43 protein-coding genes and 4 pseudogenes (1 of these 47 running past the window's edge) are annotated in these 57,671 nt (G+C 39.4%); 12 read left to right on the top strand and 35 right to left on the bottom strand.

Features of this window, described 5'->3' with window-relative positions; translation table 11 throughout:
• The 13 genes from EWZ81_RS05355 to EWZ81_RS05295 all read right to left on the bottom strand — a co-directional run.
• Positions 1–9, bottom strand: the 5' portion of a protein-coding gene (locus tag EWZ81_RS05355; protein ID WP_165549275.1) for a hypothetical protein. The gene continues 465 nt to the left of window position 1, outside the view; the window shows 9 of its 474 coding nt (coding positions 1–9); the start codon lies at positions 7–9; the stop codon falls past the left edge of the window.
• Positions 9–2,492 (bottom strand): DNA topoisomerase (ATP-hydrolyzing) subunit A, encoded by a 2,484-nt coding sequence (gene gyrA, locus EWZ81_RS05350; RefSeq protein ID WP_165549274.1) that lies wholly within the window; start codon positions 2,490–2,492, stop codon positions 9–11. Before gyrA ends, EWZ81_RS05355 begins: the two co-directional genes overlap by 1 nt.
• A gap of 15 nt (positions 2,493–2,507) precedes the next feature.
• Entirely contained in the window at positions 2,508–2,894 is a 387-nt protein-coding gene (locus tag EWZ81_RS05345; RefSeq protein ID WP_165549273.1) for a diacylglycerol kinase, read from the bottom strand.
• Positions 2,887–3,915: a hypothetical protein gene (locus EWZ81_RS05340; protein ID WP_165549272.1), complete on the bottom strand. Its 1,029-nt coding sequence runs from the start codon at positions 3,913–3,915 to the stop codon at positions 2,887–2,889. The genes EWZ81_RS05345 and EWZ81_RS05340 overlap by 8 nt, the downstream gene beginning before the upstream one ends.
• A gap of 331 nt (positions 3,916–4,246) precedes the next feature.
• Entirely contained in the window at positions 4,247–4,747 is a 501-nt protein-coding gene (locus tag EWZ81_RS05335) for an acetone carboxylase subunit gamma (protein WP_001876581.1), read from the bottom strand.
• 16 nt (positions 4,748–4,763) lie between these two features.
• A complete protein-coding gene (locus tag EWZ81_RS05330) occupies positions 4,764–7,061 on the bottom strand; it encodes a hydantoinase B/oxoprolinase family protein (protein WP_165549271.1) in 2,298 nt (765 codons plus the stop codon).
• A gap of 11 nt (positions 7,062–7,072) precedes the next feature.
• Positions 7,073–9,214 (bottom strand): hydantoinase/oxoprolinase family protein, encoded by a 2,142-nt coding sequence (locus tag EWZ81_RS05325; protein ID WP_165549270.1) that lies wholly within the window; start codon positions 9,212–9,214, stop codon positions 7,073–7,075.
• A 246-nt stretch (positions 9,215–9,460) separates the two neighbouring features.
• Positions 9,461–10,471: a lipid A deacylase LpxR family protein gene (locus EWZ81_RS05320; protein ID WP_097548451.1), complete on the bottom strand. Its 1,011-nt coding sequence runs from the start codon at positions 10,469–10,471 to the stop codon at positions 9,461–9,463.
• 126 nt (positions 10,472–10,597) lie between these two features.
• Entirely contained in the window at positions 10,598–11,962 is a 1,365-nt protein-coding gene (locus tag EWZ81_RS05315; RefSeq protein ID WP_165549269.1) for a TIGR00366 family protein, read from the bottom strand.
• Positions 11,963–11,980: 18 nt separating this feature from the next.
• The gene (locus tag EWZ81_RS05310; protein ID WP_079343675.1) at positions 11,981–12,604 is read right to left on the bottom strand and encodes a 3-oxoacid CoA-transferase subunit B; all 624 of its coding nucleotides are present in this window, start codon (positions 12,602–12,604) and stop codon (positions 11,981–11,983) included.
• The gene (locus tag EWZ81_RS05305) at positions 12,601–13,299 is read right to left on the bottom strand and encodes a CoA transferase subunit A (protein ID WP_001045158.1); all 699 of its coding nucleotides are present in this window, start codon (positions 13,297–13,299) and stop codon (positions 12,601–12,603) included. The genes EWZ81_RS05310 and EWZ81_RS05305 overlap by 4 nt, the downstream gene beginning before the upstream one ends.
• A 10-nt stretch (positions 13,300–13,309) precedes the next feature.
• A complete protein-coding gene (locus EWZ81_RS05300; protein ID WP_165549268.1) occupies positions 13,310–14,485 on the bottom strand; it encodes an acetyl-CoA C-acetyltransferase in 1,176 nt (391 codons plus the stop codon).
• A gap of 280 nt (positions 14,486–14,765) precedes the next feature.
• A complete protein-coding gene (locus EWZ81_RS05295) occupies positions 14,766–15,578 on the bottom strand; it encodes a 3'-5' exonuclease (RefSeq protein ID WP_165549267.1) in 813 nt (270 codons plus the stop codon).
• A 137-nt stretch (positions 15,579–15,715) separates the two neighbouring features.
• Between EWZ81_RS05295 and feoB the strand changes: the two genes are divergently transcribed.
• Together feoB and EWZ81_RS05285 are read left to right on the top strand one after the other, a co-directional pair.
• Entirely contained in the window at positions 15,716–17,644 is a 1,929-nt protein-coding gene (feoB, locus tag EWZ81_RS05290) for a ferrous iron transport protein B (RefSeq protein ID WP_165549266.1), read from the top strand.
• 311 nt (positions 17,645–17,955) lie between these two features.
• Entirely contained in the window at positions 17,956–20,259 is a 2,304-nt protein-coding gene (locus tag EWZ81_RS05285) for a TonB-dependent receptor family protein (protein WP_165549265.1), read from the top strand.
• A 38-nt stretch (positions 20,260–20,297) separates the two neighbouring features.
• Here EWZ81_RS05285 and fliP read toward each other — a convergent pair whose 3' ends face one another.
• Positions 20,298–21,044, bottom strand: coding sequence for a flagellar type III secretion system pore protein FliP (gene fliP, locus EWZ81_RS05280; RefSeq protein WP_120844340.1), 747 nt, complete (start codon positions 21,042–21,044; stop codon positions 20,298–20,300).
• A gap of 35 nt (positions 21,045–21,079) precedes the next feature.
• A pseudogene (locus tag EWZ81_RS08680) lies at positions 21,080–21,169 on the bottom strand (flagellar biosynthesis protein flip); the annotation flags it as partial.
• Here EWZ81_RS08680 and glmU point away from each other — a divergent pair.
• From glmU to EWZ81_RS05245, 7 genes are all read left to right on the top strand, one after another.
• Complete coding sequence (gene glmU, locus EWZ81_RS05275; protein ID WP_165549264.1) at positions 21,126–22,427, top strand: bifunctional UDP-N-acetylglucosamine diphosphorylase/glucosamine-1-phosphate N-acetyltransferase GlmU; 1,302 nt, start codon at positions 21,126–21,128, stop codon at positions 22,425–22,427. The pseudogene EWZ81_RS08680 and the gene glmU overlap by 44 nt on opposite strands.
• 285 nt (positions 22,428–22,712) lie before the next feature.
• The gene (locus EWZ81_RS05270; RefSeq protein ID WP_205250240.1) at positions 22,713–23,033 is read left to right on the top strand and encodes a pantothenate kinase; all 321 of its coding nucleotides are present in this window, start codon (positions 22,713–22,715) and stop codon (positions 23,031–23,033) included.
• Positions 23,034–23,067: 34 nt separating this feature from the next.
• Entirely contained in the window at positions 23,068–23,574 is a 507-nt protein-coding gene (locus tag EWZ81_RS05265; protein WP_165549262.1) for a hypothetical protein, read from the top strand.
• Between the two features lie 160 nt (positions 23,575–23,734).
• Positions 23,735–26,101: a ribonucleoside-diphosphate reductase subunit alpha gene (locus tag EWZ81_RS05260; protein WP_165549261.1), complete on the top strand. Its 2,367-nt coding sequence runs from the start codon at positions 23,735–23,737 to the stop codon at positions 26,099–26,101.
• 61 nt (positions 26,102–26,162) lie between these two features.
• Positions 26,163–27,110 (top strand): Gfo/Idh/MocA family protein, encoded by a 948-nt coding sequence (locus tag EWZ81_RS05255; protein WP_165549260.1) that lies wholly within the window; start codon positions 26,163–26,165, stop codon positions 27,108–27,110.
• Positions 27,111–27,223: 113 nt separating this feature from the next.
• A complete protein-coding gene (locus EWZ81_RS05250) occupies positions 27,224–27,991 on the top strand; it encodes a sulfite exporter TauE/SafE family protein (RefSeq protein ID WP_165549259.1) in 768 nt (255 codons plus the stop codon).
• A gap of 3 nt (positions 27,992–27,994) precedes the next feature.
• The gene (locus tag EWZ81_RS05245; protein ID WP_100982098.1) at positions 27,995–28,501 is read left to right on the top strand and encodes a methylated-DNA--[protein]-cysteine S-methyltransferase; all 507 of its coding nucleotides are present in this window, start codon (positions 27,995–27,997) and stop codon (positions 28,499–28,501) included.
• A 62-nt stretch (positions 28,502–28,563) separates the two neighbouring features.
• Here the strand turns inward: EWZ81_RS05245 and xerH are convergent, their stop codons facing one another.
• The 20 genes and pseudogenes from xerH to mqnE all read right to left on the bottom strand — a co-directional run bounded on the left by xerH (position 28,564) and on the right by mqnE (position 55,621).
• Entirely contained in the window at positions 28,564–29,634 is a 1,071-nt protein-coding gene (gene xerH / locus EWZ81_RS05240) for a tyrosine recombinase XerH (RefSeq protein ID WP_165549258.1), read from the bottom strand.
• Positions 29,635–29,648: 14 nt separating this feature from the next.
• Positions 29,649–30,926: a hypothetical protein gene (locus tag EWZ81_RS05235; RefSeq protein WP_165549257.1), complete on the bottom strand. Its 1,278-nt coding sequence runs from the start codon at positions 30,924–30,926 to the stop codon at positions 29,649–29,651.
• Positions 30,927–31,122: 196 nt separating this feature from the next.
• On the bottom strand, positions 31,123–31,365 hold the full coding sequence (locus EWZ81_RS05230) for a hypothetical protein (protein ID WP_165549256.1): 243 nt from the start codon (positions 31,363–31,365) through the stop codon (positions 31,123–31,125).
• Positions 31,365–32,516, bottom strand: coding sequence for a hypothetical protein (locus tag EWZ81_RS05225; RefSeq protein ID WP_165549255.1), 1,152 nt, complete (start codon positions 32,514–32,516; stop codon positions 31,365–31,367). Before EWZ81_RS05225 ends, EWZ81_RS05230 begins: the two co-directional genes overlap by 1 nt.
• Positions 32,517–32,681: 165 nt before the next feature.
• Complete coding sequence (locus tag EWZ81_RS05220) at positions 32,682–33,854, bottom strand: pyridoxal phosphate-dependent aminotransferase (RefSeq protein ID WP_165549254.1); 1,173 nt, start codon at positions 33,852–33,854, stop codon at positions 32,682–32,684.
• A gap of 158 nt (positions 33,855–34,012) precedes the next feature.
• Positions 34,013–34,825: an outer membrane protein gene (locus tag EWZ81_RS05215; protein ID WP_000715024.1), complete on the bottom strand. Its 813-nt coding sequence runs from the start codon at positions 34,823–34,825 to the stop codon at positions 34,013–34,015.
• A gap of 244 nt (positions 34,826–35,069) precedes the next feature.
• Positions 35,070–39,918, bottom strand: a pseudogene (locus tag EWZ81_RS05210) (type ISP restriction/modification enzyme).
• A 264-nt stretch (positions 39,919–40,182) separates the two neighbouring features.
• The gene (locus EWZ81_RS05205; protein ID WP_165549253.1) at positions 40,183–41,484 is read right to left on the bottom strand and encodes a (Fe-S)-binding protein; all 1,302 of its coding nucleotides are present in this window, start codon (positions 41,482–41,484) and stop codon (positions 40,183–40,185) included.
• Positions 41,481–42,854, bottom strand: a complete 1,374-nt coding sequence (gene hemN / locus EWZ81_RS05200) for an oxygen-independent coproporphyrinogen III oxidase (RefSeq protein ID WP_165549252.1) — start codon at positions 42,852–42,854, stop codon at positions 41,481–41,483. The genes EWZ81_RS05205 and hemN overlap by 4 nt, the downstream gene beginning before the upstream one ends.
• Positions 42,854–43,369, bottom strand: a complete 516-nt coding sequence (locus EWZ81_RS05195; protein ID WP_165549251.1) for a DUF2603 domain-containing protein — start codon at positions 43,367–43,369, stop codon at positions 42,854–42,856. Before EWZ81_RS05195 ends, hemN begins: the two co-directional genes overlap by 1 nt.
• A 37-nt stretch (positions 43,370–43,406) precedes the next feature.
• The gene (gene aroC, locus EWZ81_RS05190; RefSeq protein WP_165549250.1) at positions 43,407–44,504 is read right to left on the bottom strand and encodes a chorismate synthase; all 1,098 of its coding nucleotides are present in this window, start codon (positions 44,502–44,504) and stop codon (positions 43,407–43,409) included.
• Positions 44,501–45,220 carry a ribonuclease III gene (rnc, locus tag EWZ81_RS05185; RefSeq protein WP_000792233.1) on the bottom strand — a complete coding sequence of 240 codons (720 nt, stop codon included), beginning with the start codon at positions 45,218–45,220 and terminating at the stop codon, positions 44,501–44,503. Before rnc ends, aroC begins: the two co-directional genes overlap by 4 nt.
• Positions 45,195–45,663: pseudogene (rnhA, locus tag EWZ81_RS05180) on the bottom strand (ribonuclease HI). The gene rnc and the pseudogene rnhA overlap by 26 nt, the downstream one beginning before the upstream one ends.
• Position 45,664: 1 nt before the next feature.
• Positions 45,665–46,672, bottom strand: coding sequence for a hypothetical protein (locus EWZ81_RS05175; protein WP_165549248.1), 1,008 nt, complete (start codon positions 46,670–46,672; stop codon positions 45,665–45,667).
• A 10-nt stretch (positions 46,673–46,682) separates the two neighbouring features.
• A complete protein-coding gene (locus tag EWZ81_RS05170) occupies positions 46,683–47,945 on the bottom strand; it encodes a SurA N-terminal domain-containing protein (RefSeq protein WP_165549247.1) in 1,263 nt (420 codons plus the stop codon).
• Positions 47,945–49,369, bottom strand: a complete 1,425-nt coding sequence (gene gatB, locus EWZ81_RS05165) for an Asp-tRNA(Asn)/Glu-tRNA(Gln) amidotransferase subunit GatB (protein WP_165549246.1) — start codon at positions 49,367–49,369, stop codon at positions 47,945–47,947. Before gatB ends, EWZ81_RS05170 begins: the two co-directional genes overlap by 1 nt.
• Complete coding sequence (locus tag EWZ81_RS05160) at positions 49,369–50,667, bottom strand: M16 family metallopeptidase (RefSeq protein ID WP_165549245.1); 1,299 nt, start codon at positions 50,665–50,667, stop codon at positions 49,369–49,371. The genes gatB and EWZ81_RS05160 overlap by 1 nt, the downstream gene beginning before the upstream one ends.
• Before the next feature lie 5 nt (positions 50,668–50,672).
• A complete protein-coding gene (locus EWZ81_RS05155; protein ID WP_165549244.1) occupies positions 50,673–51,734 on the bottom strand; it encodes a dehypoxanthine futalosine cyclase in 1,062 nt (353 codons plus the stop codon).
• Between the two features lies 1 nt (position 51,735).
• Positions 51,736–54,501: an outer membrane protein assembly factor BamA gene (gene bamA, locus EWZ81_RS05150; RefSeq protein ID WP_165549243.1), complete on the bottom strand. Its 2,766-nt coding sequence runs from the start codon at positions 54,499–54,501 to the stop codon at positions 51,736–51,738.
• Between the two features lie 37 nt (positions 54,502–54,538).
• A complete protein-coding gene (gene mqnE / locus EWZ81_RS05145; RefSeq protein WP_165549242.1) occupies positions 54,539–55,621 on the bottom strand; it encodes an aminofutalosine synthase MqnE in 1,083 nt (360 codons plus the stop codon).
• A 295-nt stretch (positions 55,622–55,916) separates the two neighbouring features.
• Here mqnE and EWZ81_RS05140 point away from each other — a divergent pair, with 295 nt between their 5' ends.
• From EWZ81_RS05140 to EWZ81_RS05130, 3 genes and pseudogenes are all read left to right on the top strand, one after another.
• The gene (locus tag EWZ81_RS05140) at positions 55,917–56,420 is read left to right on the top strand and encodes a ferritin (RefSeq protein ID WP_165549241.1); all 504 of its coding nucleotides are present in this window, start codon (positions 55,917–55,919) and stop codon (positions 56,418–56,420) included.
• A 14-nt stretch (positions 56,421–56,434) separates the two neighbouring features.
• The gene (serB, locus tag EWZ81_RS05135) at positions 56,435–57,058 is read left to right on the top strand and encodes a phosphoserine phosphatase SerB (RefSeq protein WP_165549240.1); all 624 of its coding nucleotides are present in this window, start codon (positions 56,435–56,437) and stop codon (positions 57,056–57,058) included.
• Positions 57,059–57,095: 37 nt separating this feature from the next.
• A pseudogene (locus EWZ81_RS05130) lies at positions 57,096–57,671 on the top strand (glycosyltransferase family 10 domain-containing protein); the annotation flags it as partial.

Raw genomic sequence — 57,671 nt, 5'->3', positions numbered from 1 at the left:
GAAACGCATCACTCAAACAAATTTTGTGCCGAAGAGGTTTCTAAATTTTCTGGCTCTTCTTCTTTAGGGCAAGAATTGACATACATGACTTTATCGGCGGTGTTTATGAGCTTTACCCCACTAGCGTTTCTTCCGGTTTCTCTAATATCTTTAATAGAAACTCTGATCATTTTTGCGCTTGCAGTAAGGATCATCAAATCCAAGTTTTCATCATCTACGCTGATAACGCCCACTAGATTGCCGGTTTTTTGAGTGAGCTTCATGCCAATGACCCCCTTACCTCCACGAGATTGCTCTCTATACGCTTCGGCTAAAGTTTGCTTGCCAAGCCCGTTTTCACTCACGCTCAAAAGCTTGTTGCCATCACCGCTAATAACGACCGCACCGACAACAAAATCGTTTTCATTCAGCTTGATGCCTATAACCCCACGAGTAGTTCTTCCGATCTCGCGCACATCTTCTAAAGGGAATTTAATGAAAATGCCCAAATGTGATGCGATGAGCAAATGCTTAGCGTTTTTATCCACAACTTTTGCACCCACTAATTCATCGCCTTCATCTAAAACAATCGCTCTGATACCACAACTCCTGTTGCTTTCAAATTCGCTCAAATTGGTGCGCTTCACCACGCCATTTTTCGTGAAGAAAGCTAAAGAGCGTTCATCGCTAAAGTCTTTGGTGCTTAGAGTCGCCATGATTTTTTCATCCGGAGCGAGTGAGATTAAATTCACAATCGCTTTACCCATAGCGATCCGGCTCGCTTCTGGGATTTTATAGACTTTCAAATGATACAATTGCCCCTTATTGGTGATAAAGAGCAAAATATCATGCGTGTTAGCCACAAAAAAGTTTTCAATGAAATCGTCTTCATAAGTGCTGCCTGAAAGCTTGCCCTTACCGCCACGATTTTGCTTTTCATAAGCTTTTAAATCCACTCTTTTCACATAGCCTTTATAGCTCATGCTCACCACCATAGGCTCATTAGCGATCAAATCTTCTGTGTCAATATTTTCATACGATTCTTGAATTTCAGTGCGCCTTGGAGAAGAAAATTGCTCTTTGACTTCTAAAAGCTCAGTTTTGACGACTTCATTCAAGCGATCTTCGCTCTTTAAAATGCCATTGAGATCAGCAATAAGCTCCAGCAAGTTTTGGTATTCTTCTTTGATTTTATCTCTTTCAAGGCCTGTTAAGCGTTGCAAACGCATTTCTAAAATGGCTTTGCTTTGGATTTCGCTCAAAGTAAAACGCTCCATTAAGGCGTTTTTAGCCGCTTCTGGGCTTGGGCTTGTTTTAATGAGCTGTACGATTCCATCAATATTGTCCAAGGCGATCAAATAGCCTTCTAAAATATGCGCTCTAGCCTTAGCTTTCTCCAATTCAAAAATCGTGCGTCTTATAATAATGGTTTTTCTGTGGTTTAAGAAAAGGCGCAACAACTCTAAAAGCGTGAAAATCTTAGGCTCTTTATTGTAAATAGCCAGTAGAATGATGCTAAAAGTGGTTTCCATGGTGGTGAGTTTGTAGAGGTGGTTTAAGACAATTTCACTCATCGCGTCTCTTTTTAATTCAATCACCACTCTAATGCCCTCTCTATCGCTCTCATCACGAACTTCGCTAATGCCTTCAATTTGCTTTTCTCGCACTAAATCGCTGATTTGTTCCACTAATTTGGCTTTATTGGTTTGGAAAGGCATTTCATCTAAAACGATGATTTCTTTATTTTTTGTTTTTTCCACATGCACTTTGGCCCGCACTTTCACGCGCCCTCGCCCCGTTTTATAGGCTTCAATAATACCCGCCTTGCCATAAATGATCCCACCAGTGGGAAAGTCAGGCCCTTTGACAAATTCCAAAATTTCATCTAATTCAGCGTTAGGGTTTTCTAAGACATGCGCTAAAGCGTCTATGATTTCATCAATTCTGTGAGGGGGGATAGAAGTCGCCATGCCTACAGCGATCCCATTAGCCCCATTGACTAAAAGGTTAGGCAGACGGCTTGGTAAAATATCTGGCTCTTTTAAGGTGTCATCGTAATTAGGCACAAAATCAATGGTGTCTTTATCAATATCCCTTAAAATTTCTTCACTCGCCTTAGTCATTCTGGCTTCAGTGTAACGCATCGCCGCAGCGTTATCGCCATCAATAGAGCCAAAGTTACCCTGCCCATCCACTAATTCCAAACGCATGGAAAAATCTTGTGCCATTCTCACTAACGCATCATAAACCGCGTTATCGCCATGGGGGTGGTATTTACCAATCACATCACCCACGATCCTAGCGCTTTTTTTATAAGCGACTTTGGAAGTAAGGCCTAATTCATGCATCGCATACAAAATACGCCTATGCACTGGCTTTAAGCCATCTCTAGCGTCCGGTAAAGCGCGCCCTATGATCACGCTCATGGAATAGGCTAAATAGCTCTCTTCAATAGAAGAATCAATCCCCACTTCTACAATATTTTTTGTTTCATTGACTAAATGATCTTGCATGTGTCTCCCTAAAATTTAATTAAAATAAAGCGTTAAAAGGTAACGCCCCCAAATCAAAGCCCAAAAAATAAGCCCTATCAGTTGGGCCGAACTGGCCATGTCTTTAGCTTTTTTAGCTAAAGGGTGGAACTCGGTGCCAGTAAAATCCACAGCCTTTTCAATGGAGCTATTGATGAGTTCAATCACCACCGATAAAAAGCAAGGCAAGATCAATAGCCCCCATTCTAAAAAATCTTTAGTTAGATAGCTCGCTAGAGCGATACAAAAAAGAGCCAAGATAATAATTTGCCTGAACGCGCTCTCTTCAGCCCACGCGCATTTAAGCCCGTCTTTAGAATAAAAAAGGGCTTTAAAAAGGCGTTTAAACCCTTTAGCTTTGGGGGGGACTTTGAAATCACTCATGGCTTATTTTGTAAGATTGAAAGAAATTCACGCTAAGGCTATCTAACAAGGCGTTAAAAGTCAGCTTGGCGTTGTCTTTAGCTTGGGCGTTAAGAACGATTTGGGATCGTTTGTCTTTAGCCATAGAAACAAAGGCTTGCAACAATCCTTTAAAATTTTGTTGGAGCGCGGTATCGTCTTTAAAATGGGATTGGAACAAAGCCATAAAATAGTTTTCTAAAGAAGCTAACGCGCTTTCATAAGAGACGCTAGGAATTTGAGATCGCAAACTAAAATAAGGGGAAAAAAAGCCCAAACTCTCTTTATTTTGTTGATAAAAGGACTCTAAAACATTTTTAAAATGGCGCGCTTGGATAGAAACGCTCAACTTTGGCACTAAAAAACGCAGTTTGTCTTGCAACTCTTCTATGGCTTTAGCGTCTTTAGAACTCAAGGTTTTAAAAATATTTTTAAGGGATAGATTTTCTTGAGTTTCCATTAAACCCTCTTGAAAAAAAGTGTAAGCAAGGATATTCTCTGCATTAGTCAAATCGCATTTTAAGTTGTCGTTTAAGGTTTTTTCATCTAAAGCGTTGAATTTTAAAGAGCAATTCAAGCGCGTGGGTTTGAATTTTTCCAATAAGGCATTCAAGTTTTTTAAGGGGATTTGATGGATTTTTTGCTGAATATCTTGTTCTAAAATAGGGGATTGGATTTGAGAATGGACAGAAAGGGTAAGAGAGCTTTTATCTAAAGAATTGAGCTTGATATTTAAATCTTTAAAATCCATAATAGGGGAGTTTTGAGGATCTAAAAAACGAAGTTCTTTAGAAACGCATGCGATTTTAAAAAACCCTTCGCATTTAAAAGGAACTCCTACAATCCCCATGCCCTTGATATTTGGGCGTTGCTCTAAATAAGCGTTAAGATAAGCGGTTAAAGATTTTTTAACCGACATGCTAGTGAAGAAGATAAACACCCCTAAAAGCACGCAAATTAAAGCCCCGATAACCACCATCCAAGACATGAATTTTTTAGTCAAAAAAAACCCTTTATTTTATTGAAAGTATAGTGATAGAACTCATAAAATACATTTTCTTATTTTTAGGATAGAAAATATCGTGTTTGTTAGGGCAAAAAAGTCGTTAGTGATGCCTTGTGTTACTTTCATAGCTTTTCCTTGTTAGGTGGAATTAAAATTATACCTAGTATTAAATCAAAAAAAAAGAAAAAGAGCTTAAAATTTTGAAAAAGTCCTAATTTGTGGCTGAATTTGTTGGGATTGAAGAAAATTTGCTTGAGTTAAATTAACCCAAGCTTTTTAAGTGTGTCAAAGAGGCATAAAGCCTCTTCATAAAAAGGATTGAGCGATTTTAATGTCTTTCTGGGGGCTGTATGCCTAGCCAATCTTTATAGAATGTCTCTATATCAGGCTCAAAATCATGGATCACAGGATACCAAGGAGTTGGGGCTTCAACATCTAAAAGGATGCCGCAATCCGGGCAAATATATTCCCGATACACTTGCCAGTTAGTATCACTGGCTAAGAGTTTAGGATACACCTCTTCCATTTTTTCTGCTGTATCGCGCACATAGATGTTTGCATGCAATTTCCAATTCTCCTCTGGAGCACAAAACGCATGGCCGCATGAACACTTAATAACCCACTTCTTTTGAGGATCTTGCACCACAAACAAATGCGGCCCCAAGGGTAAGACGATTTTGTCATCAAAATCTACCTTATCTTGCAACACCTTCAAATACATTTGGAACCTTTCATGATCTTTAGGCATGCTAAGCATTTTTAAGACAGTGTTCCAATCCAAGTTCCCCTCTACCAAATTTTTAATTTGTTCTTGTGTGTATTTTGACATGACCATTCTCCTTTCTTTATTTCTCTTCAACCAACACAACCGTGCGCACATCAGGCAATTTGCTCAAATCCATCCTGTATTTAGACCCATAGGTGAATACGCCAAGCTCATCTTCTTTCACGCTCCAGCTCTTTGGCAAGTTCCAGAATGTTTTAAAATCGTTTAAAAACTTAGGCGAAAGATCAAAGCTAGTCGCATACATGTGCTTAACCTGTTTGGAAGCCTCTTTTTCAAGAATAGCGTTTCTTTCTTGCTCCATCCATTGTTTTACCGGTATGGATCTAGCCTTTCTGTTTTCAAGAATTTCTTTTCTTCTGGCTTTCGTTTTGGCTTCATCGCCGACCCACACGCCGTCTTTATTTTGACTCACCACCGCGCCATAAACCTTGTAAGCGTATTCTGGCAATAGCTGTTTGCTGTTGAGATCTTCTAAAATCGCATTCAAATCCCTTTCAATCGGATCGCCAAATCCAGGACCGCCTTTGATGTAATTCAAATACAAGTCATAATTATCAAAGCAGTTCTCAGTGGTGATGCATTGCTTATCCCTTTTAACTTGAGACGCATGAGAAATGTGCTTTTCATAATCTCTATCAGTTGGGTTAAAATCGCCCCCCAAAGGCAAGCTGGCGTTATTTTTAATCCTGTTTTTTAAATCAGTGTTGTGCGCTTCAAACCTATAGCCACTAGCCGCTGGATAGCCCCCCATCATACCCCAATCGCTATTCATATAGCCATTACCCATAAAGAACATGGTCCAATCATGCGCACCCCACACCATTCTTAAGGTTTCAAACCCGTTACCGCCTCGATATTTTCCATACCCACCGGTATTGGCTTTGACATTCCTGCCTAGATAAAGAAGAGGCTCTGCCATTTCCCAAATTTCAACATCGCCCATATCGCCTTCTGGATTCCAAATAGCTGCTGCGTGATTCAAGCCGTCTTTTATCGCACAAGCTCCAGTCCCACAAGAACTCGTCTCAAAACTATTCACCGCATGGATTTCTCCATCTTGGTTGATACCGCCGCCTTGCAACCAGTTAGAAGTGTTAGCGTTTCCAGAATTGACTTCTTCTAAATACCCTCGGCTGTAATACGCTTGAGACAAGCCTCTCCACAAAGCACTCCAGCCTGATACCAAGAAATGCCACGCATAAGCATGCCCGGTGCGCCTGTCATCTGGATTCATCCAAGTCCCTTTTTTGAGCCTGAACTGCGTAGCGAAATAAGCGCCATCATTGATGCGAGAAGTGGGTATCAGCGTTTGAGTCATCATCACCCAAATACCGCTAGTAAAAGACACTTGGTTGCAATTAAAAGAGTGCCATCCCCACCTAGATGCGCCTTCAAAATCTAATTTCCATGTAGCGTCTTTATTGATAGTGATTTCCACAGGAGAGTGCATGATTGTGTCTAGCTTAGCAAATTCAGAGCACACGCCAATATCCTTATGCGCATAAGGCACATCCACAAACGCTACCTTTCTATACTTGCCTGGTATGGTCATGGATTTGATCCTAGAGATAAGGCCTCTTCTGCCCTCTTCAATCACCTCATCAATGAATCGCATGTAAGAATCAATGCCGTCTTCTTTAATGACTTCCATCACTAAATCCCTAATCATATGGCACCCTGCAATCCTAGTCCTTTCATCTAGAATCCAATATTTAGGCGTGCGAACCGATCTTTGAGATTCATGCAACCAATCTTTAAAGCTCTCATCATTCGCCCCTGTTTTACGGCAAGTGATCATGTATCCATCCCCAAATCTTTGAACCTGCCCGGTGCTCATCGATCCTGGAGTAACCGAACCGGTATCAATCACATGCGTAACACCGCCTACCCAACCAATCAATTTTTCATCGTGAAAAATAGGCACAAGAGTCATAATATCGCATGGGTGCACATTCCCAATCGCACAGTCGTTATTGGTGAAAATATCCTTGTCATTGATGCCTGGGTTGTCTTCCCAATTATTCTCTACCATGTATTTGATAGCCGATCCCATAGTGCCTACATGGATAATAATGCCCGTAGAAGTCAGCACGCTATCGCCCACAGCGTTATAAAGCGTGAAGCACAATTCTCCCTCTTGCTCAACAATAGGGCTTGCCGCAATCCTTTTAGCTGTTTCTCTGGCATGCACGATACCGCCTCTTAATTTAGAGAACATCTTCTCATAACCGATCGGATCTCTTTCTTTAAACTCTAGTTTTTTAAGGCCATTATAATGCCCTGTCTTTTCTGTCCTGGCTAGGATTTCATCTCTAGCTTGTTTTAAAGTTTTGCCGTTTTTCAATAAATTTGCCATTTTGAACTCCTTTATTTAATTTCTTTCAAGTGGAACAATCGGTGTTTGTCTAGTCTTGTCGCAAAGCCTTTGGGTATCACGAAAGTGGTCGCATCTGATTCCACGATCGCAGGCCCTATGACTTCATTTCCAGGCAGTAATTTTTCCATGTGCCACACATCTGCATCCACCCATTGCTTATGCCGATAGAATTTTCTAACGCCTATTTTGGCTTCTTTTGGGGGCGTAGCGCCATGCTCTTTTTCAACCGGAATCACAGGTTTTTGCGTAGCCACAACACCACGCATGATCACGCCAGTCACGCTAAAGCCAAGCTCTGGAGAACACGCTGATTCAGAATAAACGCGAGCGTAGGTTTTTTCATATTCTTTGACAATTTCTTCCCAATCAGCCACGCTTGCAGCTTTTGATACAGGAGAAGTGATTTCTAAGTCATTCAATTGCCCCATATACTGCATCCTGTATCCAGGTCTTAGAATCACATCTTTTTCAGAGAATCCATTGATTTTGAACTCTTCAATCACTTTGAGAGTTAATTCATCCCATGCGTCTTGAATGATCTTGCATGCTTCTGTTTTGGACTTGTCTGAAGAATACTGCGGAATAGCAATATCCACGCTCTTGTCGTATCTGTATTCAAAATCAGCGCAAGCGCAACCAAAAGCGCTAAATCCAGCCGCCCACGCAGGCACTACCACATCCTTAAACCCTAATCCTTCTGTATAACCATAGGTATGCACAGGCCCCGCGCCACCATATGAAAAGCACACAAAATCAGATGGGCTATACCCTTTAGCGCTAATATTGGATCGCAAGTATTCTTTAAGCTCCAAATCAAGCAACTCAATCACACCCGCAGCCGCATCTTCTACGCTAATGCCTAGCGGATCAGCGATTTGCTCTTTAATGTGTTTTTTAGCCCTATCCACATCTAATTTGATCAAACCGCCTAAGAAATTATCCGGATTCAAATAGCCTAAAACAATATGGCAATCGGTTACTGAAACCGTGTCTAAACCGCTGTCTTTCCAACAAGTGCCAACTCTATACCCCGCGCTGTCAGGCCCTAGTTTGACCGATCGGCTGTGCGGATCAATGCGCACAAAACTCCCCGCACCTGCACCAACAGAATCCATAGCCACAAGCGGTAGAGATAAGACAAGACGCGCCATATCAGGGTCAGAAGCGATATTAAAATTGCTCTTAACGATAAGTGCCATATCAAAGCTCGTGCCGCCAATATCGCTGCATGCAATATTGTCATAACCAAGCGTTTCGCCTAGCAATTTAGATCCAATCACGCCTCCAATAGGGCCGCTCACAATAGTCCTAGCGAGCTCTTTAGCTTTCCAACTAATGGTGCCTCCATGTGTTGCCATCACACGAAGATCAAATTTAGCGCCATGCTCTTTGAAGCGGTTGCTGACTTTAGAGAGAGTTTGCCTGCTTGGCTCAGCCGCATAAGCTTCTAAAATAGTGGTGTTCATTCTGTGGCTTTCTTTTCTTTGAGGGTAGTAATCCACAGAAGCGAATACAGGAATATTTTTACCCAATTTTTCAATCTCTTTTAACGCTATATCCCTAACGATCCGCTCGCTTTCAGCGTTTTTATGAGATTGCAACAAGCAAATCACAATGGCCTTTGCACCCGCTTCTAAAAGCTCCTTAACAGCAACTTTAACCTCTTCTTGGCGCACTGGGATAACCACTTGCCCCTTGACATCGGTTCTTTCTGTAACGCCTCTAATCCTTTTTAAAGGAATCAGCGGATCATCATACTTGTGCGTGTTGATATGCAACCTTTCTTCTAGTGCATACCCCAAGTAGGATTGCAACGCTCTGCCCATAGAATGCATTTGCTCAAAACCCTTATTGCAAATCAAACCCACTTCCATTCCGCGCCTTTGAACGACCCGATTGAGCATCGCCGTGCCTGAATACACGCAAGTGACCAACTCTGGATAAACCTTACTCACATCCGATTGCCAGTGCGATAAAGCGTCTTGCGAGCTATTATAAATAGCTAAGCTCTCATCTTCTGGGTTGCTTTGGGCTTTACCGACGACGAAACTGCCATTTTCTTTCACAAAAAATGTGTCCGTCATGGTGCCACCGGCATCAATGCCCATCACTTGAACTCTCGCGTCTTTCATTTTTTAGACTCCTTATATTAAAGTGTTGCTCGAGGTAACCTATCAAGGTAACCTATTCAAATTATAGGGCTGATTTTTAAATGGAAATCGTTTATTTCAAAGTTGTTTGTAATAAGGGAAAATTTGGTGTAATAAAATGAAAAGTAGTAACAAATTCATTCAAAACGCTACTGATATTCATCTTAAATTGCCCAAAAATATCATATAAATATCATATATGAAGAAAAATATTAAACTGATATTAAATCAAAAGGCGAAATTCAATTCTAAAGTGCCGATCTGGTGGTGCTTAGGCTGGGATTGAAAGGTTTTACTAATATCAGTGATCGTAAAAGCCACCCTGAGGCTACGCCACATCATAGCCGCTCCTATTTCACTGGCATAAACAAAGTATTCCAAATTAGCAATGCCCCTAGTTTCAGGGCTATTGCCTTGAATGAAGATGTTAAGAGGTTGGAAGCGCCCAAAAGCCCCTGCAAAAAAATAGATAGAAAATTTATCGCTATAAGGCATGCCCCCATCAAAAGCGGTATTGACCTTATTGACCCCATAATCAGCGTCCAAGTTATACCCAGCCCTAAAGAGCGAGCCGAGTTGGAAATAATCCCTCGCATTCCCCAATTCCACATTAAACCCAGGCATTAACTCCATAGAAAAAAAACGAGTCTTTAAAAGAGGGACTTTTTTAAGCAATTGGTAGTGCAATTCAAAGATAAATTCGTTTTTGAGCTGTGTGTTCCAGCCATAAAATTGGGGGTCATGGCCCCATTTATGAATGAGACGCTGCGTTTGAGCGGCCAAAGAATCTTGCCCTGTCGTGCCTAAAGAAAGCGTGAATAATTCCATAAAAGTTTGATGGCGGTTATACACATTCAAATTCACCCGTAAATACCCCCCATAAGGGTGGTTGTCATGCAAATGCACCAGTTTTCTGTTTTTAAGTGAAGGGGTGTACATGTCTTGGGCGAGAGAAATACCAAAACGAGTAACCCTAGGGCTTTTATTGAAAAACCCTAAATACGAAGACCATTTCATCGCTTTATTTTTAGAAAAATCAAACTCTTTAGTAGAAAAGCCTATTTGATTGCCTGCGGTATAATACTCATCAATGTAAGGATTGATATAACCATCATTTTCAGTCATCAAATTGATAGAATAGCGTTTAGAGGGCGTTAATGGGGTTGAAGGGGTTGGAATGATTTCCTTTGCCCATGCAAATATTCCTAATGATAAACATAAAATAAATTTGAAAAACAAAACACTTCCTTAGGTTATTGTGGGGTTATTGTAACGAAATAAGGCTTAATTATAAGGGCGTTTAAGGGGTAAAAAGAGAAAACTTTACCCCCATTCAAAAAGCATGGTTTTAGGCATAAGAAAAACTCACACCAAAAAATAAAACACCCCGCACACCACTAAGCCTACAAAAATTAAAGTCAAAACGCAATAGCCCATAATATCCTTAGCGCCCAAACCGGCAATGGCTAACGCGGGTAAAGCCCAAAAAGGCTGTATCATGTTCGTCCAAGCGTCTCCCCAAGCGATAGCCATAGAAACCACGCCCGGATCCACCCCTAAGCTTTGCCCAGCAGGGAGCATGATAGGAGCTTGAATCGCCCATTGCCCTCCGCCAGACGGGATGAAAATATTGACAATCCCAGCGCTCAAAAAAGTCATGAGCGCGAAAGTTTTTTCGTTAGCGATGTGCGTGAAGGCTAAAGAAAGCATTTGCGCTAAAGAATGCCCCCCCACGCTATGGCTTGCCATCATTCCCATAATCCCGGCGTAAAAAGGGAATTGGAGTAAAATCCCAGCCACGCTCCTAGCGGAATGATTGATCGCTTTCACATAAGCTAAAGGGGTTTTATGGAGCAAAATCCCTAAAAAAAGGAAAATCGTATTCACGATGTTTAAACTAATCCCTCCCCCTTTAAAAAAATAAATACCAAGATACCCAAAACCCAAAAAAACCAAAAGATAAGAAAGCAAAGCGCTGTTTTCTAAAAAATGCGCGATCGTTTTATCTTGTTGGTGGCTAATGAGTTCTGTTTCTTTGTATTCGTCTTTTAAAAGCTTTGAATCAATCTCAACGATTTCCTCTTTTCTAGGGTGGATCATTGCCATTAAAAAGGGTAACCCTACAAGAATGATCCCTATAATGATCAAATTATAAGAAGAAAAAATCGTCTGACTGATAGGGATAGCTTTTTCAATCACCCCAGCGCTTATTTTGGACAGATTTTCATTTTGGGTGGCAACGCTTAAAGGGATAGAGCCTGATAAACCCCCATGCCAGATGACAAAACCCGAATAAGCGCTAGCGATGAGCAACCTATAATCCACCCCTTTAACATTTTTGGCGATCTCTTTTGCAAAAATCGCGCTGATCACCAAGCCAAAACCCCAGTTGATCCAATTAGCGATTAACGATAAAAAAGTAACCAACCATAAAGCCGTGTAATACCCCTTAGGTAAAGACGCCAAGTATTTTAAAAGTTTTTGGACTAATTTAGCGCTAGCTAGAGCCTGACCTAGCACCAAAATAAGAGCCATTTGCATAGAAAAACCTAAAAGTGTCCAAGCGCCATTCCCCCAACTAGAAATGACAGACGAAGCGTCTTGCCCTGTCAAGCAATAAACAAGAACAAACACGACAAACGATAAAAGAGCGACCAAGACAAAGGAGTCCGGCAAACATTTAGACACTAAAAACACGCACGCTGAAGTCAAATGCCTTAATAAAAACATAAACACCCCCTTTATAAGCTATAGGTGCACTTCAAATTCGGCTTCTGTTTTTTCTCTCACTTGATCAAGGCTAACCCCCTCTTGCAATTCCACTAATTTCATGGCGTTATTGGAAAATTCAAACACCGCTAAATCCGTTATCAATTGATGCACCACGCCTTTTCCTGTTAAGGGCAATGAGCATTCCTTTTTCACTTTAGACTCCCCGTATTTGTTGCAATGCTCCATGATCACAATCACTTTTTTAGCGCCATGCACCAAATCCATAGCCCCTCCCATGCCCTTTATGAGCTTTTTAGGGATCATCCAATTAGCCAAATCCCCATTTTGTGAGACTTCCATCCCCCCTAAAATCGCTAAATCAATATGCCCCCCACGAATCATCGCAAACGAATCTGCGCTATTGAAAAACGAAGCGCCCGGCACCACGGTTATGGTTTCCTTTCCTGCATTAATAAGATCCGCATCAACGCTCCCCTCTAAAGGGTAAGCGCCAATCCCTAATAGCCCGTTCTCGCTTTGGAAAACGATATTCATCCCACTCACTTCATTAGCCACAAGCGTGGGCAAGCCTATCCCTAAATTCACATACATGCCCTCTTTCAATTCCTTTGCCGCTCTTTTAATGATAGCCTCTCTCATTTCGCGCTCCTTGTGGTGGTTTTTTCTATCCGTTTTTCAAATTTCTCGCCTTTATAGATGTGTTGCACATAGATTCCTGGCAAGTGTATTTCATCTGGGTCTAATTCCCCGGCCGGGACAATTTCTTCTACTTCAGCGACGCATATTTTTGCCGCCATCGCGCACAAGGGGTTGAAATTTCTAGCCGTTTTTCTAAACACCAAATTCCCAAGAGTGTCGCTTTTATAAGCTTTAATAAGCCCATAATCGCCCGTTATCGCTCTTTCTAGAATATACTCCTTGCCGTTAAACTCCCTTGATTCTTTGCCTTGAGCGATCAAAGTCCCAACACCGGTTGGGGTGTAGTAAGCGGGTATCCCAGCCCCTCCAGCGCGCAAGTTTTCAGCCAGCGTGCCTTGCGGTGTCAAAACGACTTCAATTTCTCCATTCAACATTTGCGATTCAAAAATCTTATTTTCCCCCACATAGGAAGCGATAATCTTTTTAATCTGCTTTTTTTCCAAAAGAATACCAAGCCCAAAGTCATCAACGCCGCAATTATTGCTCACGACAATCAAATCCTTGATGCCTTTCTTATAAATGTAATCAATGGCGTATTCGGGTATCCCGCACAGCCCAAAACCGCCCACTAAAATAGTGTCCCCGTCTTTTAATGCGCTCAACGCTTTGTCTAAATCGGTTATAACCTTATTCATCTCATTCTCCTTATTTTTGTTCAACTACCACTGATAGCCCTTGTCCGCCACCCACGCACAATGACGCGCAACCCACGCCATGCCCGCTCCTTTTCATTTCATGCAATAAAGTCACTAATATCCTAGCGCCGCTTGCGCCAATAGGGTGGCCAATCGCTATCGCGCCTCCATTCACATTCACGATATTGGGGTTTAATTCAAGCTCTTTTAACACGGCTAGGCTTTGCGCGGCAAAGGCTTCATTGAGTTCAAAAAGATGGATGTCATTGAGATTCATTTTGACATTTTTAAGGTTGTTTTTAATAGCGATGCTTGGGCATATGCCCATAATATCCGGACTGCAACCACCCAAACCAAACCCCTTGATAGTGGCCATGGCTTTTAACCCCAATGTTTGCGCTTTTTTAGCGTTGCATAAAATGATAATACTCGCACCATCATTGATCCCTGATGAATTTCCTGCCGTTACCGATCCGTCTTTTTTGAAAGCGGGTTTGAGCTTTGCAAGGGATTCTAGCGTCGTGTCTCTAGGGTATTCATCTTCTTTAAAAACCACCACGCCTTTTTTATTCGCTATTTCAATAGGCGTGATTTCTTCTTGGAATTTCCCTGCATTAATGGCGGCTCTTGCTTTGAGTTGCGATTGGAGCGCGAAATTATCTTGATCTTCTCGGCTTATGTGGTATGCTTGAGCGACATTATCAGCGGTGATCCCCATGTGGTAATCATTGAAAGCATCCCACAATCCATCATGGATCATGGAGTCTATCATGTTTGCATTTCCCATTCTTTTCCCATCTCGCATATCAAACGACAAATAGGGTGCTTTGCTCATGTTCTCCACGCCACCGCACACCACCACCTCATCGCGCCCAAGCATGATGCTGTCATGCGCTAATTGAATGGCTTTCATAGACGATCCACAAACCATATTGACGCTAAAAGCGTTTTTGTCATTAGGGATGCCAGCGTCTAGTTGGATCTGTCTGGCGATATTTTGACCCAAACCAGCACCTAAAACATTGCCTAAAATGACAGAATCCACATCGCTAGGCTCAAGTCCGCTCGCATTCAAAGCGTCTTTAAGCACGCTAACGCCCATTTCTCTAGCGCCCACATTCTTCAGAGAGCCTAAAAAACTCCCTACAGCGCTTCGTTTTGCCGCCACTACAACCACTTCATTCATGTCTTTGCCTTTAAGTTGATCTGTTGATCATGGTATCACTTTTAGATAATGGGCATCCTAATAGGTTTGATTTTGTTTTAGATTTTGTTTTGGATTGAGGGCGATTCGTTTATTTTTTTCACAAAAATATTATTTTAGCGTTTAATGATTATTGCACAACATAGCTTTGAGTGGGGATCTAAAATCAAGCAGATATGCACTTTAGGCTCATGTTTCTCTAACGCTTTAAAAAATTTCTTTCTAAGCAGTCTTTACCTAGTTTCAGGGTTTTAATAGGGTTTTAAATAAACTCCCTAATTTCTTTTTCTAAAGCGTTAATAAAAACGCTTGAATAGGATTTTTCTTTAGGGAATTTGGCTAAAAAATCATTCAATAGCCCAAGGTATTGCTCCTTATTTAAAGCCCCTTTCAGCACTTCGTATTTTAAAAAAAGCCAGTAAGTATTAAGCACATCGCTCTGACAATAGCTATCAATAATCTCTTTTTTCTCCTTTTGGCTTAAATGGGGGTTGTAATAAATCGCATGCACTAAATCCCCGCTCACATCAAATTTACCAGGAATATTCATCATAGAGCAAATGCCATTTAGATTCAACCCCCTAACGGATCCATAATGGCTCAAGCTATCCATTAAATCCAAATGAAACTGCTCGCTATAACGCGCACGGTAATTCTCCCATTTGTTTTCTTGGCTATAAAAGGCGTCCAGGGTTAAATTGTGTTTAAGGGCTTTGAGCGTGAGTAGGGGCATATCAAAACCTCTGCCATTAAAGCTTATTAGGCGCGGTTGCTTTTCGTTAAAGTATCTAAAAAAATCTTCTAAAAGCTCTTTTTCGCTTGTAAAACCCTCTTTATTCTCGTGTTTTTGACCAAAATTCCCCACTTTGATAAACTGCCCGTAATCATCGCCAATGACTGCTGCAATAGAGATGATTTCATGCAAATAAAGGGGCAAAAACTCGCTCCCGCTTTTTTCTTTTTGCTTTTCAAAACTCCATTCACAGATTTTTAGCGCATCGTCTTCTTTTAATTGAAAATGCTCTTTACACAAGCTCACGCTAGGAATGGTTTCTATATCAAACACGCACAACATCACACGCTCCTTTCGCATTTTAACATTCTTGTCTCGCTTTTATTATATAACAATTAGTCTTATAGCGCTATAGTGCCAACTTTTAATCTAAAAACGATATAACTAAAAATTAAAAAAACTTATTTGGAGAATTGGAAGTGAAAGAAATCACTATCGCTCTTGTGGGCCAACCTAATGTGGGGAAATCGTCTCTCATCAACGCTTTGAGCAACGCCCATTTGAAAGTGGGGAATTTTGCTGGGGTTACCGTGGATAAGATGGAAGTGGGTTTGATCCACAAAGAGCATCAAATCACTATCATTGATTTACCCGGCACTTACGCGCTCAATGATTTCACCACTGAAGAAAAGGTTACTAAAGATTTTTTAGAAAAAGGGCAATACGATCTCATTCTTAATGTGGTGGATTCCACCAATTTAGAGCGTAATTTAGCCTTAAGTGCGCAGCTATTAGACACGAATAAAAAAATGCTTCTTGCGCTCAACATGTGGGATGAAGCCAAGAAAGAAGGGATCAACATCAATACAGAAAAACTCTCTCAAGAATTAGGGGTTGTGTGCGTGCCAACAAGCGCAAGATCCAAAGAAGATCGCTTGAATACCGAGCTTTTATTAGACGAAATTGTCAGGCTTTATTCTCAAAACACAACAAACAATGAAAACATCAAAGTCCCGTCTCAAAGCTTTAAAGAGTCTTTAAAATACAGCCAGAGCGCTCAAAGAATCGCTCAATTAGTGATCAGTGAAAACCAACAAAACGCGAGTTTTGAACACACTTACAAGATTGATAAGATTTTAATGCACCCGCGTTATGGGATTTTCATTTTTTTAGGGTTTATGTTTATCATCTTTTCTTTGAGCTTTTTAATAGGGGGGGGAGCGCAAAAAGCGCTTGAAGCAGGGTTTAAATTTTTGAGCGATGGCATCAAAGAAAATGTGGCTAATGAAGATTTAGCGTCTTTGGTGGGCGATGGCATTATTGGGGGAGTGGGAGCGACGGTTTCATTCTTGCCTTTAATTGTGGTGTTGTATTTTGGGATTTCTTTACTAGAGACGACAGGCTATATGAGTAGGGTAGCGTTTTTACTAGATGGAATCTTGCATAAATTTGGCTTGCATGGGAAGAGTTTTATCCCTTTAATCACCGGTTTTGGCTGCTCAGTGCCAGCTTACATGGCGACAAGAACCTTACAAAACTATAACGAACGGTTGATCACGCTTTTTGTGATCGGGTTTATGAGCTGCTCGGCAAGGCTGCCTATTTATGTGCTGTTTGTAGGCTCGTTTTTCCCTTCTTCAAGTGCGGGGTTTGTGCTGTTTTGCATTTATATTTTGGGGGCGGTTGTGGCGTTAGTGATGGCCAAATTACTCAAATTAAGCGTGTTTAAAGGACAAACCGAATCTTTTATCATGGAAATGCCCAAATACCGCTTGCCAAGTTCTAGAATGATTTACTTTAGCATCTATACCAAATCGCTTTCCTACCTTAAAAAAGCCGGGACTTACATTTTAGTGGGAGCGATTTTAATCTGGTTTATGTCTCAATACCCTAAAAATGATGCGGCTATGAAGGCTTATAAGCAAGAAAGCTTATTAGTCCAAAAAAACGCTAATCTTTCAAGCGAAGCTAAAGAAGAAAAATTAAAAGAATTAAAAACCGAATTGGATAAAAAGAATTTAAAAAATAGCGTTGTAGGAAGGGGTGGGGCGTATTTAGAAAAAGTCTTTAGCCCTATGGATTTTGATTGGCGTTTGAGCGTCTCACTTGTCACCGGTTTTATGGCTAAAGAAGTGGTGGTTTCTACTTTGGGGGTGTTGTTTTCCTTAGGGGATCAAAACGAAAAATCTGATGCTTTTAGGGAGACAATCAGAAAAGAAGTCAGCGTGCCTAGCGGGATCGCCTTTATCGTGTTTGTGATGTTTTATATCCCTTGTTTTGCAGCGACCATTACTTTTGGTAGGGAAGCTGGGGGGATAAAGTTTGTGGCGTATTTGTTCATCTTCACAACCGTTGTGGCGTATGCGTTTTCCTTGATAGCTTTTTATGTGACTCAAATTTTGGTTTAAAGGCTAGCTATAAAGGGTTTTTAAACCCTTTATTTGTTTAAAATTCCACCCATTAGAAATATTAAAAAATTTTTATTTTTCTTTATATTCCAATCCTTTCCATCAACATTCGCATTAATCGGCATTTTTGATAAAAAAAGTCATTAATATTATCTAAATAATAATTTTTTAAAAATTTAAGCTAAAACTAATAATAATTACTATAAACTACGATTTGTTGTAAAAAGGAACATTTTTCATAAAAGGTAGTAAATAATTACTATAAACTACGATTTGTTGTAAAAAGGAACATTTTTCATAAAAGGTAGTAAATGAAAAGAATTTTAGTCTCTCTAGCTGTTTTGAGTCATAGCGCGCATGCCGTAAAGACTCATAATTTGGAAAGGGTGGAAGCTTCAGGAATAGCTAACGATAAAGAAGCGCCTTTAAGTTGGAGAAGTAAGGAGGTTAGAAACTATATGGGATCTCGCACGGTGATTTCTAACAAGCAGCTCACTAAAAGCGCCAATCAAAGCATTGAAGAAGCTTTGCAAAATGTGCCGGGCGTGCATATTAGAAACTCTACAGGTATTGGAGCTGTGCCTAGCATTTCCATTAGGGGGTTTGGCGCTGGAGGTCCAGGGCATTCTAATACGGGAATGATTCTAGTCAATGGGATTCCTATTTATGTCGCGCCCTATGTTGAAATTGGCACGGTTATTTTTCCTGTAACCTTTCAATCTGTGGATAGAATCAGCGTAACCAAAGGCGGGGAGAGCGTGCGTTATGGCCCTAACGCTTTTGGCGGTGTGATCAACATCATCACCAAAGGCATTCCTACCAAGTGGGAAAGTCAAGTGAGCGAGAGGACCACTTTTTGGGGCAAATCTGAAAATGGGGGGTTTTTCAATCAAAATTCTAAAAACATTGATAAAAGCTTAGTTAATAACATGCTTTTCAACACCTATTTAAGAACGGGGGGTATGATGAATAAGCATTTTGGAATCCAAGCTCAAGTCAATTGGCTCAAAGGGCAAGGGTTTAGATACAACAGCCCTACCAACATTCAAAACTACTTGCTAGATTCGTTGTATCAAATTAATGATAGTAATAAGATCACCGCTTTTTTTCAATATTACAGCTATTTTTTAACAGACCCTGGGTCTTTAGGTATAGAAGCGTATAATCAAAATCGTTTTCAAAATAACCGCCCTAATAACGATAAAAGCGGGAGAGCGAAGCGATGGGGAGCTGTGTATCAAAACTTTTTTGGGGACACGGATAGAGTCGGTGGGGATTTCACTTTTAGCTACTATGGGCATGACATGTCAAGGGATTTTAAATTTGATTCTAACTATTTAAATGTCAATACCAATCCTAAATTAGGCCCTGTTTATACCAATCAAAATTATCCAGGATTTTTTATTTTTGATCATTTAAGGCGTTATGTGATGAACGCTTTTGAGCCTAATTTGAACTTAGTCGTCAATACCAATAAAGTTAAGCAAACTTTTAATGTGGGCATGCGCTTTATGACGATGGACATGTTCATTAGATCCGATCAAAGCACATGCGAAAAAACAGATATTATCAATGGGGTGTGCCACATGCCTCCTTATGTCCTTTCTAAAACGCCTAACAACAATCAAGAAATGTTTAACAACTATACAGCGGTATGGTTGAGCGATAAAATAGAGCTTTTTGATTCTAAATTAGCGATAACTCCAGGGATTAGATACACTTTTTTGAACTATAACAACAAAGAGCCAGAAAAGCACGATTTTTCCGTATGGACCAGTAAAAAACAGCGTCAAAACGAATGGAGTCCTGCCCTTAATATTGGCTATAAACCTATGGAAAATTGGATATGGTATGCGAACTACCGCCGCAGTTTTATCCCCCCACAACACACAATGGTAGGCATTACTAGGACTAATTACAACCAAATTTTTAATGAAATTGAAGTGGGGCAACGCTATAGTTATAAAAATCTATTGAGCTTTAATACCAATTATTTTGTGATTTTTGCCAATCGTTATTATGCGGGAGGTTATAGTCCACAGCCTGTGAATGCTAGGAGTCAAGGGGTGGAATTGGAATTGTATTACGCGCCGATTAGGGGTTTGCAATTCCATGTGGCTTACACTTACATTGATGCGCGCATCACTTCTAACGCTGATGATATTGCTTATTATTTTACAGGCATTGTCAATAAACCCTTTGACATTAAAGGGAAGCGTTTGCCTTATGTGAGTCCTAACCAATTCATATTTGACATGATGTATACTTACAAGCACACGACTTTTGGAATCAGCAGCTATTTTTATAGCCGCGCTTATAGTTCTATGCTCAATCAAGCCAAAAGCCAAACCGTGTGCTTGCCCTTAAACCCAGAATACACAGGGGGGCTAGAGTATGGTTGTAATTCAGTAGGATTATTGCCCTTGTATTTTGTGTTGAATGTTCAAGTAAGCTCAATCTTATGGCAAAGCGGTAGGCATAAAATCACCGGGAGTTTGCAAATCAATAACCTTTTTAACATGAAGTATTATTTTAGGGGGATTGGCACAAGCCCTACAGGAAGAGAGCCCGCGCCAGGGCGATCCATTACAGCGTATTTGAATTATGAGTTTTAAATTAATTTCAAGCTTTTATAGTTTGAATGTTTTTAATATTAAACCATTTTAAAACTCGCCACTAAATTTTCGGTCAATAGATTAAACCCATCCACCAGAATAAACACTAAAATTTTAAAAGGCAGAGAAATCATTACAGGCGGGAGCATCATCATGCCCATCGCCATTAAAATAGAGCTGATCACCATATCAATCACCAAAAAAGGCAAGTAGAGTAAAAAGCCGATTTGAAACGCTGTTTTCAACTCGCTTATCATAAATGCTGGGATCAAAACGCTCAAGCTCACCTCATCAGGGGTTTTAGGGTTAGGCAGGTTTCTGATCCTAAAAAAAAGCGCTAGATCCTTTTCTCGTGTGTTTTTAAGCATGAATTCCTTGAAAGGCAGAGCGCTTTTTTCAAACGCTTCGGTGTAAGAAATCTTTTTATCCATATAAGGCTTAATCCCTGTATCATAGGCCTTTTTTAGGCTAGGTTCCATGATGAAAAAAGTCAATATCAAAGAGAGCGAAACTAAAATTTGAGTGGGTGGGGTTTGTTGCGTGCCTAAAGCGGTCCTTAAAAAAGAAAACACCACGATCAAACGGGTGAAACTCGTCATCACTAAAATCAATGACGGGGCTAAAACTAAAAGCGTGAGCAGGGCGATGACATTAAGGGTGGTTACAAGCTGTTTAGGATCATTAGGAGCGTTTAAAGAGAGATTGACGCTAGGCAAAGCGCTATCAGTGCTCATTAAAGGGCATATTAAAGGGCAAATGAGAATGAAAAAAATGAAAAAACGCAAAATTCTAGCCTTAAATCTTTGATGAAACGAAGTCAAATTATAAGATAAGGCATGTTAAAATTCCCTAAAAAAAGGATTTTAATGCTTTCTATAATCATACTGGCCGCTGGCAAAGGCACTCGCATGCATTCTAGCCTGCCTAAAACTTTGCACACGATTTGCGGGGAGCCTATGCTGTTTTACATTTTAGAAGTGGCTTTTTCAATCAGTGATGATGTGCATCTTATCTTACACCACCAACAAGAACGCATTAAAGAAGCGGTGTTGGAGCGTTTTAAGGGCGTAATCTTCCACACTCAAATCGTGGAAAAATATTCAGGGACAGGTGGGGCCATCATGCAAGAAGATAAAACACCTATTCCCACTCAACATGAGCGGGTTTTGATTTTGAATGCGGACATGCCCTTAATCACTAAAGACGCTCTCGCCCCCTTATTAGAAAGCCAGAATAACGCCATAGGCTTACTGCATTTAACTGACCCTAAAGGTTATGGGCGCGTTATTTTAGAAAACCATCAGGTTAAAAAGATTGTAGAAGAAAAGGACGCTAATAATGAAGAAAAAACCATTAAAAGCGTGAACGCTGGCGTGTATTTTTTTGAAAGAAAGTTTTTAGAAAAATACTTGCCCAAACTCCATGACCAAAACGCCCAAAAAGAATACTACCTCACGGATTTGATCGCTCTGGGTATTAAGGGGAATGAAAAAATTGACGCTATTTTTTTAGAAGAAGAGTGTTTTTTAGGGGTGAATAGCCAAACAGAAAGAGCGAAGGCTGAAGAAATCATGCTAGAAAGGTTGCGAAAAAACGCCATGGACTTGGGGGTAATGATGCAATTACCAAAGAGCATTTACTTAGAAAAAGGCGTGAGTTTTAATGGGGAATGCGTTTTAGAGCAAGGGGTGCGTGTGATTGGGAATTGCTTGATAGAAAACGCGCATATTAAAGCTTATAGCGTGATAGAAGAGAGCCAAATCATTAATAGCAGCGTGGGGCCGTTTGCCCATGTGCGCCCTAAAAGCGTGATTTGTGATAGCCATGTGGGGAATTTTGTAGAGACTAAAAACGCCAAACTTCAAGGCGCTAAAGCAGGGCATTTGAGCTATTTAGGGGATTGTGAAATAGGGAAAAACACAAATGTAGGGGCTGGTGTGATCACTTGCAATTACGATGGTAAAAAAAAACACCAAACGATCATCGGTGAAAATGTCTTTATAGGGAGCGATAGCCAGCTAGTCGCCCCCATAACTATCGGCTCTAACGTTTTAATCGGCAGCGGCACCACCATCACTAAAGACATCCCTAGCGGTTCGTTGAGCCTTTCACGCGCCCCTCAAATTAACATTGAAAACGGGTATTTTAAGTTTTTTAAGAAACCTTAAAGAGTTTGAAAAGAATTGCTGTTTTAAAACTTTATTGAGCGTATTTTTAATGGATTAAAAAGTTCTCTTTTTATCCTTTTGAATTTGCTTCAATAATGAAAAAACCCAAAAAATATTATAATCATTTACTTTAATCCTGTAATTTGTGATAAATAAAACACTTATTGAGATTTTTGTGATATTTGGCTGATCTGTAACAATTCTCTTAATGCGATTGTGGTATAAATATTCTTATCAAGGTGTGCCAAACATGCCTTGAATCTCAATTTTATGAAAGGATTTGTTATGAGTGGGTTAAAAACATTTAGTTGTGTGTTGGTTTTATGCGGTGCAATGGTTAATACGGCTATAGCTGGTCCTAGAATAGAAGCAAGGGGTCAACATGGCAGAGATATGGGAGGGGCTGTTGGAGGATATTTAGGAAGAAATGGAGGGCTTTTAGGAGCTGTTGGAGGGTATTTGCTTGGTCAGGAAATAGGCGATAGAGTAGAAGATCTTATCCATGATTTCATAGACAGAGAGCCTCAAACTAGAGAACCACAAGCTCCAAGAGAACCTATCCGTGATTTTTATGATTACGGCTATAGTTTTGGGCATGCTTGGTAATCTTAAATGAGGTGATGGGGGGAAAGGAAATAATATGGATACTACAAAAGAGAACTTGAATGGCTCAAAAGAGCGTTTGAGCATCTCCGAATATCATTGGGCAGTGGGTCTAGTCTATGGGGGATGTCTCTCCATAACCACTAGGATTTTATATGAGATCAATGGTTCAGCTAGCGATCCGATCTTTGACTCTAAAAATAGCTATTATATATGGCTAATGGGTTTAATAGCGGCTTTGTTGTCTAATCTCTTGTTCAGCCCAAAAGGCAGGTCGGCAGGTTATTTAATTGCTGAAACTTGGCAAGGGTTTCCCAAGTTTTTTAAAGCCATTTTTAAGGCTAGGTTTTTTGGCGCGTTTTATGACGCTGTGTTAGGAGCGAGGCTAAGGGATTTTTATTTGATGCTTTCAATAATGCCCTTTGTTGTCGCTATGCATGAACTTTCAGTGTATTGCGGGCATCCTAGCAACTTTCTTGTAGAGGGTTTGGTCATTTTGGGGTTTCAATGTTTTCTTAAGCTTTGTGCTAAATTAGGGTGGTGATTTAAGTGCCATTAAATGGAGGGGGTATAAAAAATTAAAAAACTTTAAAACTCATTCTCATTAATAGAACAGATCCAACTTGAACTTTTCTTTTTCTTAAGTTTTTTATTGATACAATTCCAAATTTAAAAAACAAACGATTTAATTTAAAGGAAAAATTTTGATTACAGTGGTTAAACGAAACGGGCGCATTGAGCCTTTGGACATCACAAAAATCCAAAAATACACTAAGGACGCCACGGACAATTTAGAGGGCGTGAGCCAAAGCGAGCTGGAAGTGGATGCGAGGTTGCAATTTAGGGACAAGATCACTACTGAAGAAATCCAACAAACTTTGATTAAAACCGCTGTGGATAAGATAGATATTGACACGCCTAATTGGAGCTTTGTCGCCTCAAGGCTTTTTTTGTATGATTTATACCATAAAGTAAGTGGTTTTACAGGGTATAGGCATTTGAAAGAGTATTTTGAAAACGCTGAAGAAAAGGGCCGCATCCTTAAGGGCTTTAAGGAAAAATTTGATTTAGAGTTTTTAAATGGCCAGATCAAGCCTGAAAGGGATTTCCAATTCAATTATTTAGGGATTAAAACCTTGTATGATCGCTATTTGTTAAAAGACGCTAACAATAACCCTATTGAATTGCCCCAACACATGTTTATGAGCATTGCGATGTTTTTAGCGCAAAACGAACAAGAACCCAATAAAATCGCTTTAGAATTTTATGAAGTTTTAAGCAAATTTGAAGCGATGTGCGCAACCCCCACTCTAGCGAACGCTCGCACCACCAAGCACCAGCTAAGCTCATGCTATATTGGTAGCACGCCGGATAATATTGAAGGGATTTTTGACAGCTATAAGGAAATGGCGCTATTGTCCAAATACGGCGGGGGGATTGGCTGGGATTTTTCTTTGGTGCGCTCTATTGGGAGTTATATTGATGGGCATAAAAATGCGAGCGCTGGCACGATCCCTTTTTTAAAGATCGCTAATGATGTGGCGATTGCGGTGGATCAATTAGGCACACGAAAGGGTGCGATTGCGGTCTATTTGGAAATTTGGCACATTGATGTGATGGAGTTCATTGATTTAAGGAAAAATAGCGGCGATGAAAGGCGAAGAGCGCATGATTTGTTCCCGGCTCTTTGGGTGTGCGATTTGTTTATGAAAAGGGTTTTAGAAGATGCGATGTGGACTTTGTTTGACCCTTATGAGTGTAAGGATTTGACTGAGCTTTATGGGCAGGATTTTGAAAAACGCTATTTAGAGTATGAAAAAGATCCTAAAATCATTAAAGAATACATTAACGCTAAAGATTTATGGAAAAAAATCTTAATGAATTATTTTGAAGCCGGCTTGCCTTTCTTAGCCTTTAAAGATAACGCCAATCGGTGCAATCCAAACGCTCATGCAGGCATTATTCGATCCAGCAATCTATGCACAGAGATTTTTCAAAATACCGCGCCTAACCACTATTACATGCAAATAGAATACACCGATGGCGCCATAGAGTTTTTTGAAGAAAAGCAGTTAGTAACGACAGATAATAATATCACTAAATGCGCTAACAAGCTCACTAGCACAGATATTCTTAAGGGCAAGCAAATCTATATCGCTACTAAAGTCGCTAAAGACGGCCAAACGGCGGTGTGTAATCTAGCGAGCATCAATTTAAGCAAGATCAACACTGAAGAAGACATTAAAAGGGTTGTGCCGATCATTATCAGGCTATTAGACAATGTGATTGATTTGAATTTCTACCCCAACCGCAAAGTCAAAGCCACCAATTTACAAAATAGAGCCATAGGGTTAGGGGTTATGGGTGAAGCGCAAATGCTCGCAGAACATCAAATCGCTTGGGGGTCTAAAGAGCATTTAGAAAAAATTGACGCTTTAATGGAGCAAATCAGCTACCATGCGATTGACACGAGCGCGAATTTAGCGAAAGAAAAAGGGGTTTATAAGGATTTTGAAAATTCAGAATGGAGTAAGGGGATTTTCCCCATTGATAAAGCCAATAATGAAGCCTTAAAGCTCACCGAAAAAGGGCTTTTTAACCACGCTTGCGATTGGCAAGGTTTGAGAGAAAAAGTCAAAGCCAATGGCATGCGTAATGGCTATTTAATGGCGATCGCTCCTACAAGCTCTATTTCTATTTTAGTAGGCACAACCCAAACGATTGAACCCATTTATAAGAAAAAATGGTTTGAAGAAAATTTGAGCGGGCTTATTCCTGTCGTAGTGCCTAATTTGAATGTAGAAACCTGGAATTTTTACACATCAGCCTATGATATTGACGCTAAAGATTTGATTAAAGCGGCAGCCGTGCGCCAAAAATGGATCGATCAAGGCCAAAGCATTAATGTGTTTTTACGCATAGAAAACGCTAGCGGTAAAACCTTGCATGAAATCTACACGCTCGCTTGGAAATTAGGGCTCAAATCCACTTATTATTTGCGCAGCGAAAGCCCTAGCATAGATGAAAAAAGCGTGTTGGATCGATCGGTGGAGTGTTTTAATTGCCAATAATATAAGCTTAAATAAGCTAATCTTTGCTAAAATGAGATTCAAAATGATTTAAGGAAGATGAATGCTTTTTGCGATGATTGGTTCAGGGGGGTTTATCGCTCCCAAGCACTTGCAAGCGATTAGAGATACAGGGCATTTTTTGGATTGCTCTTTTGATGTTCATGATAGCGTGGGGGTTTTAGATGAGTATTTCCCGCAATCAGAGTTTTTTACCAATATTGAAGATTTTGAAAAGCATTTAGAGCAATCTAGGGCTATGGGTAAAGAAATCAACTATTTGAGTGTTTGCACGCCCACGCACACGCATTTTGATCACATCCGTTTCGGGTTAAGAAACGGCATGCATGTGATTTGTGAAAAACCCTTAGTTTTAGACCCTGGCGAAATACAAGAATTGAAAGATTTAGAGGTGAAATACCAAAAAAGGGTGTTTAGTCTTTTGCCCTTGCGCTTGCATTGCGACACTTTGGCCTTAAAAGAAAAAATTAAGAGCGAATTAGAAAAAAACCCTAGCAAGGTGTTTGACATCACGCTCACTTATATCAGCGTTCAAGGGAAATGGTATTTTTCTTCATGGCGAGCGGATGTGAATAGGAGTGGGGGGTTAGCCACTCAAATGGGGGTGAATATTTTTGACACCTTATTGTATTTGTTTGGAAGCGTTAAAGACAAGGTTATCAACAAAGAAGAGCCTGATTGCGTAGGGGGGATACTCTTTTTAGAGCATGCCAAAATAAGATGGTTTTTTTCCATCAATCCAGAACACATGGGAGTGTCTAAAGAAAAAGTTTATCATAAAATGATCCTAGAGGGCGAAGAAGTCAATCTCACGCAGAGCTTTGATAATCTGTATATAGAAAGCTACAAACAGATTTTAGCTCAAGGGGGGTTTGGCTTGGATGATGTTGCGGCGTCTATCAAATTGGCTTATGAATTAAGAAACCTCTCTCTTAGCGAACCCAATGATGATTCGCATGCTTTGTGTTGCAAAAACAAAACAGATCAATAAAAGTATCACTTTTAAAAGCGTTGTTTAGGGGGGGTTTGGTTATTAGCGTTTGATTAGAATAGGGTTATTTTTAATTTTCTTTAAGAGGGGTTTTTACTTTTTTAAGGGTTTTTATGGATATTTATGCGTTATATATAGCGATAGGGCTTTTTACTGGCATTCTATCAGGGATCTTTGGCATTGGTGGGGGGATGATCATTGTCCCTATCATGCTCGCAACCGGGCATTCTTTTGAAGAATCCATTGGCATTTCCATTTTGCAAATGGTTCTTTCATCGTTCGTTGGCTCTGTTTTGAATTTCAAAAAAAAATCGCTTGATTTTTCTTTAGGCTTGTTGATAGGGGCAGGGGGGCTGATAGGAGCGAGTTTTAGCGGATTCATTTTAAAAATCGTTTCCAGTAAAATTTTAATGGTTATTTTCGCTCTTTTAGTCGTGTATTCTATGATCCAATTTGTTTTGAAACCCAAAAAAAAAGATTTGATAACGGACACTAAACGCTACCATTTGCAAGGTTTAAAATTATTTTTAATTGGCGCGCTCACAGGGTTTTTTGCCATCACTTTGGGGATTGGTGGGGGGATGCTCATGGTGCCTTTGATGCATTATTTTTTAGGGTATGATTCTAAAAAATGCGTAGCGTTAGGGTTATTTTTTATTCTGTTTTCTTCCATTTCAGGAGCTTTTTCTTTAATCTATCACCACATCATCAATAAAGAAGTGCTAGTAGCAGGGGCGATTGTGGGCTTAGGCTCTGTTATGGGCGTGAGCATTGGGATTAAATGGATCATGGGGCTTTTGAATGAAAAAATGCATAAAGCTTTGATTTTAGGGGTGTATGGTTTGTCGTTATTGATTATTTTATACAAACTCTTTTTTTAATTAATGGTTTTATACCACTACTATTTTAAGACCCCTAAGAGTTTCCCTTTAGAGTATTTGCATTTGTGCGCTAATGAGAGCCATTTATTGAGATTGGATTTTGATACGGCCAATTTTTCTCATAACACCCCTATGAATACCCCATTAAAACTCAGCGTTCAAGCCTTAGAGCGTTATTTCTTGGGACAACTTTTTGAATTTGATGTGCCTTTGGATTTGATAGGGACTTCTTTTCAAAAACAAGTTTGGTCTGCGTTAATGACTATCCCTTATGGCAAGACAAAAAGTTACGATGAAATCGCAAAGCTCATTAATAACCCTAAATCTTGCAGAGCGATTGGCAACGCTAATCATAATAACCCTATTTCTTTGATCGTGCCTTGTCATAGAGTGGTGCGTAAAAATGGCGCTTTAGGGGGGTATAATGGGGGCATAGAAGTCAAAAAGTGGCTGTTAGAATTTGAAAGCAAAATTTTAAATGAGCAAGCTAAAAATTTTTTAATTTCTTAGAAAATGGGGTTTTAGTTGTTTTATGGTAAAAATCCTTTTTTTAAGGGGTAGGGGGGTGTTTTTCACTTTTCTTCCCAAATGCTCGCCGCTTCTTCTAAACGCTCTTTGTCAAAATGCGTGTAAATCCTGCTCGTATTCAAGCTCGCATGCCCTAGAGCTTCTTGAACTAAAATCAAATCATGGCGTTTTTGATAAAGCAAGGTCGCAAAAGAATGCCTTAACATGTGCGCCCCATTTTTTTCTCGCCTGAGTCCTGCAAAATTGATGATGCACTCCACTTGTCTATACAAATAAGCTTGCGTTAAAGCGCTGCCTTTTTGGTTGCAAAATAATAAATCGTTTTTAACAGGATATAATTCCCTTTCTATGAGCCATTCTTTCAAAAGGCTCTCAATGTGGAAAGCTTTGAGCATCACCGCTCTGTATTTATCGCCCTTACCCTTAATCAAAATCGTATAACAGCCATTTTCTAAAGTAAAATCCTTTATTTTAAGCTGCAAGGCTTCATTGGAGCGCATGCCTGTAAAAACGATGATTTTAATGAGCAGGCGGTTTCTGGCGCGCACTTTAGCGGACATTTCTATTTTATCAATGCTTTCTAAAAATTTTTCTAATTCTTCATTATTCAAATGAGTAGGGAGCTTGTTGCCTGCGCTTTGATTGACTCCACTGATATTTTTAAGCGTGATATTATAGATATAAGATTTTTCATTTTCATCTTGATTTTGCTTGTCTATATAGCTAAAAAGCCCGAGTAGGGCGATCCTGTAATTTTTCTTAGTGGCTAAACTCAAACCACCGGTATAAACGCTCAAAAATTCAGCCAGCATGACTTCATCTATGCTTTTGAGCGATTTTAAAGAAAGCTTTTTGGAATATTCGTAAAATTTGAGTAGGGGCAGTGCGTAGGTGTTGATACCTAATAATCCAACATTACGGGCTTTTTTGCAAACTTTTTCTAATTGGCTTGAATTGATGAACGCATGATTGAATTCGTTCAAGCATTCAAAAACCTTGTTTTGATCTTTCACTTGGGAATTAGATAGGCTTGTGCATTTGTAACGCAAAAAGCGCCCAATCCACAGCAAAAGATTTTCTACAGGGTCTTTTAATTCTTCTAGGGGGTGCTTCATTTAGGATTTTTAAACTAATCTAAATCGTCATCATGTGGCGTATCACTGGGCGCTTTTTGCGTTATAAGCGCATTCGCAATAAGTTTATTGCTAACTACCTTAGCTTGTTTTAAATCATCAGCAATTTGATTGATTTTAAGGTTCTGTGCCGAACCTATTTTATGTTGTTCTCTCTCTTCAATAACTTCTCTTTCTATGCTCTCTATCTTTTCAATATCAAAAACTTTAGGATAACCGCGCCACTGACTATGGTTGATAGATAATTTTATGTCATCTTCAAATGCCCCAGTAACAATATTAGGCATGCATGTCGCTTTTATTTGAACCTTATCAATTTCCTTAAAACTCATACCACAATTGCCACCAGGCTGTTTTGAAAAGAATGTAGCTGCCTTATTTTTTAAGTGTGTGAGAGATTGCGGTAATTGACTAGGTACTGAGAATGTAACATCTGCGAACTCAGCCCACACCTCATTAAAACCACCAGATAAAGCGCTCACCAATTCTACCTTATAAGCGTTTTCTTTATCATGAATAGCGTTTTTACAATAACAGATCGCCTCTTGATCAAACAATCTTGCCAGTAACAACAAATAATTTCTTAAATTGAATGTCTTGCTTGGCTCGTTTTGAAATACAAAAAAACTTATTTCTTTGTTAGGCAAAATACCGTTTTCTACCTCTTCTTTCCAATAACCAATCGCTTGAATATAACCAAGAAAATCACGCTTTCCATCTAAAAAAGATTTTAGGCGTTGTGTTTCTTGCGCATAGTCGCTATAGGAGTATTTGTATCTAGTGATAAATCCTTGAGTAGACATGAAATCTTTCATTGTCGCTTTGCTCTTATCTGTTGTGAATTTATCCACAAAAGTTTTATTAAATGTTTTACAATTACAGAGTTTTCTATAAATGCCATCATTTTCTTTAAGGAAATCCTTAGTTAAACAATCGCTTTTAGCTACTTTTATAAGCGCTTTCTGTTCTTCATCAGTAAAATCCTTTGTAAAGGATCCTTTAAAAGGTCTAAACGCTGAGATAATCCCAAAAGGTAGTCCGCTTCTAATTTTCTCATACACTCTATTAAGCTTAGCGCCCTCAATTGCATAAACTTCAGCAGCATAAGCTTCAGTAGGGTTGTCCTTAATATTAGAGATTTCATCGCCAAGAAAAATCTTATCGTCCTCATCGCCAATGCCAAAAAAATCTAAAATATTTACATGCAACTTATCGTCTATCACTCTAACTTTTTTGTCATTTTCAAATTCTAAAAAATCATAATTCAATAACATTCAACACCTCTTTTAATTTATTTGCAAAAACAAAAATAACCCTTAAAAGTTAATTTTAGCACCAAAACTAAAACCATTCCCAAATGATGAAAAAATGATTTTAGTCGTCCTCAAAAAGCGCCCAATCCATAGCAAAAGATTTTCTATAGGGTCTTTTAATTTTTCTAGGGGGTGGCTTCATTTAGGGTTTTGTTAATTAACAATAAAAATTTTTTTGTTTTTGGTGCGATACTTTCATAGTAAAAAATTTTAGGTGCAAATAAATCAGTATTATTATTTTTTTAGGATCAGATGAGACAATATAGCCTTCATTCTTTAAATATATCATTAAAAGTTCAATACTACCTACTAATTTTAATTTAGAAAAAAACATTTTGCTATCTTTTCCACTGCTAACAACAGGCATGAAACACTCATTCCAATTATTTGTATTTTCCATTATAGTTTAATCCCTTCAATAATATAAGATCCATTATTGATAGACTGTATCAATATATTTATAAAAATGTCTATATACCATTTATTAACATATATTTCTTTCATGTCAGGTAACTTAATATTTTCTAATGTCGTTCTAGGCACTTCAATAGTTAATCTTGATTTTCCGCTTAAGAAGTTATTGCTAACATTAAAGATAAAATGGAATATATTATCACGGAAATGATATTCAATCTTGTCAATTATGGCGGAAGTAAGATTTATCCCATTTACATTCTCTGCTTGATTGATAGTGCTTACAATAATATTTGATAGATTTATTTGATCTTGTGATAGTAACTTTTTTAAATCCTTTAAATTCTCATCATCCATGAAACAATAGTTAGCACTCAATAAAGCATCACTAATAATTTTAGTGCCAACTATCTTACCACTTTTTAAATCATTAGCAACTTCATCAATTTTAATGTTTCGTGCAGAGCTTTGCCTATAGTTGAAAGGATGATAATTTTGATCAAATGTTGTATTTTTTCTATGCTCCTCTATCTCCACCGTTGTTTTCCAAAGTGCCAAAGCTGGAGTAACTACCAAATTAATTGGCGGATAGTTTGTTGGATTATTAAGAGACTCAATAGTTTTTCCATGCAAAAAAGACCCTAATTTTAAAAGAGATTGAATAAAAGTATTAGAGTTTGAAAGTTCAACACTTATAGAGTCCATTTCTTTCCCAAAATCATGACTTTTTGCACTTAGGAATTTTATCTCTTTTGTGTTGGTGTTTTGTGCGTCTTGCTTGTTTCCGCAATAACAAATCGCTGTTGGATTACAATGCATTTTGGCTAACACCAACAAGTAGTTTTTTAAATTAAATGTTGCACTCGGCTCGTTTTCATATATAAAAAACAAGATTTCGCTAGGTCCAATAACAATTTCAACAAACCCTATAAATTCACGCTTATTTATTAAGAAAGATTTTATCCGATCTTGCTTTGTTGGTTCAGAAGAAAGGTAGCCACTCCTCATCACGTTTTTAAAATGCGATAGAATTGGTCCAATGAAAGTGATAACCCTAAAAGGCGAGCCATTATTGATCTTGTCAAAAAACATTTGCCATTCTTCAGAATTATTGTTATGATCAAATCTTATTGCCATTTATTATTCCTTTCTCAAAAATCTATTTTAGTTATGAAAACTGCACTTTTCAAACTTTTAAATCAAACCATTATACCACGCTACACCGCTTAAACTACAATATAAAATCCCAAAATAAAATCCTAAACAAGATTAACCCCCCTTTTTTTAAATACCAATTCTTTTTTATCCCTTTGATTTGACAAAGCGAGCGATGCGTTCAATCCCCTTTTCAATCTGTTCTTCTGAGCATGCAAAAGACAAACGGACATAGCCTTCCAATCCAAAAGCCTTTCCAGGCACTAACGCTACGCCTTCTTTTTCCAATAACTCATGGCAAAATCGCATCGAATCCCCCCCACAAAGACCGCCAATGTTGATAAAAAGATAAAACGCCCCATCAGGCTTTAAAGCGTTCAGCCCCTCAATCGCATTGATTTTTGCGTGGGCTAAATGGCAACGCTTCTCAAAAGCCTGACGCATCGTTTCAATTTCCTTATCCACCAACCCTTCAAGCGCCACGATAGAAGCCATTTGCGTGATAGAATTGATATTGGAAGTGCATTGGCTTTGCAAGTTATTCATCAATTTGACTAATTTTTTATCCTTGCTCGCCGCATAGCCCATACGCCAGCCTGTCATCGCCACCGACTTGCTCAAGCCATTAATGGTAATGGTGCGTTTTTTCATCTCTTCACTCACTGCCGCGCAAGAAACAAACTCCCCCTTATAAACAAGCTTTTCATAAATTTCATCGCTAAGCACCCAAATTGGAGTGTCTTTTAAAACTTCGCCCAAAGCCTCTAATTCCGCCTTACTATAAAGCATGCCGGTAGGGTTTGATGGGGTGGTGAGAATGAGCATTTTTGTTTTGGGGGTTAAAGTGTTTTTAAGCTGCTTGGGGGTGATTTTAAAGCGGCTTTTTTCATCGGTTTGAATGAATTTGCTCACCCCACCGCTGTATTTCACAAGCTCAGGGTAAGTTACCCAAAAAGGCACAGGGATAATCACTTCATCGCCCTCTCCTATTAAGGCTTGAATCGCGTTGAACAAGCTTTGTTTAGCGCCATTGCTCACTAGAATTTCACTCGGTTCGTAATCCAAATTGTTTTCTTTTTTCAATTTATGAGCGATCGCTTTTAATAATTCAGGGATTCCGGCCACTGGAGTGTATTTGGTAAAGCCGTCATTTAGGGCTTTTATAGCTGCATCTTTAATCGCTTGCGGGGTGTCAAAATCAGGCTCGCCCGCTGAAAAACTTAAAATATCTTTTCCTTGCGATTTCAATTCTTTAGCGAGCGTGCTGATAGCGATCGTTGTGGATTCTGAAAGGGATTGGATTTTAGAGGAATATAACATGCTTAATCCTTGTTAATTTTTTGAACTATCATAACATGATCAAAAAGATTTTAATTCTAATTTTCAAAAAACTTTTAAAAATGTTTCAAAAGAAAGCGGTGGTCTATGCAAGAAAACTCTAATTGAAAATTCAATTAGAGAAAAACAAGCGTTTTAAATCAGAAATTGTAACGATACCCCACATAAAGGCTGTATTGACGGCGGTAAGTGAAGCTCAAATTCCCATGGTTAAAATAATAAACATTGATAGTAGGAATCTTCACGCCAAAGTCAAATTCTTGATGATGACCAATATGGGTGCGAATCCCTAAATTAAAAAGGAACTGAAAAATCGCCGGATCAAGGCTATAGGAGGTGTGCTTATAAGGGCTTTTAGTTTCCAAAAATGCCCCTGTCGTATTACCCCAAGAGTTACCAGCGATTTGAGCCCCAAAAAAGAAACCAAAACTCGCATCCTCTTTATTAATGACATTGTATAAAGTGTCAATACCCACACCATAAGTGAACATGTCAGACAGATTGCCCATAGTCCCTACTTTGGTCGCACATGGCTCATTGAGTTTGCACACCCCACCATTATCTGATGTCAAAGCGTTCGCTCCAAACACGGCATGCCCATAATCCATAAAGCCGTAATAACGGGCACCAAACCATCTCTTCTCCCCAAAAAACTGCTTATAACCCACAGTAAGCCCTAAGCCTTGCATAACGGCGAGATAGTCGGTTTTACCCACAGGGAACTTAGGATAGTTAAATTCACTGCTTTTGGGGGGGTTTTTAACGCTTTGCGAAGCCTGACCGACTTGATAGCTGATCCCCAAATACCAAGCGTTTTTCTCGCCTTTCACTGCTTTATAGTCTTTTGGCTTTTCCAATTGTTTTTGCACTTCTGTGCTACCTTCTGCTGCCACAAGACTATTACCTAACACTACCGATAAACAGAGCGTTTTAAACACTACAAACTTTTTCATACAACATTTTTCCTTCTAAAAGTCTACATTTCGTATAATAATAACATAATAATCTATAAAAAACCTAAATTCTTAAGAAAAACACCCCTAAAACTTAAAATTTTAAATTTTCTAGGTGGTTTTAGCGGTTTGGCTCTGCGATTTTTTCTGTTTTTGGTGGGATTTTGGGATAAATGGGGTATAAAAAGCGTTTGTTTTCACGCCCTCTTATACCCTTTTTATTGACTCTTTTTTTGTTGGTTTTTCACTCAAACCTCTTTTCGCTGATCTTTTCTATCAAATCCACGCTTTTTTCAGAGAGTTTGATGACCCTACAAAGGAGTTCAAAAACATATTTGCCGCCGGCGTAATCGTTCGGGTTGTTTTCAATCAAGCTGTCTTTATCTTTAGTGATTGAATAGCGTTCGATCACCCAGTCAATCGCACTTTTGCCATTCACCACATAGTCAAAGGCTTTTTGTGGGATCTGAGTGATAGCGATATTTTGGTTATAAAGGATGCTATCCCCTTTTTTATCCTTTTTCATTTGAACCACATCATAATAGCCCTCCATTTCGGCGTTCATCAGTGTGGTGTATTCAACGCTTGTGTGCATTTCCCCACTCTCATAGTTAAGGTGCAACTTCGCTAATTCTTTACCAAGAATAGAGAGTTCTTTAAAATCCTCACTCAAACCGATGCGCGGATCTTCTTTGGTTAGGGAATTTTTGTATTTTTCTAAATAGCCTTTATGGTGGAAAATCGCATAAATGTAATAAAAAATCTCTTCTTCAGCGATTAGATTATCTTTATAATGCTTCCGGAACAAATTGAGCGCATAGCCGCTAATCGCATAATGGCGATTCCCTAAATCATCGTAGTAATACAAAGGGTAAGCGTTGGCATTGCCTATAAAATGGCAATCGGGGATAGCGCCGCTTACAAGAGCGCTAAAATTCTTACCATTACCCACACCGGTATTGATCACCACATTCTGAGCGTCTTTGTCCGGGAAAATTTTTTTCATTGAATAAAAACTCCAAGCAAGCTCTCGCTCGTAGTAAAAATATTGTTTATTAAAAGGGCGATACAAACTAACAGAGATTTTTTCTTGCGAAAAATCATCAAGCTTTTTCCCTTTTATCAGTTGCGTTTTAAGATTTTGAACCCATGCGATTTTAGTTTTATCGGTGGTGATTTCTTGAGAATTAAGGTGCTTGTAGCGATCGGCTGGTTTGATACCTTTGGTGCGTTGTTTGAAGGCTTCCCTAAAACGCTCATTGAAGCGCTTCAAATCAGCGTTATAAGTTTCAATGCATGTTTGCACCGATTGCATTAAAGCGTTTGGCGAAAAGTTATACACCCAAGGATCACGCCCGCTTGCCACGCCACCAGAATTGAGATCAAAAATAGTATCAAATATTTTGAGTTTTTTGTCTCTTTTTAAAGGGATGAGCTTTTCAAAATCGTCATTCCTTTGGTTGATCCAATCGCCTTTATCATTCGGGGTGATTTCCTTAAAAGGCACCGATTCCAAATTTTCAAAATTAGCGAGCAAGTTGAGTTTGGCTTCTCTTTTCAAATAATCTCCCACTTCATAGTAAAAAATCGTGTTATCGGGGGCGTTCTTATCTTTCACAAAAAAGATAACCGCTATCGTCGCCCTGGATCCGCTATCAAAAATTTTCCCTCCCTCTTTTCTTGACACTTCTCCCGAAGTGCGCTGATTCCCCCTCAAATTCAGCACATAAAGATGCGAAAAATCTTTGGCCACGCATTTCCTGAACCCGTCCGCGCTTTTAGAGTCAATAAAACTCCCGTTCACCACAAAGCCTATCACCCCTTTATCTTTTAAAAGATCGCTCGCCATGCGTATTGACTGGATGAGCGTGTCTCGTGTGGTTGTCCCCACTTTGGCGGTGGAATTTTTGCCGTATTTTTCATAAACCCTTTTTTCAAGCTTAGGGTGTGAGAGGTTTTGGTTGTTGTCGTTTTCGCTTTTAGCGCCGCTTGAATAAGGCGGGTTGCCGATGATGACTCTAATGTTTTGCTTTTCCATAGTGGTTTTGATTTCTTGGTTTTCTTTCAAATCCTCAAAGCCAGGGATTACCCCCTTAGCGCTTTTCTCTTCTAAATAATCCAAGCTGTCCGTGAGCGCGATGTTTTTGAAATTTTTTAACGAGCTGTCCCTATTTTGCGCGGCTTGGGTGATATTGATTAAAGCGATGTAATAAGATAAAAGCACGATGTCAAAAGCGAACAAATGGTTTAAAAACTTCTCTTTTAAGGCTTCATCGCTAATGAGTCCGTTTTCTTTAGAAAGCAAACGAGCGATAAAACTCCCGGTGCCCGTGAATGGGTCAAAAATCGTGATATTTTTATCGTTAAAATCCGTGTTGAAATGCTTTTTCAAAATGCCGTTAGTGGCCCTTAAAATGAAATCCACCACCTCTATAGGCGTATAAACGATCCCTAGTTTTTCGCTTTGCTTTCTAAAGGCTTCTTTAAAGAAAGTGTTGTAGAGGTTTTTAATGAGTTCTTGCTGGCTTTTTTGGCTTTTGGCACGCGCCGCTTCGGTTTTCACGCTTTCATAGAGGTTTTTAAGATCTTTAGTTTCCCCTTCTAAGCCCAAGCTAGAGAGTTTTAAAACCATTTTATCCAAGGCTTTAGCGATAGGGTTTTTAATATTGTCCCCAAAAAGCGCATCAAAAATGGGCTTAGTGATGACGTGAGAAGTGATCATGTCCAAGGCTTCATCTTCTCTGATGTTTTGATGGATATTTTCCCTTAAGGAATCCAAAAAGCCATGGAAAAATTCAGGGTTTTTTTCAAAAATAATTTTCAAGCGGTTGTTCAAGGTCCTTGCGATATTTCCCGTTTTTTTAGCGAAATTTTCCCAATAATTCCTATCCCCTAATTTAGTGGGCATGACGTTATACACAGCGTCCGCTAGATCTTGAAGCAAGATAGCGTCAAAAAGGGTTTTTTGGGCTTGTTTGGGATCGTTTGGAGATTGCTCGGTTTTATCTTTTTGTAACTCTTCCTCATCGTCTAAATTGCTTGTATCATCGCTCCCAAAGATTTTGATTTTTTCTTTGAAAGTGGCTTCATCAACCAAGCTTGGGTCATGGCTTCTTAAGGCTTTTATCACTTTCCAAATGTTTTTGAAATTGGTGTTATTGACGGCTTCATCCAGGTTTTTAATTTCACTCTCTTCTAAAGCGATAGGCAAAATGATATAGCCTCTTTTCTTGTTTTTGGCTTTTCGCATCACCCTACCCACCGCTTGGATAATATCCACCATCGCGCTTTTGCCATCAAAAAAGATAACGCTATCCAACGCTGGGACATCCACCCCCTCGCTCAAACACCTGGCGTTACTCAAAACCTTACAAGTGTTAGGTTTGAATGCGTTCAAGTTTTCTAATTTGTCAAGCCTCTCCTTACAATTCATGGTGCCATCAATGTGATCGATGCTGATTTTTAGGTTTTTAAAACTCTTTTTCTTCAACTCTTCATCATAGCATTCCATGATCGTTTCAAAGGAGTCTTTAATGTTCTTGCTCGTTTGTATGCTTTTGCAAAAGTTTATGGCTCTTTGAGAAGGAGCGGTGTCGTATTGGTTTTTCAAGTCGTTGTCTTCTTTGTTTTCATCGTCTAAAGCGATCACATCCTGCTTGGCTAACCCTTTATGCGTGCCAACGATCTTGCACACAAATTCGTTATTGATGAGCTTTTTATCCAATTTAGTGCCTTCGGCTTTGAGCTGGCTGATCTTTTTTATTCACGCTGTTAGTAACGCCGCTTAAATTTTCTGAACGCACCGCTAAAATGATGACTTTGTAATCGGTTAAGAGATCTAAAGCGATCGCTCTTTCAAAATTGAGCGTATAGATTTCTTCGCCAAAAGTCTGTGCATCATCCATGGAATAGATAACGTTATCGCTCTCTTTGGCTTTAGCTTTAGAACTTTCGCTATACACTTTAGGCGTGGCGGTCATATACAGGCGTTTTGTAGCTTTGATATTTTCATCGCTATGGCAAAGCGTGAAAGCGTTTTTATCGTCCCTTTCATTCGTGGAATACATAGCCCCTACCGTTCTGTGGGCTTCATCGCAAATAATGAGATCGATTCCATTCAAACCCGCTTCTTGCGCTTCTTTAATACGCGACGCGCTTTGATAAGTTGAAAAGATAATGAAGCGCTTGTTTTCTTTTTGCGCTTTTTCATAAGTGCTTAAAATGTCTTCAAGGCGAGTGGAGGGCTTTAAAGGGAGCTCAGAAAATTTAATGTCGTCATTGTCTTCGTTCTTGCTCTTATTTTTCTTACTTTTCCCGACTTTATCATCGCTGCACACGATAGAAGCGTAAAAGGGATCGCTCTTTTCTTGCGCGTATTCTCTAAAAGTTTGAGAAAGCAAAGCGATGCTTGGCGCTAGAAAAAGCGTGATCTTGGGATCTAAAGATTCCATGATTTTTAAAGAAGTGTAGGTTTTGCCGGTCCCGCATGCCATAATGAGCTTGCCTCTAGCGTTTTTAGGGTTAGAAAAATACTCTTTAGTCTTTTCAATCGCTTCCGTTTGGTGAGGGCGCGACCTTTTCTTATCGCATAAGGGGATTTCGTCTTCGGTTTTTGTGGGATCAAACTTTTCCCAATCAATGCGAGAATAGATGAAATCCTCTTCAGTGATTTCATCAATGTCAATCCCCATTCCTGTGCTTCTGATTTGCTCAATTGCTTTAAGAGCTTCAGAGGTTAAATTAGAAGTGGAGATAATGATCCCTTTTTTAAACCTGATCTCCCCTACCCCGCTTTGCAATTGGGTTAAAAAAGTTGAAATGTCGTTAAGCGAGATGCTGTTTTGATGGAATTTGCATTGCACGGCGATGTATTCTTTTGAAGCCGTTGTGATCACCATATCAATCCCCCTATCGCGCTCCTTCCCCCTTAATTTCCAATCGCCCCAAAGCTCAATAGACTCGTATTCGTTAGCGCTGTCATGCTCTTGTAAAAATTGCTTAGAAATTTTTTCAAACAAGCTCCCTTTATGGCGAAGGTTTGGTATGGCGTGCAGTTTTTCTTTGATGAGTTCGTAGGCGCTGATTTCTTGCATTTTTCATTCCTTATAGTGGCGTTAAAGTTCTGTATTATATAAAAAATAGGATTTTAATTAACTTGCTTTATCGTTTTAGATTTCATTTTATTGTCAAACTCTTAAGGGGATAGGGGGGGTATTTTGAAATAATTTCCCCCCTACAACCCCCTTTAACAACCCCCTAACCCAAGAAGACCGCTTTTTTCAATAAGCTATCGCTTGCTTTTCGCAAGCTCTTTGATATTTTAATTGTTAAAAATGCCTTTAAGCGCTTTTTAACCTCTATTCAGCGCTTTTTAAAGCTTTAGCGATGAGTTCTAAAGGGTGTGAAAAAGAGGGGGTGTTAGGGTCATCTAAAGACTTTAGGGCGTTGTTTAATTGCATGTGGCATGCCCCACATTCTGCGCTCAAAATTCTAGCTTGAGTGTCCATGATTTCTTTAGCCCTAAGAAGCCCCACTTTTAAAGAAAACTCCGCCTTTTCGGTTTGCATCGTAATCCCCCCAAAACCGCAGCAATTGTCCGGCATTTCTTTAATTTCATAATGCGGATTGAGCAAGCTTCGCACTTCTTTGTGAGCGTTTAGGGTTTTTTTGGCATGGCAAGGGTTATGATAAGTGATAGCCTCTTTTTTCCCTTTAGGGATTTTTTCTAAAAGACTTTTTAAAGGGGTGTGTTTCTCTAAAAACACGCTCGCCAAATAGATTTTAGGCGTGATCTTTTCCAAGCGCTTCACATACAAATCCTTATCTGTTTCGCCTAAAAACACCTTATAATAATCATTAATAAGCATGCTAGCGCATGTGGCTTCAGGCACAATGATCGCATCCACTTCATCTAAATAGCTTTCAAACCATTCTATGTTTTTTTTCACTAAAAAAAGCGTGGTGTCTTTATCGCCGGTAAAATACGCAGGGGCTGAGCAGCATTCTTGCTTAGGGATGATCGCTTGAATGTTGAGTTTTTCTAAAATATACAACAAGCTTTCCCCTACTTGCTGGTAATGGTAATTGCTCAAGCACCCTATAAAAATCGCCACTTTTTGAATGGGTTTTTCTAAAGGCTTAACCTCTGTGTGCTTTTGTAAAAAACTTTTTTGATTTAAGGGAGGCAGAGCGCTTTTTTTAAAGCGTTTGAACAAGCCTTTAAACACCGCCCTAGGCTCTAAATTATCCCCCACTTGCTTGAAAACGCAAGGGGCTAAAAAATGCGCCACCGAAAACACCCTATCCATTTTTTTGCGGTTTTTTAAAAGGGAAAAATAGGATTTTTTATACCAAGCGATGCCATGCTTTTGAGCGATTTTTTCTCTGGCTTTTTCTATTAAAGTGTCTATGGGCAAATGAAAGGGGCAGGTTTCTACACAAGCGGTGCATAAAAAACAAGTTTCTAAAAGGTGTTTTAAATTTGCGTCTAATTGGAGCTTGTTTTGAGCGTTTAGGCGCATCAAATCTAAAAAGCCCCTAGGCGAAGTCGCCTCGTCTTTATGGATGCGGTATATGGTGCAACCTGGCACGCATTTAGCGCATTTAACGCAAGCGTCCCCTACTTCTTCAAAGATATTTTCATTAACATTTTCATTCATAGCGTTTTACTGAAATGTTTTTCGCCCCCACGCAAATACGCGTCAAACTCCATAGCCATGTTTCTTACGAGCATGCCCCCCGTTCTTGTCATCTCAAAGCCTTTAGAATTGAAAGAAAGCAAGCCCGCTTCTTCATAAGGCTTTAATTTTTCTAATTCTTTTTTAAAATGCACTTTAAAATCAATAGAAAATTTTTCCTCAATCTTAGAGTAATCCAATTTTAAATTGCTCATCATTTGCATGATCACTTCTTTTCTTAAAACATCTTCTTGACTGAGCGCTACACCCCTTTCTACCGGTAAATGCCCCAAATCAAGGGCTTTTTCATAATGGTGCAAATCCTTATAATTTTGCGTGTAATAATCGCTCCCTTCGCCAATGCTCGTAACGCCAATGCCAATGGTTTGGGTGAATTTTTTCGTGGTATAGCCTTGAAAATTACGGCGTAATTCCGCCTTTTGAAGGGCCAGATACAATTCATTATCGCTTTTAGCGAAATGATCCATGCCTATCATTTGGTAGTTGGCTTTTTCTAAAAAACTGATAAGAGCTTCTAAAATCTCTAGTTTGTCTCTAGGGCTTGGCAATAAGGTTTCATCAATTTTACGCATCGTTTTTTTCACCCAAGGCACATGCGCGTAATTAAACACCGCTAATCGATCCGGATCCAGTTTCAAAACCCATTCCAAAGTTTTTAAAAAACTTTCTTTAGTCTGGTTGGGTAAGCCATAAATCAAATCAAAATTAATGGATTTGATGCCGTAATCTCTAGCGAGCTTCACGGATTCTTGAACCATTTCAAAAGGCTGGATCCTATGAATGGCTTTTTGGACTTCCAAATCAAAATCCTGCACCCCAAAACTCAAGCGGTTAAACCCCCTATCAAACAAGGTTTGCATGTGATCTTTAGTGAAATGCCTAGGATCAATCTCGCAACTCATTTCAATATCTTGACTGAAATTGGGGAAAACTTCTTGAATGCTTTGCGTGATCTCATCTAATTGAGGGGGCGAAAAAAAGGTCGGCGTGCCACCGCCATAGTGGAATTGCGCCACTTCTCTGTTGGTATCCATCGCGTTTTTTAAAAGAGCGAGTTCTTTTTTAAGGTAGCTGATATAGCGGGTTTTTTTCTCTTCTAAACTTGTGTAAATGACTGAACAAGCGCAAAAATAGCACGCGCTCCTGCAAAAGGGCAAATGCGTATAAAGCGATAAAGGCATGGGGTTTTTGAGATGGTCATGGTTAAAAAACGCCGTTTTCAAGCTCTCTTCATTAAAATTTTCTTTAAATTCCACCGCTGTTGGGTAGCTAGTGTATCGCGGCCCGGGCTTTGAATATTGGGAAAATTTTTCAAAATCAATGGTTTGCATTAAAAATTTTCCTCATCGTTATTGTCAAAATTTTCAAAATTATTCTCATTAAAAGGGGGTTGCTTGAACATATTGTCAAAATTAAAAAATAAATTAGGGTGTTCTTTTTTGATTTGTTTGACAAAGTTTAAGGTGTTGATATTGGGCAAATTCCCGTCTTTTTGGCGTAAATTTTCTAACAATTGCAAGGAAACTTCGCGCACATCTTCAAAATCAATCGGCGCTTGGGTGATAATATCCCTTTCTAATTCCGCCCTAAGCCTGGCTTCAAAAGCCTTTCTGGCGTTTTCTGCCAAAAGAGAGATCACATTATCTGGCACTAAAACATAATTTTTATCTTCTTCATCAGAAATAAAATAAGCTTCATTCTTTTTAAACGCTCCTTTTTCTAATTCTAAAAGCATTTCACTAGCGCTGATTTTTTTGAGAAAGGCTCTGTTTTTTTGGGTTGTTAAGCTATGGATAAGTTTTTGTGATTTGGTTTTAGAAACTCGTTTTTTAGGTAATTTTTCCACTTTATATCCTTTTTAAGCTGATTGTATCTAATTTCGTTTAATTCTCATTATAAATCGTTTTTAAATACTCTATTTTTGAAGTCAAATTGAGTAATACCATATCAGCTAACACCAATGAAAGCAAACTCTCGCACACCACACTCCCCCTAATCGCAATGCAAGGATCATGCCTGCCCTTTAACAAGCATTCGCATTCATTATTATTAATGTCTATGGTTTGTTGAGGTTGGAAAATGCTTGGCGTGGGTTTGAAATGCACTTTAACGATAATTTCTTCCCCATTGCTCATACCCCCTAAAACCCCTCCGCTATGATTGCTCAAAAACCCTTTTTGATTCATTAAATCGTTATACTCTGAGCCTTTTAATAAAGAGCTTTCTACCCCCTTGCCTATTTCAACCGCTTTCACCCCGTTAAGCCCCATCATCGCTTCAGCGATTTTAGCGTCCAATTTAGCGTATAGCCCTTGACCCAAGCCAATGGGGAGCTTTTGATTTCTTTTTGCGCTCCTTGCTCTAATCAAAGCCACACCCCCAATGCTATCGTGGTTTTTGATAGCGTTTTGAATGGCTGTTTTTTGCGCTTCTTCTTGTTCTTTGTCTAGGGCAAAAATCTCGCTCTTTAAGGCGTGATTGAAATCGTAATTTTTGGCTTCAATGCCCCCAATTTTAATAATCCCGCTTTCACAAACAATACCAATTTCTCTTAAAAGCATTTTAGCAAACGCCCCAGCAGCCACTCTTATAGCGCTCTCTCTAGCCGAACTCCTCCCTCCACCCATAAAATCCCTAATGCCGTATTTATGAAAATAAGTGAAATCCGCATGGCTAGGCCTGAAAAGGTTTTTAATGTTATCGTAATCCTTGCTCCTAGCCCTTTGGTTGTGGATTAAAAACCCTATGGGCGTCCCTGTGCTAAAACCTTCAAAAACCCCGCTTGTTATTTCCACTTTATCGTCTTCTTTTCGTGGCGTGGTGAAAACGTTCCTCCCCCCTTGGCGGCGCTTCATTTCATTTTCTAATAAGTCATAGTCTATTTTAATCCCGCTCGGCATGCCGTCTAATACCCCCCCTATCATATCCCCATGCGATTCCCCAAAAGTCGTGAGCCTTAAAAAACGCCCCAAAGTGTTCATTTGGCTTCCTTAAGTTTTTGGAGCGCTTGATAAGCGCATTGCTGTTCGGCTTCTTTTTTACTTTTGCCTTTAGCGGTCGCATACATTTTATCTTGAATGTATAAAGCCATTTCAAATTCTTTATGGTGATCGGGCCCTTTTTCTTGGAGTAATTGGTAAGTGGGGATCACGCAAAATTGCGCTTGGGTCAATTCCTGTAAAGCGGTTTTATAGTCCATGAACAAATGCTCCAAATCCAAACGCTTGTAAGCGCGATTGAGTAATTTTTGTATGATTTTACGCACTTTAGCTAACCCTGCTTCTAAATACACCCCAGCCATTAAAGCCTCAAAAGCACTTGATAGGATAGAGGGTTTTTCCCTCCCATTAGAAATTTCTTCAGAAGAAGAAACGCGCAAATAATCCTGTAAAGCAATCGCTTTCGCTAATTTAGTAAAACCATGCGCGCTCACAATAGAAGCCCTTAATTTAGAGAGTTTGCCCTCATCGTATTGATAGAATTTATGGTATAGCAACTCCCCTATCACCAAGCCCAACACCGCATCGCCCAAAAATTCCAAGCGCTCATTGTTTAAAGCGAGCTTGCATGATTTATGCGTTAGGGCTTGTTCCAATAAACGCTTGTCTTTAAAAGAATACCCTAAAGCTTTTTCTAGCGTTGTATAAGGATTATTAGGCGTTACATAAGGGCTATTTTGAGAGCGTTTGTTTTTCATTATTATTCCCTTTAAGTGGTCGTTTTGACCCGTTTTTGTGCCTCTAATTTAGCGAGACTATCGCATCGTTCGTTTTCGGCATGCCCATTATGCCCCTTGATCCAAACAGCCACAATCAAATGCCCTTTAGAGACTTTTAAAAATTCTTTCCATAAATCCACATTTTTGACTTTAACAAAATTCTTTTTTTGCCAGTTAGCTAGCCACACATTGATCGCTTGGCACACGTATTGCGAATCGCTATAAAGCGTGATATGGCATGGGCGTTTCAAAATTTTTAAGGCTTCATTGAGCGCTCTTAATTCCATGCGGTTATTCGTGGTGAATTCTTCGCCCCCACTGATGGTTTTTTCTTTATCTTTATAGCGTAAAATCGCCGCATAACCGCCTGGCCCGGGATTGCCCAAAGAAGAACCATCGCAAAAAATTTCAATTTCTTGCACCCTAATCCACTCCCATAGCATGCGTTTTTTTAGAGATTTTAAGCACCATATCCATAAACGCTAACTGGTAACACACAGGACACCTATGGCTTTCAAAAGGAAAGATTTGTTTGCAATGCTTACAACGGTATTCAAAAGTCAGGCTTGCTTTTATAGGGCTATGCAATAGAGCGCGTAAAACCTCTAATTCAAAAACTTGGCAAGGTTTGTTATCCAAAAGCAGCCCTTGAGATCGCGCGATGTCTTGCAAAAGGGCATGTTTTTCTAAAATAAAAGCAGGGATATTCATATCCCATAAAAGATCGAGTAAATTTTCTAGCCGTTTAGTTGCATCAATTTCTTGCCAAAAAAGCTTTTCATCATGCGATTTTAAATAATTTAAAGCGATTTTTTTCAAATCTAACGACGCTTTTGAAACATGCAAGATTTTAGCCGCATCTTCCTTATTCTCTATTAAATGCATGAGATAAAGGTAATTTTTAATCGTTTCAATTTCAACCACTTCTAATTCTTCCAAACATTCCAAAGTCTCTAAAGCCTTTGAATAGTCTTTTTCTAATTCATACGCATGCAAAAGTTTCAACAACGCTCCCACATTCCTTGGGGAAAAGCGCAAAATTTCTTTCACGGTGTCTTTTGTTTTCTGCAAATACCCCACACTAAAATAATTTTCAGCTAATAAATCTAAAACAGCGATTTTTTCTTCATCTTTTAAGGAGCGATTCAAAAGGCCTTTTAAGATTTCAATACTCATTTCTATGTCAGCTTTAGAATACGCCCTAGCTAAAAACATCAAACTGGAAATTTTGGCATGCTTTAAAAGCTCGTCTAAATTCTCGCTGCTCGCATAGGCGTTTTGATTTTGGGCGAATTTTTGCAAAAATTTTTTGTTTCTCTTTCGGGTAAAATACGCCCTAGCCTGTTCTAATAAAATCACAAGAGCGATAATGAAAGTGAATAAAGCGATAGAAAATAAAGAATCTTTATAGAGGAAATTGAAGTGTTGCACAATCTAAAAATCACTCTCTAATCATCACAATCCTAGACTTAACGCGCAATTTTTCAAAATGCTCTTCTAAAATCTTATCTTTAGATTCTTCCACTAATTTTTGGGCGATGAATTGCTTGGCTTGACTGAAGCTCACTTCGTTTTTACCCTTTTTTTCCTTGATATAAAAGGTGATAAACTGCCCCCCACCCCCATTCATAACGGGCGTGAAAGAGCCTTGCTCATGCGAAATAAAGACTTGAGCGATTTGAGGGTTTAAGGTTTTCATCTCTATTTTTTCATTGGCCTTACTCACCCCTGGAATTTCCAAATTAGGATCTGCCATAGCCCTTTCTAAATCTTCTTGACTCGTTGAAGTGTAGCGCACGGTTTCTATTTCAGTGGGGATACTGAATTGCTCCTTGTGTTTGTTGTAATATTCGCGCATTTTGGTTTCAGAGCTGGTATCCACATTCGTGAGTAAGATATTACGCAACAATTCTTGCATTTCTAAATGCTCCTTAAGCTGATCTCTATAGAGTTTATAATGCCCCTCAGCCATAAGCATTTGTTTGAAATGGTCTAAATCCATGCCTTGTTGTTGTGCCATCATCGCCATTTCTTGGTCTAGTTTGTCATCATCTACATGGATTTTCAAGCGCTCAATTTCTTGGTTTTTAATGCGTTCAGCGATCAAACGATCCCTGGCTTGAGCCTTACTCACTTTAGATTTTTTTTGCTCTTCTTGGATTTGATACAGCGTGATAGGCGAACCATTAACAAGCAATGAAATGCCCCCTACGACCTTATCTTCAAGGGTGTTGTTGGTAGCGTTATTAGGATTACCAAAAATGGAATTGAATTGGGAGCTAGGGCTTGTTTCCTTATTTTTTTCAGTAGCTTGAGGGGTTGTCTCTTTTTCTTCAGGTTTTGGCGCGTTATTTTGAACGCCTTGATTTTGCGTGCCTTGATTTTGAACCCCTTTAGCGCCCTCTTTGATTTTAGAAGGCGTTATTTTTTGAGCGGGATTTTTGGAATCCCCATGATGGACTTCTGCTCTGGGCTTTCTTTTGGCTTTTATTTCTTTCTTTTCTTCGGGGTTTTTCTTTTCTTCTTTTTTATTTTTCAAATCCTTATTCTTCAGTTCTTTATTCTTTAACTCTTGGCGGATTTTTTTATCCAAAGAAGACTCTTGCTTCCTCCCTTCTAAGGCTTCCACTTTAGATTCCGGCTCTGCATAAACGATCCCAATAAACAACAAAGCCTTCAAAACATAAGAAAAAATTTTCCTCATCAACCCAATTTCTCTTTCAAAATAGCATTCACCACGCTAGGATTAGCGCCTTTTAGATTTTTCATCGCTTGCCCTACAAAAAACCCAAAAAGCTTGTCCTTACCGCTTTTGTATTCAAGAACCTTATCAGCGTTGTTTTTAAGCACCTCTTCTATCACTTTAACAATCGCTTCCGTGTCATTGACTTGAGACAAGCCCATTTGTTCAATGAGTGCATCCACATCGCCCCCATGCTCTTCTAAAAGCCTGTCTAACACATCTTTAGCGCTCTTGCCTGAAATCTTGCCCTCATCAATGCGTTTGGCTAAAGCGCCTAACGCATGAGCGCTAACCCCGCAATTTTCTAAAGTGGTTTCGGCTTTCAAGCGCCCTAATAATTCCACGCAAAGCCATGTCACGCTTGTTTTAGCCTTAACCCCAAGATGGAGCATGCTTTCAAAATACTCCGCCAATAACGGATCGCTCACCAATAAATTCGCATCATCTTCTTTAAGGTTAAAATCTTTCATGTAGCGGATTTTTTTTGTGCTAGGCAATTCATTGATCTTTTGAGCTTCTTTTAAAAGTTTTTCATCAATAAAAACAGGATACAAATCCGGATCTTTAAAATAGCGGTAATCCGCTGATTCTTCTTTATTGCGCATAGAAAGGGTGATCCCTTTGGCGGTGTCAAAAAGGCGTGTTTCTTGAACCACCTCTTCATTATAACGCCCATTCTCCCACGCCGCGCTTTGGCGCTCTATCTCGTATTCAATCGCTTTAGCGATGAATCTAAAGCTATTCAAGTTTTTGATTTCCACCCTCGTGTAAAGCTTTTCATCGCCTTTGGGTCTAATGGATACGTTCGCATCGCACCTGAAATTCCCCTCTTGCATGTTCGCATCAGAAATCCCTATAAAACGCACGATAGCATGGAGCTTTTTCAAATACGCTATGGCTTCTTCACTATTTTTCATGTCCGGCTTACTGACAATTTCTAACAAAGGGGTGCAAGCGCGGTTCAAATCCACCAAAGAATAACTGCCCTCATGGATATTTTTACCGGCGTCTTCTTCCATGTGGGCTCTTTCAATACGCACGATTTTTGCACCCTCTTTGGTGTCAATCTCTAATTTCCCGTCGCTCACAATGGGGACTTCAAACTGCGAAATTTGATAAGCCTTAGGCAAATCAGGGTAAAAATAATTTTTCCTCGCAAAAATGGAATACTGGTTGATATGGGCTTCAAGGGCTGTGCCTAATTGGATGGCTTTTTTAACCACTTCTTTATTCAATACCGGTAAAGCTCCCGGTAAGCCCAAACACACAGGGCAGGTGTTAGAATTGGGGGTTTCTCCAAAGCTTGTAGAGCAAGAGCAAAAGATTTTGGTTTTGGTGTTGAGTTGGACATGGACTTCTAGCCCGATTACAGCTTCAAATGGCATTATTTGTCCTTCTTTTTATTGCTCACGATGGCAAAAGTCAAATCGTTGATTTCGGTGTGGGCTTTAATGAAATCATTGATCTCTTTCAAACTCATTTTTTGGATTTGATTGAGTAGCGTTTGGTTGAAATTTAAAGGCAAACCTAAATAAAAATAATTGTAAGTGGTGTTCAAGCGGCTAGAGATCGTTTCATTCCTTAAAGGCTCAGAGCCTAGTAAAAACTTTTTAGCGTCGTCTAATTCTTGTTGCGTCATGCCTTTTTCTATAAATTCTTTGACTATTTTTTTAACTAAAGCAACGCTTTTAGCTTGAGTGCTGAGCTTGGTTTGCAAATACCCGCTCGCAAAATGCGCCACTTTAGAAAAATTGGAGCGGATATACACGCTATAAGCTAATCCCTCTTGAACCCTGATTTTTTCCATCAAACGAGAGCCAAACCCCCCACCAAGCACAAACATCATGACTTTAGATTTCGCTAAATCCTGTTTTAAATCCTTGATTTTAAAGGGTGCGCCAAAATACACGAAAGCCTGCTCAGTGTCTTTATAGAGGACTTTTTCGCTTTTTTTATCGCTCGCTTCAAAATAAGGCTCTTCATACGCTTTACCTTGCGGCAAGAAATTAAGAGCGTTATTTAAACGCTTAAGGGTTTGATCGATTTTCAAATCGCCCCCAAGCACCACCACGAGTTTATTGAGCTCAAAAACCTTAGCAAATTGCTGTTTCAAATCGTCTAGCTTGATTTTTTGGAGGCTCTCTTTAGTGCCTAAGGCTGCGTTAGCTAAAGGGGTGTTAGCAAAAAGCTCTTGCTTTAAAGTCAATTTAGCCAAGTAATCAAAATCGCTTTCTTTTTGTAAAAGTTGGGCCAACATTTGGGTTTTGACTTTTTCTAAAGCGTTTTGCGTGAAATTAGGGGATTTTAAAAGCTCTTTTAAGCGCGTAATGGCTTCATCTTCGTATTCTTTTAAAAATTCTAAAGTGATTTGCAAATCTTCTGCGCTGGTATCCACATTCAAACTGATCGCTTTTTGCTCTAAAGCTTGCGCAAATCCTACCGCGCCAAGCTCTTTAGTGCCTTCGTTTAAAACTTGTGCGAATAGTTTTGCTAAACCCAACTGGTTTTTATCGCTTAAGCTCCCACCCCCTCTAAAAGCTAAATGGATAAACCCCATAGGCAACAAATGGTTTTCTTCATAAATCACAGGGACTTTAGCTTGATTGATTTCTTGGTGTGTCAAAGCGCTCGCTTGTAACCCCATAAAAACTCCTAATAATAAAATGATTAAAATTTTTTTCATGCTGTTTATACCTTTGCTTTAGCCGGATAACGCTTTAAGATTTCATAGGCGGTGTTTCGTTTAGCCGCCACGCTCCCAATGTCTTCAATAAGCTCTATCATTTCCGCTTCATTCATACAAAAACTCGTCCCGGCCGCTTTCACTACATTTTCTTCCATCATCACACTCCCTAAATCATTCGCTCCAAACAATAAGGCTAACTGCCCTATCATAGAACCTTGAGTAACCCATGAGCTTTGTATGTTTTGAATGTTATCCAAAAAAATCCTACTGCATGCCAAATAGCGTAAATACCGATTGGAACTCGCTTTTTTAATGCTTGGGATTTCTTCTTTTAAGGGGGTGTTGTTGGGCTGAAAACTCCATAAAATAAAAGCCCTAAAGCCGCCGGTTTCATCTTGCAAATCGCGCACCCTTTGTAAATGCTCTATTACATCTTCTTCATTATCCACGCTCCCAAACATCATGGTAGCCGTGCTTTTAATCCCGCAAAGGTGTGCCATTCTATGCACTTCAATCCACCGATCACTGCTCAATTTTTTAGGAGCGATCACATCGCGCACCCTATCGCTTAATATTTCTGCTCCCGCTCCTGGAATGGAGCTTAACCCAGCGTTTTTCAACCTTTCTAAAACTTCTTTTAAAGACAATTTAGAGATTTTAGAAATGTAATCAATTTCAACCGCACTAAAACCATGAATAGTAATGGTGGGGAATTTTTGAGCGATATGGCTGACTAAATTTTCATAATAGTCTATTTTGAGCTGCGGGTGCACCCCCCCTTGAAAAAGGATCTGCGTGCCGCCAATAGCGAGCAGTTCTTCAATCTTTTGATCAATTTCTTCATAGCTCAACACATAGGCGTCTTTTTCTTTTAGGGTGCGTTTGAACGCGCAAAACTTGCAATCCACAAAACAAATATTGGTGTAATTGATATTCCTATCCACAATAAAAGTCGTCAAGTTTTCAGGGTGCAAGCGTTGCTTGATTTCTAAAGCCTTTTGCCCTAATTCTTTCAAGGGCGCGTTTTTCATTAGATCTAAAATTTCTTTTCTGTCAATGCGCATTTTAAAACCTTGTTCCCATAGAAAATTCAAAGTGTTGCGTGTAATCGTCCATGTTAGGGTTGAAGCATAGCCCTTTACATTTCTTGCCATTGCCATCGCCCCATTGGTTGAAAAACGCTATAGGGAATATGAGCACCAAAGGCCCCATGGGCGAAATCCATTCAATCTGCAAGCCTGTAGAAGCCCTCCAAGTCGCTCTTTCAAACCCAGCCCCTATAACGCCATAATCTTTAAAATTCGCTGTTGTGAAGGGAGCGTTATAGAAGAAGCTTCCCCTAGTTGGGGTTTTAAAGGTCAAGAAACCAAAGTCAAAAAACCACGCTAAACGCATTTTAGCCGCTTTTAACACCCCATAGCTCAATTCTGTAGAAGCGGTGAAGATCCCATCGCCCCCAAGCCACAAGCCAAACTCATCTTTAGGCGTAACTGAGCCGTTCCTAAAGCCTCTTACCGTGGTTACGCCCCCCATGTAGAAGGTGGAGTTTAAAGGCAAGTAATCATCGGTGTTATACCTAAAGATGTAGCCCCCTTGCGTTTTAAAGCGAGCGATCAAATCTATCAATAAATATTTTTGCAAATGGTGGTAAGCGGCGAATTTACCATAGACTTTGGTGTTACGGACATTCCCGCCTAACCCGTTCCACGAATTGAGCGTGCCAGAGCTTGGCAAACCAGACATCGTTGCATAAGAGCTAAAGATAACCCCATTTCTAGGGAAATAATAATCATCGGTGTTGTCATAGCTCACATCAAGGGTGAAAGAGCTGGTGATAGGCGTATGGTAATCCCTATCCCAAATCCCTTTTATTTCTGGTGAAGTGGTGATCGCTCCAGGACTAGAACAGCTTTCAGGTTGTAAGGGGGTTTTACCGCCTGATAAGCGATTGATAATCACCGATGCGGGGGTAGAGCATTGCCTTGGAGCGACCACTTCATTAACAGAGGAATAGTAGCGGTTGTATAAAGGGCTGCTGAAACCAAGGAGTTTGGTAACATTCAAGTTATACCCTAAGCTCACATGGGTTCTGTTACCCAGCATGCGCCCGACATTCACCCCAAAGCCTCCGCCTTGTTGGATGTATTGGTAGCTTATCCTGTAATCCGCATAAAGATTGATCGTAGAGCTATACCAGCTATCAAAAATCCTTGGATTAGTCAAGCTCAAATTCCCGGCAAACATACGCCCCGCTCCTTTTGGCATGCCAGGATAAGATCTGCCCCCCCCTGTGGCAATGTTAGCATACAAGCTCATGTTTTGGCCTGTGCCAAAAAGGTTTCTTTCGCTCACGCTCCCATTAAGCATAAGCCCTCCATAAGAGCCATAACCCAACCCGAATTGTAACTGCCCGGTGCGCCCCTCTTCTACGCTCACTAACAAATCCATAAGCGAGCTATTCACCCTTTTTTCTTCAATTTTGACTTTAGAGAAGAATCCTAAACGCCTTAAAGAATTTTCGGAATTTCTCAGTTTGGTCAAGTTGTATTTATCCTTAGGCCCTAACAATAACTCCCTTCTAATGATCCTATCGCTCGTGCGTTGGTTCCCTGAAATGATGACATCATTGATATACACCATATCGCCCACTTCAATACGATAAATGACTTTCACAAGCCCGTTTTTTTCATCTTTATCCAAGTCTGGCTTCACCACCGCAAACGCATAACCCTTATCGGCGATTTCGGTTTTTAAAATTTGCGCATCCGCTCTTAAATGCTCAATATTAAAGACATCTTTCCTTTTAACTTTAAGCACTTTTTCTAAAGTTTTTAAGGGGACTACTGGGTTGTCAATCTCTATTAAAATATCTGAAATCCTGTATTGGATCCCCTCTTTGACCTTATAATGAAGCTTAGCGTCATGGGTGGAAAAATCCGTTTTCAAAAAAGGCGAAGAAATGTGAGCGTCTAAATAACCCCTACGCATGTACACATCTTGGATACGCAAAGAATCGTATTCTAATTGATCTAAACGCAATTTCCCATCATTCAAGCCCCACATCCAGCCCATGAAATCGCGCTGTTTGTTCGCGCTCAAAGATTCAATCATGCGGCGTTTTAATTTCGCGCTTCCCTCATAAATGGATTGTTTGATATAAATGCTATCCCCCCTATTCACATCAAACACGATCAATAACGCGCCCTCACTGACCTTTTGGGTGCGTACCTCCACCACGCTCCCATAATAGCCCTGACCCTCTAAAGCCGTTTTTAAAGCCGTTTTAGCATGCTCTAATTTTTGCTCATCAAAGGTGTCGCCCTTTTTGATCCCCATTTGGGATTTTAAGCCGTCTTTTTCCTTTTCAGTCCCATAACCTTTGATTTCTACCCCGGCAATCCTGGCTTTTTCATCAAAATGAAACTCTAAAATGCCGTTTTCAAAAGTGGCATAAACGTCTTTAAAATACCCTTGATTGAACAAAGCCAAAACAGCGGTGTCTATTTTTTTAGAATCCACCATATCGCCCACACGAATCTTTACAATTTCATTAGCGAGCATGTCAGACATGTAAGAAAGCCCGATATATGAAATGGACTTGACTTTCATTTCTTTAGGCGTTTGATTGGATTGAGAAGTTTCTTTTGGAGCTTCATTTTTTGGAGCTTCTTGAGAGACTTCTTTTGGTGGAGTCAAATCGTTTGGTTTAGAGCCGTCATTTTCTAAAGCTTCAACGCCGGTATTGATACATGCGAAAACAAGAGAGGATAGAATTAATTTTTTAATACTGATTTCCTTAATAGATTTTAGCTTGAGTGTTGTTAGTAGCATTATTATAACTAATCATTCTTAAAAACGCTAAAAATTATTAAAATTTCTGTATAAAATTATACAAACTATCCCTTTCTACCGCAACAAAACCAGCGTCCTTGATTTTAAATACCAAATCTTCTTTTTCTAAACCATGCCGGCTCTTCGCACCGGCCGCGCTTTGAATGCTCTCTATTTCTATCGTGCCGTCCAAATCGTTAGCGCCAAATTCTTGAGCCACTAAAGCTAAATTCAAGCCCAAAGTCGCCCAATAAGCTTTAATGTGGGGGATATTGTTTAAAAGAATGCGGGATATGGCGATGGTTTTTAAGATTTCTATCGCGCTAGGGGATTTTTCCACTTTCAAATAATTGTTTTCTTTTTGATACAATAAGGGGATAAAAGCGTTAAAGCCCCCTTCTTTATTTTCTACTTTATCTTTAGGGCTTTGGATTTTTTTGATTCTTAGCATGTGATCGATGCGATGGATTTTATTTTCAATATGCCCAAAAAGCATGGTAGCGTTACTCATTTTGCCTAATTTGTGCCAATAAGCATGGATTTCTAACCACCGAGAAGATCCCACCTTACCATTACAGATTTTACGCCTGATTTCTTCATCAAAAATCTCCGCTCCCCCACCAGGCATGGAATCCACCCCGGCTTTGAGCATGTCTTCTAGCACCAATTCAAAAGGTTTGTTGAATTTGGCGCTTAAAAAATGCACTTCTGCAGCGGTCATGGCCTTTAAATGCAAATTAGGCATTTCTTGCTTGATGGTTTCAAACACCTTTAAATACCATTCATAAGAGTAATTAGGGTTATGAGCGCTCACGATATGGACTTCTTTAATCCCCTTGTTGTAGGAGTTTTTAACCTTTTCTAGGATTTCTTCTAGGCTCATTTCATAAGGGTTAGGGTTTTTTCTGTGGGCTGAAAAAGCGCAAAATTTGCAAGCGTCCGCGCAAATATTGCTAGGGTTTAAATGCCTATTGACATTAAAATACACGATTTTTTGGTGCATGTTCTGGCGCATGCGATCCGCTACTTCCCCTAGCGTGTATAAATCATAATCATAAAGCCTGACTAATTCTTTACTTTCAGTAACTTGATTGTCTAATACTTTTTCTAAAAAGTCCATGGTTAAATTGCCCTTTCGTTTTAAAAACAAACATTGTAGCATTTTTAGATTTAAGAATGCTTTTTATACATTATATAATAACCCCCTTTTAACCCCCTAATTGGTGCCAACCCCTTTTTTACCTAAATTCTCATTAAAAGGATTTTTATGATAAAATCTAAGCTCTATCAAGCCATTCGCTGGTGTTCTTTCTCATTTTTGTAAGTTTTTAAAAATTTTCATACTCCCATTTACTTTTTCATTATCATTTATGCTATAATTATGGGACAACTTAAACCAACACAAAGGAGATACTATGTTATCAAAAGACATCATTAAGTTGCTAAACGAACAAGTGAATAAGGAAATGAACTCTTCCAACTTGTATATGAGCATGAGTTCTTGGTGCTATACTCATAGCTTAGATGGTGCGGGGCTTTTCTTATTTGACCATGCGGCTGAAGAATACGAGCATGCTAAAAAGCTTATCATCTTCTTGAATGAAAACAATGTGCCTGTGCAATTGACTAGCATCAGCGCCCCTGAGCATAAGTTTGAAAGTTTGACTCAAATTTTCCAAAAAGCCTATGAACATGAGCAACACATCAGCGAGTCTATTAATAATATCGTTGATCACGCCATAAAAAGCAAAGATCATGCGACTTTCAATTTCTTGCAATGGTATGTGGCTGAACAGCATGAAGAAGAAGTGCTTTTCAAGGATATTTTGGATAAAATTGAGTTGATTGGTAATCAAAACCATGGCTTGTATTTGGCCGATCAGTATATCAAAGGGATCGCTAAAAGCAGGAAATCTTAATTTTAGGGTATTGGGTGCAAAAACTAGCCGTTTTTGATTTTGACTCCACGCTAGTGAATGCTGAGACGATTGAGTCTTTAGCGAGGGCGTGGGGGGTGTTTGATGAAGTGAAAACAATCACTTTGAAAGCTATGAATGGCGAGACAGATTTTCATAAAAGTCTTATTTTAAGGGTTTCTAAACTCAAAAACATGCCCTTAAAACTAGCCAAAGAAGTTTGTGAAAGTCTGCCTTTATTTGATGGGGCGTTTGAACTCATTAGCGCCTTAAAAGAGAAAAATTACAAAGTGGTTTGCTTTAGCGGAGGTTTTGATCTAGCGACCAATCATTACAGGGATTTATTAAATTTAGATGCGGCTTTCAGTAACACGCTGATAGTGGAAAATAACGCCTTAAACGGCTTGGTTACGGGGCATATGATGTTTTCGCATTCTAAGGGTGAAATGCTCCTCGCCTTACAACGCTTGTTGAATATCAGTAAAGATCGCACTTTAGTCGTGGGCGATGGGGCGAATGACTTGAGCATGTTCAAACATGCCCATATCAAAATCGCTTTCAACGCCAAAGAAATCCTAAAACAGCACGCCACGCATTGCATTGATGGACCCAATTTAGCCCTAATCAAGCCTTTGATTTAAAAAAATTTTTTTGTAAAATTCCTTTAAAAGGATAGCCATGTTTCAGCCCCTGTTAGACGCTTATACAGACAGCACCCGTTTAGATGAAACCGATTATAAGCCCCCATTAAATGTAGCCCTAGCCAATTGGTGGTCTTTGGATAAAAGAGAAAGCAAAGGGTTTAGAAAAAAATTTATTTTACATTTCATTTTAAGCCAGCATTATACAATCACTTTACACCAAAACCCTGATAAACCTGCGGACATCGTTTTTGGTAACCCCCTTGGATCAGCCAGAAAAATCCTATCCTATCAAAACACTAAAAGAGTGTTTTACACCGGTGAAAACGAATTGCCCAATTTCAACCTCTTTGATTACGCCATAGGCTTTGATGAATTGGATTTTAGAGATCGTTATTTGAGAATGCCTTTATATTATGATAGGCTACACCATAAAGCCGAGAGCGTGAATGACACCACCGCGCCTTACAAGATCAAATCTGACAGCCTTTATGCTTTAAAAAAACCCACCCATCAATTTAAAGAAAACCACCCTAATTTATGCGCAGTAGTGAATGATGAGAGCGATCCTTTGAAAAGAGGGTTTGCGAGTTTTGTCGCAAGCAACCCTAAC

The sequence above is a fragment of the Helicobacter pylori genome (assembly GCF_011140715.1).
Classification (GTDB): Bacteria; Campylobacterota; Campylobacteria; order Campylobacterales; family Helicobacteraceae; genus Helicobacter; species Helicobacter pylori_DA.
Note: the sequence above shows the minus strand (reverse complement) of the source record. Positions and strands in the feature narration are given on the sequence as shown.

What these genes read in the sequence shown, in the direction of transcription:
- EWZ81_RS05160 (WP_165549245.1), bottom strand. Translation starts at nt 50,667, where the DNA reads ATGAAAAAAATTTTAATCATTTTATTATTAGGAGTTTTTATGGGGTTA.
- EWZ81_RS05305 (WP_001045158.1), bottom strand. Translation starts at nt 13,299, where the DNA reads ATGAATAAGGTTATAACCGATTTAGACAAAGCGTTGAGCGCATTAAAA.
- EWZ81_RS05285 (WP_165549265.1), top strand. Translation starts at nt 17,956, where the DNA reads ATGAAAAGAATTTTAGTCTCTCTAGCTGTTTTGAGTCATAGCGCGCAT.
- EWZ81_RS05245 (WP_100982098.1), top strand. Translation starts at nt 27,995, where the DNA reads ATGGTTTTATACCACTACTATTTTAAGACCCCTAAGAGTTTCCCTTTA.
- EWZ81_RS05205 (WP_165549253.1), bottom strand. Translation starts at nt 41,484, where the DNA reads ATGAATGAAAATGTTAATGAAAATATCTTTGAAGAAGTAGGGGACGCT.
- rnc (WP_000792233.1), bottom strand. Translation starts at nt 45,220, where the DNA reads ATGAAAAACAAACGCTCTCAAAATAGCCCTTATGTAACGCCTAATAAT.
- EWZ81_RS05345 (WP_165549273.1), bottom strand. Translation starts at nt 2,894, where the DNA reads ATGAGTGATTTCAAAGTCCCCCCCAAAGCTAAAGGGTTTAAACGCCTT.
- EWZ81_RS05230 (WP_165549256.1), bottom strand. Translation starts at nt 31,365, where the DNA reads ATGGAAAATACAAATAATTGGAATGAGTGTTTCATGCCTGTTGTTAGC.
- aroC (WP_165549250.1), bottom strand. Translation starts at nt 44,504, where the DNA reads ATGAACACTTTGGGGCGTTTTTTAAGGCTCACGACTTTTGGGGAATCG.
- EWZ81_RS05155 (WP_165549244.1), bottom strand. Translation starts at nt 51,734, where the DNA reads ATGCGCATTGACAGAAAAGAAATTTTAGATCTAATGAAAAACGCGCCC.
- gatB (WP_165549246.1), bottom strand. Translation starts at nt 49,369, where the DNA reads ATGCCATTTGAAGCTGTAATCGGGCTAGAAGTCCATGTCCAACTCAAC.
- xerH (WP_165549258.1), bottom strand. Translation starts at nt 29,634, where the DNA reads ATGAAGCACCCCCTAGAAGAATTAAAAGACCCTGTAGAAAATCTTTTG.
- glmU (WP_165549264.1), top strand. Translation starts at nt 21,126, where the DNA reads ATGCTTTCTATAATCATACTGGCCGCTGGCAAAGGCACTCGCATGCAT.
- EWZ81_RS05270 (WP_205250240.1), top strand. Translation starts at nt 22,713, where the DNA reads ATGAGTGGGTTAAAAACATTTAGTTGTGTGTTGGTTTTATGCGGTGCA.
- mqnE (WP_165549242.1), bottom strand. Translation starts at nt 55,621, where the DNA reads ATGGACTTTTTAGAAAAAGTATTAGACAATCAAGTTACTGAAAGTAAA.
- EWZ81_RS05315 (WP_165549269.1), bottom strand. Translation starts at nt 11,962, where the DNA reads ATGTTTTTATTAAGGCATTTGACTTCAGCGTGCGTGTTTTTAGTGTCT.
- bamA (WP_165549243.1), bottom strand. Translation starts at nt 54,501, where the DNA reads ATGCTACTAACAACACTCAAGCTAAAATCTATTAAGGAAATCAGTATT.
- EWZ81_RS05330 (WP_165549271.1), bottom strand. Translation starts at nt 7,061, where the DNA reads ATGGCAAATTTATTGAAAAACGGCAAAACTTTAAAACAAGCTAGAGAT.
- EWZ81_RS05300 (WP_165549268.1), bottom strand. Translation starts at nt 14,485, where the DNA reads ATGAATGAAGTGGTTGTAGTGGCGGCAAAACGAAGCGCTGTAGGGAGT.
- gyrA (WP_165549274.1), bottom strand. Translation starts at nt 2,492, where the DNA reads ATGCAAGATCATTTAGTCAATGAAACAAAAAATATTGTAGAAGTGGGG.
- EWZ81_RS05310 (WP_079343675.1), bottom strand. Translation starts at nt 12,604, where the DNA reads ATGAGAGAGGCTATCATTAAAAGAGCGGCAAAGGAATTGAAAGAGGGC.
- EWZ81_RS05335 (WP_001876581.1), bottom strand. Translation starts at nt 4,747, where the DNA reads ATGTCAAAATACACACAAGAACAAATTAAAAATTTGGTAGAGGGGAAC.
- EWZ81_RS05235 (WP_165549257.1), bottom strand. Translation starts at nt 30,926, where the DNA reads ATGTTATTGAATTATGATTTTTTAGAATTTGAAAATGACAAAAAAGTT.
- EWZ81_RS05250 (WP_165549259.1), top strand. Translation starts at nt 27,224, where the DNA reads ATGGATATTTATGCGTTATATATAGCGATAGGGCTTTTTACTGGCATT.
- EWZ81_RS05255 (WP_165549260.1), top strand. Translation starts at nt 26,163, where the DNA reads ATGCTTTTTGCGATGATTGGTTCAGGGGGGTTTATCGCTCCCAAGCAC.
- EWZ81_RS05325 (WP_165549270.1), bottom strand. Translation starts at nt 9,214, where the DNA reads ATGAAAGACGCGAGAGTTCAAGTGATGGGCATTGATGCCGGTGGCACC.
- EWZ81_RS05295 (WP_165549267.1), bottom strand. Translation starts at nt 15,578, where the DNA reads ATGTTGTGCGTGTTTGATATAGAAACCATTCCTAGCGTGAGCTTGTGT.
- EWZ81_RS05140 (WP_165549241.1), top strand. Translation starts at nt 55,917, where the DNA reads ATGTTATCAAAAGACATCATTAAGTTGCTAAACGAACAAGTGAATAAG.
- EWZ81_RS05220 (WP_165549254.1), bottom strand. Translation starts at nt 33,854, where the DNA reads ATGTTATATTCCTCTAAAATCCAATCCCTTTCAGAATCCACAACGATC.
- EWZ81_RS05225 (WP_165549255.1), bottom strand. Translation starts at nt 32,516, where the DNA reads ATGGCAATAAGATTTGATCATAACAATAATTCTGAAGAATGGCAAATG.
- EWZ81_RS05215 (WP_000715024.1), bottom strand. Translation starts at nt 34,825, where the DNA reads ATGAAAAAGTTTGTAGTGTTTAAAACGCTCTGTTTATCGGTAGTGTTA.
- EWZ81_RS05170 (WP_165549247.1), bottom strand. Translation starts at nt 47,945, where the DNA reads ATGAGGAAAATTTTTTCTTATGTTTTGAAGGCTTTGTTGTTTATTGGG.
- EWZ81_RS05265 (WP_165549262.1), top strand. Translation starts at nt 23,068, where the DNA reads ATGGATACTACAAAAGAGAACTTGAATGGCTCAAAAGAGCGTTTGAGC.
- hemN (WP_165549252.1), bottom strand. Translation starts at nt 42,854, where the DNA reads ATGCAAACCATTGATTTTGAAAAATTTTCCCAATATTCAAAGCCCGGG.